Origin of the sequence: Mesorhizobium sp. M1217 (assembly GCF_040318275.1) — a bacterium.
Classification (GTDB): domain Bacteria; phylum Pseudomonadota; class Alphaproteobacteria; order Rhizobiales; family Rhizobiaceae; genus Mesorhizobium.
In genome coordinates, this window is record NZ_JAMYMA010000010.1 from 171,562 (window position 1) to 228,931 (window position 57,370).

Genomic DNA, 57,370 nt, shown 5'->3' on the forward strand with positions numbered 1-57,370 from the left:
CCTTTCGATCTTTCCGTGCTTCGTCGGTGACAGTGATCCGCGGCTGGTTCGCGTCGCTCAGCCTATCCCCGAACTCGAAACCGACCAATGGATCGCCACCCATCACGAGGAACGTCACTCGCCGCCGGTACGAAAAGTCGCCGACCGGATTGTCGCCTTGATGCGGGCGCACCAGCCGCTGTTTCGTGGCGAGACGCCGTTCCGGTAAGCCTCAGGTGTCGATCGGCCGCAGTGGATCAAAAATACTTTGGTGGGCCGGACGAGATGCCGCTGCCGTTGAGGACGCCGGAGTGCGGCGCGCTGCTCGTCGGGATCCTTGCCTTGGGCGGAGAGAGCGGTATAACCGATCAGCCCCACGCTGCCTATCCGGTCACTTGTCCTTCTGCCGGCTCATAACCGTATGCTTCGCCCTTGCGCACCACGCGACCGATGCCCGGCCAGCCAAGGTGCGCGCCGGCGATCCACGTCCCCGCCTCGGCCGCGTCACTGAAAACCTTTAGGCGGGTTGCGCGCGCGGTCAGCTGATCGTCGTCATAGCCCCAACTGAACGCGGGATTGCCGAACTGCAAGGCCGGCACATGAACGATGTCCCCGAAGAATAGGAAACGGTCCTCGTCCGTGTCGAACGCGTAGCCGGTATGGCCGGCAGCATGACCGGGCAGGGCGACCGCCCTCAATCGCTCACCCACCTGGTCGCCATTCTGGACGGGCTTCAGCAGGGGCCGGAACTGCGCAAGGTGCGCGTAAGCGAAAAAGCTCTCCACAGCCGCCTCGGGAATTACGATCGCCTTCAAGTTTGGAAAGAGCGCTCGGCCGTCGGGGGTCAAAAGTCCGTGCACATGATCCTGATGGGCGTGGGTGAGCGCCAAGACCGTGATCGAACCCGGGTCAATCTTGGCTTCCGCCATGGCCTGCTCAAGACGCCCCACTGTCAGGGCCCAGCCTCCTCCTCCGCTGTCGATAAGAACGCCGTCAACGCCTGGACCTGCGAGGGCGAAGCAATTGACAGACAGGCGAAGCGCCCCTGCCTGCGCAGCTTGCGGCACCGGATTATCCTGCGGATCCCGCAGAAGGTCCGCCGGCATTTCGATGTAACCGTCCGAGAGCGACCAGACGCGCCACCGTCCCGACGTGCTGCCGAGCACGTTGCTGCTTTGCGATGTCACGATCATAAGGCCACCTGCCGCAAACGAAAATGGAGGATAGGTTCGATTGTCACTATTGGCTCTCTGCATCCTCTAAACAAAGTCGTGGGGAAACCGGTGAAGATCAATGCGGAAAGCATCCGATCTCGATAGGCCACGGATTGGAAAATGATCGTTGACCGGTCTGCTGGCTTCGTGGCGATGCCAGCTCTTATTGCATGCCCATGTAGATTCCTCCCTTCGTAAGCTCGTCAATCATCTGGTTTATGCGCTTTCGGCGTGTTTCCGGGTGACGGGCGCGCTCGATCCAGTGCAAGTAATCATTGCGCTGATAGGGAGGCCGTTGCTTGAAAGCAGGCATCAGATTTGCGGCCTCGAGCTCTGCACGCAAACTGTCGGGCATTTTAGCCAACGGACGTTTCAGCAAATCACGTCTCCGCCATTCGAATCCTGATGCTGGAATAGATCACAAGTCAGCCCTCGCGCCTGCGAGACCGCAGCCGGCCTGGCGACAGCCCTTTCAATCGGGTCACGACGCGATTCATATGGGCCTGGTGAGTGAAACCCGCGTGCTGAGCAATCTCGGCCAGCGGCAGATCGCTATTTTCCAAAAGCTCGACCGCGCGATCAACGCGGCGGCGTAAAATGAATTGATGTACCGGCAATTGCGTCGCCTCGCGAAAGGCGGCGGTGAAGGCGCGTCGTGGCATTCCCGAGATTCCGGCAAGATGGTCGATCGAGACCCCCTTTTCCAGATCGCCGTCAATCGCAGCGAGGACCCGGTCGAACCGCTGCGAGGTCAGGAGCGGAGATTTCTGCCGCCGCTGGCGTGCATGCCCGAGACGGAGCAGGTTCACGAAAATCAGGCCCAGCGTCCATTCACGGACGATGGCATTGGCTGGCGGGTCGCCTTCGAGGCGTCGGCACAACTCGGCCACCAGCGAATCGCGTATCGGTCGATCGGTCAGGATCACCAGGTCCTCAACGGTCCCGGCTGCGGATACCAGGAGCCTTGACGCCAGCGCGGAGTCAACGGTGATCATCGTCAGCTCTCGCGGCTCCTCGATCTTGAACCGCGTGGCCCGCTCGGGAAGACTGAGCAGCAGATCACCGGGGCGCGTGAAGACGCGCCGCAGCCCGCGGCCAAGATCGATCTCTGCATAGGATGAACCGCTGCGAATCACACGCAGCTGAACGACTCCGGCCGGTGCATGGCGATAGTCGCCGGCAGGAAAGAACAACCTCTTTGCACTTGCCGCGGTCACCATCGTTGTACCGGGCGTCCGGACGCAAGTTCCTCCAGGACTTCGATGATCGATCGCCGCATCCTCGATCCTTGACGCCTACACTTTTGCCCGTTTGACTGGTCCACCAGGGGCATCATTTGCCAGGGCAGTCAGGTCACCGATCCGGGGCACAAAGATGTTGTGCAGTGTCTGGGTCATAATGGTCATTTCACGCTGAATTTGCAGTTCCTGTGCGGCGGGAAACAATGTGTCCTGCAAGAAGAGTTCCAGGCCTGCCTTGTCGTCCCATATCTCGATGATGCGATAGCCATCGTCGGTGGCATGCGCGATGTGCTGGTAGATGCCGCCAGCGGGCCGTTTCTCCACGCCGATCCGATCGAGGATGCGGCTATAATCTTCGGCCGTCAGGCCGGCAATATCAAGTGTCGTCACTACGGCCATGGTTCATCCTCGCTGCTGATAGTGGTTGTTTGAAGTGGAGTTCTTGGACGGGCCCCGAATCTATTGGGCCGATGTCGTTTGGCATCGCTGTCCTGACCGCGAGTTTGACTCCCGAAGTTCACCCACAGGAGCGGCCTTTGGTCCTCAGCCACCGAGCGCCTCGATGACAAGACGGGCGGTCGCCGCTCCGGAGAAGTTCTGCTGGCCGGTGATCAAATTGCCGTCGCGCACGGCAAAATCGCGCCACAGCCCGGCCTGAATATAGTTCGCGCCGAGCGCACGCATCTCATCCTCGATCCGCCATGGCATCAGATGCGTACCGTGCGGCAGCGCGCCCATCTCCCAGACGGCATTATCGGCGAAGTCTTCCTCGACATTGGCGAAACCTGTGACAGTGCGCCCTTTGGCCAGCAGCTCGCCGGTTGAGAGGCGCGCGTAGCGCAGCAGCGCGACGCCATGACACAAGGCGGCCGCGACCTTGCCGGCCGCAAAAAAGGCGACGAACAGCCGCTGCAACTCAGTCGCGCCTTGGAAGGTGAACATCGGCGCCTGGCCGCCAGCGACGACGATCGCGTCGAACGCGTCGAACGACAGCTCTGCGATGGGCCGGGTCGTCTCCACCAGCGCCGCCAGTTTCGGCGTCGACAGGAAACCGAGCGAGATCAGATCCGTATCCGAATAGCCGGACGGATCACGCGGGTCGCTCAACGCATCCGCCTCGCATTTGCCGCCCTCAGGCGAGAAGATCGCGACTTCGTATCCGCGCTCCGTGAAGGCGAGCCAGGGATGAGTTAACTCGCTCCACCAAAACCCGACCGGCCAGCCTGTGGTGGTTGATACAGCCGGGTTTGAAAGGACCATCGCGACCCGCTTTGAATGCAGCGGGTCGAGTGGGTTGGGATCACGCACGCTCATCGCGCCATCTCGACTGGTTCGCCAAGATTCGCCCAAATCGTCTTGTATTGGGTGTAGCTTTCCCACGCCTCGCGGCCCTGCTCGCGGCCATAGCCGCTCATCTTGAAGCCTCCGAACGGCGCATTAGGATGGTACTTGTGCCAGCAGTTCAGCCAGACCGTGCCTGCCTTGATCCGGTCGGCGAGCCGCAAGGCGCGGCCGAGATCGCTGGTCTGGATGCCCGAGGCGAGCCCGTAGCTCGTGTCGTTTGCGATCCGGATCGCGTCCTCCTCGCTGTCGAATGGAATCACCGGCAGGACGGGGCCGAAAATCTCTTCGCGCGATATCCTTAGGTCGTTGGTCGCATCGGCGAAGATAGTCGGCTCGACGAAAAGGCCCTTGCCGTTGACCTGGCGGGTGCCGCCGCCCGCGGTCAGTCGCGCGGTGCGCTTGCCCTCTTCGATATAGCTCAAGACCTTGTCATACTCGCCGCGCGACGCGATCGGCCCGATCATCGTCGCAGGGTCCAGCGGATCGCCGAGCGTCGCCGACTTCGCCATGGCGCTCAGCTTCTCGACGACCTCGTCATAGCAGGCGCGTTCGACCAGCAGGCGCGATCCGGCCACGCAGACTTCGCCCTTGTTCCAGAAGATGCCCCAGAAGGCTGCCTGTATCGCGGCATCGATATCGGCATCGGCGAAAACGATATTGGGACTCTTGCCGCCGAGCTCCATGGTCAGGTGTTTCATCGTCCCGGCACCGTTGCGCATGATGCCCTGGCCAACGGCGGTCGACCCGGTGAAGGCGATCTTGTCGACGCGGGCATCGTTGACCAGCGCGTCGCCGATGGTGCCGCCTGGGCCGGTGACGAGATTGTAGACGCCTGGCGGCACGCCTGCGTCGAGGATGACTTGCGCCAAGGCGAGGGCCGTCAGAGGCGTGTCGGTCGCAGGCTTGTGAACGACCGTGTTACCCGCCGCGAGTGCCGGCGCGATCTTCGAACAGGACAGCGCGAGGGGAAAATTGAACGGGGTGATCGCAGCGACCACGCCGAGCGGCTCACGCCGCGTCAGGATCCTGATATTTGGTTCGTAGCTGGTACGATAGGCGCCGTCCATTGCGCTCATGGCGAGCCCGCCATGAAAGCGGAACAGTCCCGAGCAGTGCGGCATGATGATATCGCGGAAATCGCGATAGGGCATACCCATGTCCATCGCCTCGCGCACCGCGAAATCCTCGGCGCGCTCGTCCAACAGATCGGCGATGCGGAACAGGACCTTCGCGCGCTCCTCATGATGCATCCGCGCCCAGGGTTCTTGCTCGAAAGCCCGCCGCGCGGCCGCGACGGCATCGCTTGTGTCGGTGACGCCAGCCTTCGCAATATTGGTGATCGCCGCCTCCGTGGTCGGATCAAAAGTCGTCGACGTCTCGCCACTGACAGCATCGCGCCATTGGCCATCGATCAGCAGACGTCCTACTGGAATCGCCTTGCGCCGCGCGGGTAGATAATCAGTCATGAACCGGTCCCGTCCTGTCGAATGAGATTGAAGGAAATTCTCGGCCCCATCCCGCGCCGATAGGCGAGTTGGACCAATAGCAGCATCATCGGCTCGATCAGGCGCGAGGCCGTGAGATCGCCGACATCGACCGGCATTGTCGGTAGATCGGCGAGAAGCCGGCAAATCGCCGCCTTGGCATCTGCGTCATTGCCGGCGACATAGCTCGTTACCGGATCGCCGTTGAGACGCGGATCATCCCTGTCAAGCAATTCGGCAAAGGTCGGAATGCACTTGACGACAAGCGCGCCCGGCGCGAGCCTCTGAACCTCCTCGCCTACCGACGTCGTAGTGCCGACCAGCATCGTGGAAAGATCAGGCGCGACTGCATTGGTATTGTCCCAGACGATCTTGCCCGACAAATCGCCAAGCGCGTCCATTGCCAACTCGAGAGCCGGCCATGGCGTCGCCAGGGCAATTACGTCGGCCCATCTCGCCACTTCGTCAGGGGCACCGAAGTCAACACGGAGGGTTGCCGCGATTGCGCGCAACTTGCCTTCGTCACGACTGAAGCTGAGGCGAATTTCGTGCCCGGCGAGGCCAAGACATTTCGCCAAGGCCTTGCCGAGCGAGCCTGGTCCGATGATCGCAACTTTCACAACTGCCTCCCGACACGCGGTCGGGCTTGCCTAGCACCATTGCAGTCGCGCTTATTTCACGAATTGCCCTTGCACGATCGGGCGCACTCGTCACATGGATCGGCGGCGGAACCGGATGTTTGGACCAGTTCATCAACCTGGTCTCGCGCGAGAATCCTCTTCCGGCGCCTTGCAGCAGACGTTGGCGGTTTCTTCCAGTTCATCGGCTCCGTCGACGGCGCTCTCCAGGTCTTGGGTTGCAATACCGAGCCATGATTTGCCAGAAGACCGCGGCATAGTTGCCAGGAAGATCACGGATCATCTCGCCCATCTTCTGATCGCCTGGCCGCACGTATCCGCGACCGTCAGCTCCTGCAGTGCGAGTTCCCTGCGATGCACCTGTGCGACCGCATCGGCCATAGCGGTCACGAAACGGTCCAGATCGCGCTTGAGCCCGTAGATATGCGGCCAGACCCAGCGCTCTTTGCTGCCGCTACGCGGCAAAATTGCATCAGAAGTCGCCAACTTCAATTTTCGATCTGTCCGTGAAGCGCGACAGGCGGAATGGAGTCGGGTCGACGCTTGCCGCGTCACCTGCGACCAGATCCGCCGCCAGATGGCCAATTCCAGGGCCGACGCCGAAGCCGTGTCCGGAACAGCCTGCGGCGACGAACACTCCACCGATGCTGTCCACCGGTGAAATCACGGGTACGGCGTCCGGTGTGGAGTCGATATATCCACCCCAGGAGGACACGACGCCGGCATCGGCAACGGTGGGGAACAGGGCTTTTACCCGCGTCATGATGGTTGCCACCATTCGCTTGTCCGGCGCAGGATCGAGGACGCGGATTCGCTCAAAGGGGGTCGGCCTGTCGAGATGCCAGCGACGGAGTGTTTCCGGGCCCTGGAAGAACGAGCGGCCTATGCCGATCTCGACGGCCTTCAGCCGTTTCATGAACATCGGCAGAAACGGGCGGACATAGCGGATCCCCTGCGGCGTGATCTCGAGGGTCGCCCTGCCGCTGACCGCGATCGTGTAGCTGCCATCGAGCCGGCGCGTCATGGCAAAGTCGGAAGTATAGACAGCCTCGCCAAAATCCGGTGCAGGAGCGGTCCGTAAGGCGGTCTGACGGACGCTGGCCTGCGGCAGCGAAACCGCATGCATGCGCAGGAAAGCAGAAGCCCAGGCGCCGGCGGCACATAGCACCGCGCTGGTGCGGATAAGGCCTTTCTCGGTGACGACGCCGCTCACTTGCCCATTGGTGATATCCAGGCCGCGTGCCGCGCAGTTCTGATGAATAGTCGCGCCATGCTTGCGCGCGCCCTCGGCGATCCGAGGGGCGGCAAGCCAGGGTTCGGCCTTGCCATCGTCTGCTGCGTAGACGCCGCCCAGCCATTTGCCGCCCGCCGCTGGAACGGCGGCAGCAGCCTCGGCGGCGGTAAGCATCCGCGTATTGACGTCGAACCGCCGCGCAACCTCGCGCCACTTGTCCCATTCGGCGAGCCGCTTCGGATCGTTTGTCGCATAGGTGAGCCCGCAACGGCGGAAGCCAAGGTCGTGCCCAATCTCTTTGGTGAGCTCTTCCCACAGGCGCATCGACAGATTGGCAAGCGGCAACTCACGTGCATCGCGGTTCTGCCGACGGCACCAGCCCCAGTTCCGGCTCGACTGTTCGCAGCCGACATACCCCTTTTCGACAAGCGCCACCGACAGGCCGCGCCGCGCCAGGAAATAGGCTGCGCTGGCGCCGACAATCCCGCCGCCGACCACCACGACGTCTCCTGACTCGGGTAGCGCTTTATCGCTACTGATTTGGTGGATAACAGGGGACATGGCGGCCTCGGCGATCAATGGAGCTAGCAGTATCGGCGATTGGTGCCGCAGAAATGCTCCAACTGGCGCCGATTTTCGGTATTTTTCGCCGAATATCGTGACACGGAACGCGCGCTTCTTTCGTAGTGTCAGTTTTCCCACTCGAACTGTCCTGGTGCTCCGTGGACTGCCGAAAAATCGCTGCGCCTCGTGTCTTTCCCACGGTCCTTGGCAGGCTCAATGGGGAAATCGTGGACTCCAGCAAGATGCCGCCAGCTGCGGCGCTGCCGCGATTGTGTTGCCCCGGCCCGGCAGCGCGACGGTAGCGACCTTTTCGCAACGGTAGGCCCGCCTGACGTCGCCGGCTGCATTTTGTCCGGTCACACGGATGTGGTCCCGACGACAGAGCCAGACTGGTCGTCCGATCCGGTTCCTGAGCCGATACATCGCCGGGTTGAGCCCGGATTGCCCATGTTGCTCGGCATCCCGCCGTCTGCGCTGGGTGAAGATGTCGCCTAGAAATAGCCGAGGATGGATTTGACCTCGAGATACTCCAACATGCCCTCGATGCCATATTCGCGTCCGTTTCCGGACTGCTTGAAACCGCCAAACGGGGCGTGCGGATCCCAGGCCGGGTAGTTGAGATGCACCTGACCGGAGCGAATCCGTGAGGCCACGTCCCTGACGGCGTTCACATCTTCGCCCTGCACATGGCCCCCCAGGCCGTACACCGTGTCGTTGGCGATGGTGACGGCCTCCTCGATTGTGGCGTAGGGGATGATGCAGAGAACTGGCCCGAAGACCTCTTCCTGGGCAATGCGCATGCTCGTACGCACGTCGGAAAAAATGGTCGGCTTCACATAGAACCCGACGTTCAGATCATGCGCACGACCCGGTCCTCCGGTGAGGAGCCTGGCGCCCTCAGAAATGCCGACGCCGATCATGGTTTGGATGCGATCGAATTGGGCGCGGTTGGCGATTGCACCATGAGTTGTGGCTTCCGAAAGAGGATCGCCGACGACGATCTGGGCCGCGGCCCCCTTGGCGATTTCCTCGATCTCGGAGAGCAGCACGCGTGGCACAATCATGCGCGTCGGGGCGCTGCATGACTGGCCGAGATTGCGGAAGGCGGCGACTACGCCCAGAGAAACGGCGCGATCGAGATCGGCGTCCGGCAGGATCACGTTCGGCGACTTGCCGCCGAGTTCCTGCGCGACACGCTTGACCGTTGGCGCTGCCGCCTGGGCCACAGCAATGCCCGCGCGGGTGGACCCGGTAATGGAGATCATGTCGACATCTGGATGGGAGGCGAGACCCATACCCACGCCTGGACCATCACCTTGCACGAGGTTGAAAACCCCGGCAGGGAAGCCGGCTTCCTCGATTGCCTCGGCGAACAGCAGGGCGTCCAAGGGAGAAAGCTCACTCGGCTTCAGCACGATCGTGCAGCCTGCAGCGAGCGCCGGCGAAACCTTGGCGGTGATCTGGTAAAGTGGCCAGTTCCACGGAGTGATCAAGGCGCAGACACCGATGGGTTCGTGGGTGACGGCGGTTTGCCCCCGTTGCTTGACGAAGCGAAAGTCTGTCAGCACATCGCGAGCGACCTTAACATGCGTGATCGCCAGCGGCACCTGGGCGCTGCGCGCATAGCCGATCGCCGCGCCCATTTCGAGGCTCAGGCATTGAGCCAGCAGTTCGCCGCGCGCCTCGAGCAGCGCTTGCAGGCGATCGAGCAGACCCGCGCGGTCTTCTGGCGTGGTCCGACTCCAGGTGTCGAATGCCCGGCGGGCCGCTGCAACGGCCGCGTCAACGTCCTTGCCATTTCCAAGCGGAAACTGGCTCACAACCTCTTCTGTGGCGGGATTGACGACGACGCCCGTCGCGGTGCCGCTCGGCTCAACCCATTGACCGTCGATGAAGAACTTGTCCAGGTGGCCGTTGCGGACCAGGTGTTCGAGAGGCGTCATCACCCTACAAGGTCCTTCATGCGGTAATAGGCGCCGAGAATCGGCAGGAACCAGGGACGCCCGAAATAACCGGGGATCGCTGGCCAGTCGAAATTCTTCCAGGGATTGAGCTCGGGGTGCCCGTCCATGACGTCGGCCATGATGGTGCCCATCAACGTCGACATCTGGGTCCCGTGTCCGCTATAGCCCATTGAGTAATAGATGCCATCGCGCTCTCCGGCGCGCGGCAGGCGGTCGCGGGTCATATCGACCATGCCGCCCCAGCAGTAATCGATCCGGGTGCCGGCCAGTTCCGGAAAAACCTCGACCATCGCCGCCTTCAGTATCCGGCCGCTTTTTTCGTCGGATTGAGGATTGGACACGGCAAAGCGCGCCCTCCCGCCGAACAGAAGGCGATTGTCCGGCGTGAGCCGCCAGTAGACAACGAGATTGCGCGTGTCGACGACCATGCGCCCGGTCGGCATGAGGCGCTTAAGGTGGTCGGGCGATAGCGGCTCGGTCACGATCAGAAATGCGCCGACCGGGATCATGCGCCGGCGGATCCAGCCGAGCGGGCCAACCTGGGAAATGCCGCTTGCCAACAGGACCTGCCGCGCGACGATCTTGCCCGTTGGCGTCGTTACCTCATGCCCGCCTGAAACCTTGCGCATCGCCATGACGGGCGAGCGTTCATGGACCTCTGCGCCACGCCGGGCAGCGGCGGTCGCGAGGCCCCGGACGAACCGGCCGACATGCATGCCCGCGCTCTTGGGAAAGAGCAGCCCGCCATGGTAGCGGTTGGTGCCGACTTCGGTTCGCAGGTCGTCGCGCGCGATCATCCTCGTTTCGGGATCGACATTGGCCGCCAGCAGTTCCTGGCTGCGCGCCAGCATGTCGTAATGCTCGGGCTTGGCGGCAAGCTTGAGCTTGCCGACGCGGGAGAAGCTGCAGTCGATCTTTTCTTCCTGCACCAACCGCTCAACCATATCGACGCCAGCGTCGAAAGCCTTGTAGAGCGCATTTGCGGCGGGCTTGCCGTGCTTGCCAGCCATGATTGCATAATTCTGGGCAAAGCCGTTGTTGCACATCCCGCCATTGCGGCCGGACGCGGCGTTGCCGATCGTTTCGGCCTCCAACAGGGCAACCCTGGCGCCCTTTTTGGCAAGGGCCAGCGCGGCGGAGGAGCCGGTCAGGCCGCCGCCCACAATCGCCACGTCATAGTGGCCTTCGAGCGGTTTGGACGACCCTTCATTGAACCGCTGAGACGTATCCAGCCAATAAGAGGTAAACTTCATTTTCTTGACCACCAGTGTTGATTTGAGTAGGGCGACGTCCGAGCGAAGTTGCGCGCCTACCAGCCGCGCATCCGCTCCCAACGCGCTTCAATCTTGGGGCTGGCTCCGTTGACGACGCTGTAGAAATCATGCTGGGCGGCCATCGCACACGCATGATTGGGCAGAATCCGGACCCGAGACCCGAGCGGCAACTCGGGCATGGACTTTCCAGAACCGGCACGAATAGCGAGGATACCGTGTTCCTGGCTGGCCTGGGCCACGATCACATCTTCAAGCACCCGTCCCTTTTCGTCGCAGACCACCCCGTAACCCTGGTCGATCTGCTGGTTTGCGGTTCCCCGGTCGCGCGAAAGCGCCATCCACCCGGCGTCAACCAGCACCCATCCCTTTTCCGGCTTGGAGCCGATCACCGTGGCCAATACGGAAATGGCGATATCGTCGCGGTTGCAGACCCCAACGCCGTGCTGGACGAGGTCGAAGAACATGTAGACTCCAGCGCGCAGCTCGGTGACTCCATCAAGATTGTCGGCGAAATGCGCTGTCGGCGTCGAGCCGACGCTGACGATCGGGCAGGCATGGCCATGGGCGCGCAGGATTTCAGCGGCGCGAACGGTGGCTGAACGCTCGTTCTCGCCTGCCTTGACCAGCGCATCGGGCGTGTTCAAGCCATAGGACTCGCCTGCATGGGCGAGGACGCCGGCGAGGTTGGCACTGGCCGCGACGACCCTGCTGGCCACGTCGAGCAACTTCGGGTCGTCCGGCTTCAAGCCACCGCGATGGTCATCGCAGTCCAGTTCGATGAAAACAGATGGCGTCATGCCGGTGGCTTCGCGCACGCCGGCCAGGGCGTCGGCCTGCTCCACGGAATCGAGCAACAGCTTCACATCAGCGCCGGTTCGGCGACAAAGCTCCATGGCACGCATGGCCGAGGCCGGCGAGATGCCGACCGCGTAGGTCATGTCTCGAAAGCCATGGCCCGCAAAATACTCCGCCTCGGCGATGGTCGAAACCGTGATCGGACCGGGTTCGCGGTGGAACGCGTATCGGGCGACGTCGATGCTTTTGGCCGTCTTCATATGCGGGCGCAGCACCACGCCAAGCTTCTTGGCGCGCCCAGCCAGACCCTGGATGTTTTGCTCGAGCCGGCCACGGTCCAGAAGCAGCGCCGGGGTGACCAAGGCGTCGATCGTCCTAGCCGTCTCGCTCACTGCCAGGTTTGCCGCCACCTTGTTCATAATCTCATTTCCTAAGTGAACGACTGGTTTGCCAATGCATATATATGGGCTGGCCCCTCGACGGCGGGCCGTTGCCCTTTGACCATGGCGGTCGCACTGCCGGACCGCTGAAGGCCAAGGCTCTCAAGCCAGTCACCCAATCCATCCTCGGCATAGACGTCGATGCGAACGAATTGATCGTGAAGCTTCGAAAGCTGGGCCAGGATCAGAAGCCGCGCGTCTTGGTCGCTCTCGGCTGCACAAGGGCCGACCACATAGCCGCGGCCAAACCTCCTCGCGATAGCGTAGCCTGCAATCCGTCCCCTGCGCTCAATGACCAGTGCGTTGCCCACATCGGCGAGCGCAGCCACCATCGCCAGCCGGGGCATGCCCGTGGCCGATTCGTCGAAGGCCTGGATCGGCGTGAGGTCGGAGGCTGTCGCTTGACGGATGTCGTCGCCGGTACTCCGCGTCACGGGGACAGTCAGCGAGCCCTGGTGCTGAAGCACCGTGCCCCAGGCAGTGAAGCCGCGTCGCTTGTAGAGCGCCAGCCCCTCTTCGGTTGAGTTGAGCAGCACGTTGCGGCCGTGTGTCGCCTCAAGCAATCCATCAAAGAGCCGGGCGCCGTTGCCACCGCCTTGCGCGGAGCCAGTAACTATGATCATCCCGACCGTGGCATAGGAATGTCCGTAATTCCAGGACATGGCCGTGCCAATCACCTGTCCTGCCCTCTCGAGGACCAGGCCATTGCCGACCATCAGGGCAAATTCCCAATCCTCCTGGCGGTAGGGCCAGGCCATCTCCTGCGACAGCTTCAGCGCGCCCGGCAAATGGCGGGTTTCCAATTTCATCAGCTCGGTCGGGGCGCTGACGATATCTCTGTCATGCTCAACGGTCATAAGGTGCAACGCTGTCACTTGATCCAGAGTCGGATTGAAGTCGGACCTTAGAGTCGCGCCCGGCGGACAGATTTCGCTGCTGTTTTGCCCCTTCAAATCAGCGGGATTGTTCGTTTTAAGCAATTCCTCGGCATGCCAAATCGCGCAAATCAGGCGAGGAATACCTGGCACTTTGAATCGCCGCTTCGTGGTTGCCCGCGATCGGCGTCACGTCCGCACGATCCCCAATGGCAATGGCATAGCCGCAACACTCCCCGGCGATGAAACGCTTGATGCTCAGGAGGAATTTTGGATGATCTACATCAGCGAAGAGGAGTCAGCCGCCCTCGTCACGCATGAACTTGCTTTCGAGGCGGCGCGGCAGGCTCTCGTGGCATCAGCATCGCGGCAGAATTGGGTCTTTCCTGCTGTTCTCGGGCGCACGCATGAGGCGACCAATACTTTCTCAATCAAATCCGGTTCGTCGGACGACCTGACCGGAGTGAAAATCGGCTCCTTCTGGTCGAGCAACCCGGCACGTGGCCTTCCCCGCCACAACTCCACCATCGTGCTGCTCGATCAGCATACAGGTCGGCTCGGCGCCGTGGTCGAGGCCGGGAAGGTCAACGCCTACAGGACGGCCGCCGCCGACGCGGTCGCGGCCGATCTTCTTGCGCGCAAGCAAGCCAAGGTTCTGGCGACATTCGGCGCCGGCAACCAGGCGGGCTTCGAAGTGATGGCGCTGGCACGCGTCCGCCCAATCGAAACCGTGCTGGTCGTGGCCCGGCCTTCGTCGCGACGCGACGCTCTTGTCGATCAGATCGGCGAAAGGGGCCTGGATGCGCGCGCTGCCGTGCCCGAAGACGCCGTGCGCGCGGCCGACATCGTGGTGACTGCGACGCCCTCACGCGAACCGCTGTTTGATGCCGCTTGGGTGGGGCCCGGAACCCATATCGTCACCATGGGGTCGGATGCTCCGGGCAAGCGCGAATTGCCGAGCGAATTGTTTCCCAAGGCACGTCTGTTTTGTGATCTGCTTTCCCAGTCCGTCCAGATCGGCGAGTTCCAACACGTGCGCGACGAGATCAACGCCGGCCGGCTTGCGGTAACACCAATCGGCGACGTCATTGAAAAGCGTGCGCCCGGACGCCGTTTCGACAACGAGATCACGATTTTCGACAGTTCCGGTATCTCGCTACAGGACCTCTACATGGCCGACGCGCTGATCCGCGCAAAGGCGTCCCAACACTGATCAGCTTCGTACCGACAAGTCCCGGCCCCGACGGATTTTTCCGCCCTGCTTGAGTGCTCTCCGGCAACAACGTGTCCCGCGCGAGTCTGCCGTCGTGTCAGCGGCGGGCACGCCAAGGGTTGTCCGCATGAACCACGGATCGCCCCGGATGTCGCAAAACCGCTTGCGATCGGGGTGGTCGCGTGTGGACACGCAGTTGATTGACGCACGTCTTTCCAGCCACGGTAGGGCAGCTACAATCCAGGCCGAATCCAACCTGGAGAATGTCCTGATATTTCCGGTGATCAGCGGCTGGCGCGCCAGAAGGCGATACGATCCTGCAACCGATAGCCTTGGATAATCGCCGGCATGAACCACGGATTGCCACGATAGAGCGGTATGGCCGAAGGCGGTCGAAAGTCGAACGCCGTGCGCGACTGCTCGCCATGCCCCATCAGCTTGTGCGCCGCACGCATACCGATCCATGGCGCCCAGACCACGCCCGAACCGCAGAAGCCGGTTGCATAGACCATACCGTCCTTTTCGAAGATGCGGGGCAGCATGTCTCGGTTCATCGCCACATTGCCGAACCAGCAATGCGAAAGGCGCACGTTCTCCAACTCCGGGAAAAGGTTCACGAGGCCCTTGCGTAGGAGAAGTTTCGGCGCCGCCGGGTCGCCGACGCGAGAACTGTCACGTCCCCCCAGCAGAATGCGTTTTCCGTCGGGCGAGGGACGATAATAGAAACCGAGTTGCCGGTTCTCGGTGATCGTCATCAGCTTCGGCATCAGTCGCGCCATGACATCGGGCGCAAGTTCCTCGGTCACGATGATCCGGCTGCGGACCGGAACCAGGCGGCGCCGAAGGAAGGGAGCGGCGCCGTCGGTATAGCCGTTGGTACAGACCAGAACCTGCCGTGCATCCACCGTCCCTGCCGAAGTCGCGACGCGGAACCCCGAACCATTCCTCTCGATCGACTCGACCACTGTATGCGAATGGACCGTCAACCCGGATGCGAGCGCCACCCGCAGGAGTTCAGCATGGAATTTTGCGGGGTGCAGCGCGCCAAAGTCCATCCGAACGGTTCCGCCGCGGTAGAAATCGGTTCCGATATAATTTCGCTGCTCAGCATGCGGAACGGCGAAGGACTCGATCCCCAGTTTCTTCGCCAGCGTCTCGGCGCCGCGCGCCATCTTCTCATACTGTTGATATCCAAAAGCGCCCTTGAACTGGCCAACCAGTCGGAAGTCGCAGTCCAGCCCTTCGGTCCTGATGAAGTCGTAGAGGAATTCGCGCGCGATCTTGCCCTCGGCCTCGATCGCCATGGCCTTCTCTTCACCGAAGCGCCGGGTGATCGTGGCATAGTCCGGCCGGATGCTTCCGCTGGTAATTCCGCCGTTGCGTGTAGAAGCACCCTCGCCCGGATTCATCGTATCAAAGGCTGCGACCGAGCGTCCTTCGCGCACCAGCACAAGCCCGGCCGAAAGCCCGGCATAACCGGCGCCGACAATTGCCACGTCAAGCTTTTTTGCGAGGGGCTTCCGCGGCAGCGGCATGACGGGCGCCGCTTCCCACCAATAGGGCGTGTTCTTCTCGATTTTGGGCTCGTGCACGTGACTGACTTCTCTTGATGTTCCAGGGATTAAGAAAGCGATCGGTCGCGGTACCTCAAATATGGTCATCTCGTACGTCCAGCGCGTCGCGCAGTCCGTCACCAATGAAATTGAAACTGGTTACCGCGATGGTGATTGCAGCTCCGGGTATGATTGCCAGCCAAGGTGCGCTGCCCAGATATTGCTGGGCGCCATTGAGCATGTTGCCCCAGCTGGGCAGTGGCGGCTGGATCCCGTAGCCGAGGAAGCTGATGTAGGCTTCCATGAGAATGGCGCGCGCGACCGTCAAGGTGGAAGCGACGATAATCGGGCCCATTGCGTTGGGCAGTATCTCGCGGAACATGATGTGCGTGCCGCTCAGCCCCAGCATTCGGCCAGCCAGGACGAACTCGCGTTCGCGTAACGAGCGGACCTCCGCTTCGACGATGCGGGCAACCTCCATCCAACTGGTGAGGGCGATAATGATGGTGATCATCACAGGACTGGGCTTCAGTGCCGCAGCCAGCGCCAGCAGCAGAAAGATCGATGGGAACGACAGGAATCCATCGACGGTGCGCATCAGCGCCGCCCCAACCCAGCCGCCGCGATAGCCTGCAATCACGCCGACCAGCGTGCCGATGAGCGTCGACAACACCATGGCGAAGAAACCCACCAGCAGCGAGATTCGTCCCGCCATCAAGAGTCTTGCCGCAAGGTCACGGCCGAGCGGATCGGTACCTAGAAAGTGATAACCCGTCAGCGGCGGGGCAAAGCGGGCCCGCAGATCGATGTACAGGGAGTCATAAGGCAGGAGATGGGGACCGAGGACGCAAGCGAGGCTCAGGAAGATGATCATCGCCAACCCGAGCAGCGCCAAGCGATGCCGCATGAAACGAAGTGCCGCGCGGTTGTTTCTCCATCGGCTTGGAGCTGCATTTGCGGTGAGAGCGGTCATATCGGCTGTCTCCTGTCGGGGAAGTTGCGCGCTCAGGCCAGACGAATGCGCGGATCGACAATAGCGACGACAATGTCGGCGATCAGGTTTCCAAGCAGAACGAGGATGGCGGAGAACATCAGTAGCCCCATCACAACCGGATAGTCGCTGTAACCAAGGCTATCGAGGAACAACCGTCCCATTCCCGGCCAGGTAAAGACGGTTTCGGTCACCAGCGCGCCGGTCAGAATGCTGGGAAGCTGCATCCCGGCCAAGGTAATCATCGGCAAAAGCGCGTTGCCAACGACATGCTTCATCAGAATCCGGCGTTCACTCAACCCCTTGGCCCGAGCCGTTTTAACGAAGTCCTGGCTAATGGCGTCGAGTGTCGCCGTCCGCATGTAGCGGCTCCAGATCGCGACATGGACCAGCGACAATACGACACTTGGCAGGATCAGATGGTGGAGATAGCCCAGGATCGAGCTATCGCCGATCTCGGACATATTGCCCGCGGGCAGCCAGCCTAACTTCAAGGAAAAGATGTAGATGCCTACGAGGCCGAACCAGAAGGTAGGGACCGACAATGCGACCATGGCGCCAACGGTTGCGAGATAGTCGAATAGTGAGTAGCGGCGCGTGGCGCCCCGAATTCCAATCCAGGCGCCAATGGAGATCGCAATCGCGGTTGAGGACCCCATCAGCAGCAGCGTGGCGAACAGATGGCTGCCAATGATCTCCAGTACCGGCGCTCCGTCGCGGAAGGAGTGACCCCAGTCGCCCCGCACCAGCCGCCATGCCCAGTCCAGATATTGGATCCATATAGGGCGATCAAGGCCCAGCAGCCCCTTGAGGCGCTCGATATCCTGCTGGGTCATTCCGGGATCGAGTCCGAATTGTGCCAGGGGGCCGCCGGGGAGGAGGTTCAGAATGCCGAAGCCGATGATCGAGACGATCACAAGCAGCACCAGGCTCTGCGAGAGGCGATTGAGCAGGAAGCCGCGCATCCGAGTCCTCCATTGTGGGTTGATGATCTTAGTGTGTTGCCGCCGCCGCAGTGGATCGGGCGGCGGCAACTGCGTGGATTAGGCCTTCCACTGCCAGGCCGCGGCATCCCACGACGCGGTGCGGGTGTTGGCGTTGGGCTCGAAGCCGTCCAACCCTTTCTTGCGCCCAAGGACGATTGTGTACGCGAACAGCGGCAGGAAGGGCAGATCATGGCGCACCACTTCCTGCACGCGATTATAGATCCCGCGCCGTTCTTCCGGATCGAAGCTGCGAGCACCCTTTTCGAGCAGGGCATCGACTTCAGGGTTGGAATATTGCCCGGTGTTCGAACCGTGTCCGCCTTGAGCGGCGATTGCCTTCGTATGGAGCCGGTTTGTGGCGTCGGGGTCCGCGGCAATCAGATAGGTGACGCCCACCATGGCGGTGTCAAATTGCGACTTCAGCCAGAACTCGCCCCACATGACTGCAGCCGGCAAATTCGAGATCGTCATCTCGACGCCGATCTCGGCAAACGTCTGCTGCAGGAACTGCTGCGTCTGCTCGCGGAGGTTGTTGCCAGAAGTTGTTGAGTTGGAGAAGGACAGTCGCACCCCATCCTTGGCGCGGATTCCATCCGGCCCCGGCGCCCAGCCGGCCTCATCCAGGATTTGGCGCGCCCGGTCCAGATTGAACTCCTGAACCGGCAGGTTCGGGTCGTAGTAATAGGACTCCTTCGGCATGAAGGTCTCGGTGAGAGTGCCCACGCCGTAATAGATCGTGTCGACGATCGCCTTCCTGTCCAACGCGGCGTAGAGCGCCTGGCGCACTGCCAACTCCTTGAACTGCGGGCGGCCCAAATTGAGGTAGATCGACTCCAAGGATGCCCCTGTCTCCAGTGTCACCACGCGGTCTGGTAGTTCGCGGGCTTCAGTATAATGGTCGGCGGTGATGAACGACTGATCGACCAGGTCCACGTCGCCGCTCTTGAACTGCGTGTAGAGCACCGTCATATCGGGGATGTATTTGAAGATGAGCTGCTCGATATAGGGGCCCTCGCCCGCGTACTCAGGATTGGCGACGAGCTCGATATGATCGCCCGCGACGCGCTGGCTCCATTTGAATGCGCCGGTGCCGACTGGCGCCTGGTTGAACGCGGCTGTATTCGGATCGGCCTCTTTCTCCAGAATGTGCTTGGGCACGATGAAGGTTTCGGCCAAGAACGAAAGATAGGGCGCAAAAGCCTCCTTCATCCGCCAAGTGATCTCGGTGGGCGAAACCACTGTGATGTCCTGCACGAGCGAATGGCCGCTCGTGCGCCAAGCGCGAAACTTCGGGTTCGTGATGAGCTCAAGGGTGAATTTCACGTCCTCGGCCGTGAAGGGCTCACCATCGTGCCAGCGGGCATTGTCACGCAACCGGATGCGCCAGTTGAGACCGTCCTCCGAAATGCCGCCATTCTTCTGGCTTGGCACCTCGGCTGCGAGGTTTGGATGTAGGCCACCTTGGGGATCCATGCGGACCAGCGCGTCGAAAACCGAGAAATGGACCGCGTCATCGACTTCGATATGCGCCATCAACGGATTGAACACGGTCGGCTCTTGCGAGAGGCCGACGACGACGCGACCGGCCGGACCCGCAGGAGGGGTCTTGGCGAAGGCGGGCTTGCCCAGCAGGTTGGGCGCGATGAGGCCTGCAGCCCCACCTATCGCCATCAGTCGCAGCGCTTCGCGCCTCGAGTAGTTGGACGTAGTCGATGAATTTCTGGTCATGGTAGTTCCTCTCTTGTTATTTCTTATGCGTTTGCTGCAACTGGACGGGCATTGCCCGGCCGCTCTCCTGGAATTGCCGCTACGAGTTGGCGCGTGTAGGCTGCTTGCGGGTTCAGGAATATCTGCGAGGGCGGTCCGCGCTCGACGATCCGGCCCTTCTGCATCACAGCGATTTCGTCGCAGATCTGGCTGGCGACGCGCAGGTCGTGTGTGATGAAAACCATCGACACGCCGGTCTCGCGCTGGATCTGGTCCAGAAGCTGCAGGATCTGCGCCTGGATCGAAACGTCGAGTGCGGAGACCGCCTCGTCGGCAATGAGCAGCTTCGGCTTGAACATCAGCGCACGAGCGATGCCGATGCGCTGGCGTTGCCCACCCGAGAACTCGTGCGGATAGCGGCCAAAGGCGCCGGCATCGAGACCGACATGAGCCAGGAGCGCACGCGCTTCCTCGCGCGCTTGGGCATAAGGCATCCCGTGTGCCACCGGCCCTACCGTCATGATGTGGCCAACCGTTGAGCGTGGGTTCAGCGACGCGAAGGGATCCTGGAAGATCATCTGGATCCGCGGTCGAAGAGGGCGGAACTTCGCTTCGGAAAGCTTGGCTATGTCAGATCCGTCGAACAAAATCCCGCCGCCGTCGCTGTCCAGCAGTTTGATCAACAGCCGGCCCAGCGACGACTTTCCCGAACCGCTCTCGCCTACGACCCCCAGCGTGCGGCCGGGCGCGAGTTCGAACGAGACCTCGTTCACCGCTGTCACAGTCCGCTGCGCGCCGAACAGCGCGCTGCCACCACGATAGGTCTTCACCAGACCCTCAACCTTCAGGATCGGCTCCTTGCTGGCCGACTCCAGACGAGGGCGATCTTCGCCGGTCAAATGCGGTACGGCCGCGATCAGGCGCCGGGTATAAGGATGCTTGGGCGACTTCAACACCTGCTCGGCGCTACCCTGTTCGACGATGTGGCCCTTTTCCATCACCACGACGCTGTCGGCGATCTCTGCCACCACACCGAAATCATGGGTGATGAACATCACGCTCATGCCCTTGCGCCGCTGAATGTCGCTGATCAGTTGCAGGATCTGTGCCTGGGTGGTGACGTCGAGGGCGGTGGTTGGCTCATCGGCGATCAGCACCGTCGGCTCGAGCGCCAAGGCCATGGCAATCATGACGCGCTGCCGTTGCCCGCCCGAAAGCCGGAAAGGATACTGGTGATACATGAGTTGGGGATCTGGTAGGCCCACTTCAGTGAGCAGCTCAACGGCGCGGTTGCGGCAGGTTCGTGGCGTACCGAAGCCATGCGCGGCCATGACCTCGTCAATCTGCGCGCCCACCGTCATCAGGGGATTGAGCGCTGAGAGCGGATCCTGAAAGATCATCGATACGACCCGTCCACGCAGGTTGCGCAGCTTGTCTGGCGACATGCCGATGATGTTCATCCCCTCCAGCTGGATGACACCCGATGAGAGGCGGATCACCTTTGGCAGAAGCCCCATGATCGCGTTCGCCGTGACCGACTTACCCGATCCGGACTCGCCTATGATGCAGAGGATCTGGCCGCGTTTCAGATCAAACGAGATATTCTCGACCGCATGGACCCGCTCCATGCCGGCCGGCAGGCTTACGGTCAGGTCGCGCACCGAAAGCGCAACTTCATGAGGAGCTACAGCTTGGATGCTGGCGATCATCGAGACCTCTCCCTTCTCAGCCGCGCTCTTTAGCCCGCTGCGGATTGCGTTTTCGATCTCCGCCTCGTGGCGATCAATCGGTCAAACTGTTCCCGATCGTGAGCTCTCCGGCTCACTTTCAAGCCTCCCTGTCGTGGCCCTGCGGAGCCTGCCTGCCTCTTGGCGGATGTCCGGGGAGTAACGGACCTTAGTCGACAATGAGTGTGACCCCTTCTGGCCGGCAGAGTCGTTGAAACTTAGCACGCAGGCAGCAGGAACTTCTGCAAAGGAGGCCAAATTTGGCATTTCACTCTGCGCGTTTTCCGCCGCCCGGGTCACGCGACCGCATCCTTCAGACGATAGTATGTGCCTACCGTGGGAGGCATGGGAGGAAACCATGGCTTGCCGGTGTGAATCACAGCCACCTCGAAATCCCCCGAGACCGGATCGGCCACAGATCCGCCAATGGAACCGAAGTATCGTGCCAGTAGGAAGCAAACTTCATTACCGTGTCACCCTCATACTCATCCGGGGTCGATCCGATGCAATGAGTGTATGATCGACTCCGCAGGTGAGGTGCGACCCAACCGGTCATTCGTCGCAACAATTGCCCGTCTTTCATCCCTCAAACGGCAGGATGTTCCGCCCTCGTACAAAGTTCACGGCTTACGGCTGAGGCCCATACGCTAGGCTGCGCTTGGGCAGCGAGACCAGTGTCGATCCGCGTCCTAGTTGACCGAAGCGCCTGAAGACCGTGGCGTGGGGCCAGGTCACTGAATTCTGAGAAGACCGTCTTGCCAAGGTACAATCGGTCGCGCACGAGATTGAGGTCACGAGGCGGCCAGCACCAAAAACAGGGAAGTAACGATGCGCGAATATGAGATTGCCGCCATTCCTGCCGACGGGATCGGCCCGGAGGTGATTGCCGCAGGTCTCCAGGCGCTTGAGGTGCTGCAGCAGCGCTGCGGCGACTTCAAGCTGCGCGTCCAGCACTTCGACTGGGGCTCAGACTATTACAAGGCCCATGGTCGGATGATGCCCGAAGATGGAGTGGCGCAACTGAAGCGCTTCGACGCCATCTTCTTTGGCGCGGTAGGCGCTCCCGATCTGCCCGACGACATCACGCTCTGGGGCCTCCGGCTGCCGATCTGCCAAGGCTTTGATCAGTACGCCAACGTGCGGCCGACCAGGATATTGCCCGGGATTGGTTCGCCGCTGGCGGGCGTTGGCCCTGGCGATCTGGATTGGGTGATCGTGCGTGAGAATTCCGAGGGCGAGTATTCGGGCCACGGCGGCCGCGCCCATCGCGGCCTCCCCGAGGAGGTCGGAACCGAGGTCGCGATCTTCACGCGCGTCGGCGTCACCCGCATCATGCGCTATGCATTCCGGCTGGCGCAGTCACGGCCGCGAAAGCTCCTGACTGTTGTTACGAAATCCAACGCGCAGCGTCACGGCATGGTAATGTGGGACGAAATCGCAGCCGAGGTGGCGCGGGAATTCCCCGACGTCGAGTGGGACAAGATGCTAGTCGATGCTATGACAGTGCGTATGACGTTGAAACCTCGGAGCCTAGATACGATCGTCGCCACCAATCTTCACGCCGACATATTGTCGGACCTTGCAGGCGCGCTCGCGGGCAGTCTCGGCGTTGCACCGACCGCCAACATTGATCCCGAGCGGCGCTATCCCTCGATGTTCGAGCCAATTCACGGCTCGGCATTCGACATCGCCGGCAAGGGTATCGCCAACCCGGTCGCCACCTTCTGGACCGCTGCCCAGATGCTCGAACATCTGGGCGAGAGCGCAGCGGCCGTCCGGTTGATGAGCGCTGTGGAAACGGCGACGAGTGAAGGGGTGCTGACGCCCGACGTGGGAGGGACAGCGACCACGCAGGAAGTGACGGACGCCGTCTGCCGGACGATCCGCGGTTCGAACGTGTGACAGATTTCCAATGAAGCTCGACAAGATCGACATCAAGATCTTATCCCAATTGCAAAAGAACGGGCGGGTCACGAATGTCGAGCTAGCCGACCTGGTCAACCTTTCGCCGAGCCCTTGCCTGATGCGGGTGAAGAAGCTTCAGGCGGAAGGCTTCATCACCGGCTATTCCGCCCAGATCGACGTGTCCAAGCTCGGACAGACTCTAACGATCTTCACCGAAGTCACGCTCAAGCACCATCAACAGAACGACTTCGCGAGATTTCTCACCGCAATTCAGAAAGTCGATTCTGTCATCGAATGCCATCTGGTTTCAGGCGGTTACGACTACCTAGTGAAGTTTGTCACAGCGGGCATCAGCGAGTACCAGACGATCATGGAGCGCATGATCGAATTGGATATCGGAATCGACAAATATTTCAGCTTCGTCGTGCTGAAGTCCCCAATCGTGAAATCCCATTTGCCTCTCGACATCATTTTCGACAAATGAGAAAGCTGCTCCGCAGTCTTGGACCTGGAGAGCCGCGCGCCAGCGCTCCCTGTTGCTGTTTTCGCTGCGCTTGTGCAACGGCAAGAGAATCCACATACCGGCAAATTGCTTTGCACTTGGCAGACGGCGGCATCACCTGAGGATTTGCTTTGGGGCCGCTAACGCGCGTCGCGTTCGACCGGCCTCGTGCGACGCGCTTTAGGTTCTTGTTTTCTTTAGGTTCTTGTTTTGATGCATGTCGTTATCGCAAAACCGCTGCACACTTTTGCGCGACATGCATTAGGCGTCTACCGCAGTGACCGAGGTCGCTTCGGCGATGGCAATGATCATCCCTTCATCGCTGACCGAACGTCCTTGTCTTCGAGGGTTTGATCCAGCGTCATTCGGGTACGTTCGAGGATTCCATCAATATCGTCCTCGGTGCAGCAGAGCGGCGGCGCAAAGCCGAGGATGCCGCTGTTGAAGGAGCGGATGACAAGGCCGTTCGCCCACGCGCGCTCGAAGATGCGGCGCCCCGGATCGGCCGCCGCCGGCAGCGGCGTTTTGCGCTCCTTGTCGGTGACCAACTCAATTGCTGCCAGCATGCCGCGACCGCGGATGTCGCCAACCAGCGGGTGGTTGGTGAGCGAGCGAAGGCCGTCCATCAGGCGCTTCCCGGCCTTGCGCCCATTCTCGAGCAAGCTGTCTTCATAGAGACGGAGGCATTCGAGCCCGACCGCCGCGCTCACGGGATGGGCCGAATAAGTATAGCCATGGCCGACAGCCGCTTTGCCGGCTCCGTCCGCGATGGTATTGTAGACGTGGTCCGACATGAAGACGGCGCCCATCGGCACGTAGCCCGAGGTCAGTCCCTTCGCCGTGGTTATGAAATCCGGCACGACCTCGTCTTCCTCACAGGCGAAGAGGGGGCCGGTACGGCCAAAGGCAGTGATAACTTCGTCGACAACGAACAGAATGTCGTGTTCCTTGCACACGGCGTGCAGAGCCTTCAGCCAACCCGTTGGTGGAACGAGGACACCGCCCGAACCCTGGATGGGTTCGGCGTAGAAGGCCGCAACGCGGCCCGCGCCGAGTTCCGCGATTTTGGCCCGCAGGGCCGCGACCGATGCATCGATGATCGCCTGCGGGTCGGAACCGACGGGATTGCGATAGGCGTAGTGCGAAGGAATTTTGTGCTGCCAGTCGTATGGCACGCCGAAACCCGCATGGAAAGCCGGGATCGCGGTCAGACCTGACCCTGCCGTCGAGGATCCATGGTAGCCATACTCGACCGAGATGAACTGGTCCTTTTGCGGCGTACCCGTGGCATGGTAGTAATAGCGAATGAAGCGGATCGTACTGTCTATCGCGTCGGAGCCGCCAAGCGTGAAATAGACATGGTTCAAATCGCCGGGCGCCAGTTCGGCAAGCCTGGCAGCAAGGCGAATGGCAGGCTCGGATCCTAGCCCGAAATATCCCGTCGCATAGGGAAGCTCTCTTAGCTGCTTTGCGGCTGCTTCAACGACGCTTTCCTGGCCGTATCCGATGTTTACACACCATAGACCGGCGAATCCGTCCAGCAGGGTTTTCCCGCTTGCATCGGTCACTGTTGCGCCCTTGGCGGATTTGAGCACCCGCACGCCCGTCTCCTCGTGGCTCCGATAGCATGAAAACGGGTGAACCAGATGTGCGCGATCGAGTTCGATCAGTGAGTTTGCCAGCATTTCTTCCTCCGATTCAGCGTAGTGCCTGACTGACGAGAGCATAAGTCCGGTGTGGTGTGGTTTCGTCCTTCAGCTCATCTGCGGTTCGTCGCATCATTATGCCACCGACGACGTGAGCCAGGCAGGACGGGTGAGCCATTCGCCGATATCTGTAGATTCGGTGTCGATACGGACAAACTCGCCCGCACTGTCGGCCAGCAGGAAGTCGATCAGGTTCGGTGCTTCGGAATTGCTTCTCGCCACCACCGGCCCACCAACCTGCCGCGACAGTTCGACAACACCGCTCAGATGCGCCATTGTCATCGTTTCCAGCGTGATCTGCTGCGCGGTCATGGTTCATTCCGGGCCTGAATTCTCCTAGGCCCAAGATAGGCTGCCGCGGACAGCAGTTCCTCCCGACCAGAACCTGAGCGATAGGCGTTTTGACTTTCCTTTGCCGCTGGCGCCGTATCTTATGCCGACGCACGGCTGAAAGGTCGCGCTCCCGCCGAAGCTCGAAACGAACTCAGGCGCAACTCTCTGCCAAAGCTCTCACGCAATACAAAACAATCTGCTTCAGGGCACATCGAATGCGGCGACTAGTCTTCTCGGTTCTCACTATGATCCTTGCTGTTAAAGGCACGCTGTGCCGACAGGATTGGAAGGATCGACGCTCATGACCCAGTTCAGACCGAAATACATCACCTTCGACTGCTACGGTACACTGACCAACTTCGACATGGCGGGCGCGGCGAGACGCGTATACGGCGCGCAGCTCTCTCCAGCTGGGATGGCGCAGTTCATCAGGGATTTCTCGGCCTATCGCCTCGATGAGGTTCTTGGCGCCTGGAAGCCGTACAGCGAGGTCGTGCACAATTCTGTGGAACGGACCTGCAAACGCAACGGCGTCGCATTCCGGCCCGAGGATGCCCAGCGCATCTATGCGGAAGTGCCGACATGGGGTCCGCACCCGGATGTCCCGGCGGGCCTGGCCAAGGTCGCCAAGGAAATCCCGCTGGTGATCCTGTCGAACTCCATGAAGAGCCTGATCATGTCGAACGTGGAAAAACTCGGCGCGCCGTTCCACATGGTCATCACGGCCGAGGAGACCGGCGCCTACAAGCCTTTGATGAAGGGCTTCGAATATATGTTCGAGAAGCTCGGCTGCGGCCCGGAGGACATTACGCACGTGTCGTCCTCATTTCGCTATGATCTCATGACCGCCTATGATCTCGGTATCAAGAGCAAGGTCTGGGTGAACCGCGGCCACGAGCCTGCAAACCCCTTCTACGAATATACCGAAATCAAGGATATCGGCGGTCTGGCCGGCGCCATCGGACTGGAGCCCGTTCGGGAATTCGCCTGAACGTCTGTTTGCTGGCGCAGTCGCGCCAGACTGAGGTGCTCCCAAAACGTTAATAATCACTGGTCGCAATAGAGAAAGGGGCGGTTTTCACCGCCCCTTTCTTTGTTGTTCCAACGCTTTAGGGGCTGCAAGTGTTTCCACCTGCTTGCAAGATAACTAGTTAAGCCCGCCAACATGAAGCGTCTTGACCTCGAGATATTCCTCGATGCCGAGCTGCGATCCTTCGCGCCCCACTCCTGACTGCTTGACACCGCCGAAAGGCGCAACCTCGGTCGAGATCATGCCTGTGTTGAGCCCGACCATACCGAACTCCAGCGCCTCGGCAACACGCCATGACCGTTGGAGGTTGTCGGTGTAGAAGTAGGCGGCAAGGCCGAACGGCGTACCGTTCGCGATGGCGATGGCCTCTTCCTCCGTCTCGAAGCGAAAAAGCGGCGCCACCGGACCGAACGTCTCTTCCGATGCCAGGAGCATCTCGGTAGTAGCCTCTCCCAGCACGACGGGCCGTGCATATTGCTTGCCCTCCGGCACCGTCTCGCTCTGGGCGATGATCTGCGCACCTTTCGCCTGTGCATCCGCGATGTGACGCTCGATCTTGTCGATCGCGGCCGCGTTGATCATCGGGCCGATCTCAGTGCCCTCGTCGGTCCCTGCGCCAACCCTCATCCGCGTGACGCGCTGGCTCAGCTTTTCGGCGAAAGCGGCGTAAACGCCTTCCTGCACGAGAATCCGGTTCGCGCAAACGCAGGTTTGACCGCCATTGCGGAACTTGGATGCGATCACCCCTTCAATTGCCTTATCCAGATCGGCGTCGTCAAAGACGATGAAGGGCGCGTTGCCGCCAAGCTCCAGGCTCAGCCGCTTGATGCTATCGGCCGCGCCACGCATGAGCAGCGCACCGACGCGGGTCGAACCGGTGAACGAGATCTTGCGCACCGTCTCGTTGGCCATCAGCTCTTTGCCGATCTCCGCCGGCATGCCGGTTACGATGTTGATAACGCCTGCCGGGATGCCGGCTCGGTCCGCCAGGACGCCGAGCGCGAGCGCCGAGAATGGCGTAAATTCCGACGGCTTGATGACAACCGTGCAACCTGCGGCCAGCGCCGGTGCTACTTTGCGCGTGATCATCGCGTTGGGGAAATTCCACGGCGTGATGATGGCGCAGACGCCGACGGGTTCTTTCAGCACCAGAATGCGGCGATCGGCCGTGGGTGACGGAATGGTCGAGCCACCGATCCGGCGCGCCTCCTCCGCAAACCATTTCACAAAAGATGCGCCGTAGCGGATTTCCGCCAACGCCTCGGCAAGCGGCTTGCCTTGTTCCAGCGTCAGCAGGAGCGCGAGATCCTGTTCGTGCTGGCGGATGAGGTCGTGCCAGCGCTCCAGAAATCCTGCACGCTCGGCATGGGTCCTTTTCTTCCAGCCTTTGAAGGCCTCAGCCGCAGCGTCGATTGCGGCTCTCGTCTCGTTCTCCGCCATTTCGGGAACGGTGCCGAGAACACTTTGGCTGGCAGGGTCAATGACATCGACCACGCCCTTCGTTTCCGCATCCCACCAGACACCGCCAATCAGCGCCTGCTGGCGGAAAAGGTCGGAATCGTTGAACATACCAATCTTCGTCATCGCATTCATGGTCTTTCCTCTGCTCTTTCAGGTTAATCCTGCCAGCACGGCCTGCGTGATTGTTTCAGTCCTGTCCTTGCCTGCGATCGTGCCAATCCCCCGCGCGGTTGCGGACTCGATCGCCGACATCACTTCTGCCGCAGCCTGCCCCTCACCCAGATGCCCGAGCATCATCGCACCGGACCAGATCGCGGCGATCGGATTGGCGACGCCGAGATGCGCGATGTCGGGCGCCGAACCATGGACCGGCTCGAACATGGAAGGCGCGCTGCGATCGGGATTGATATTGGCAGAGGCGGCATAACCCAGCCCGCCCTGGATGGCCGCTCCAATATCAGTGAGGATGTCGCCAAACAGGTTCGAGGCGACGATTACGTCGAGGCTTTCCGGCGCCAGCACCATGCGGGCAGCCATGGCGTCGATGTGGTAGTGCGAGACCTCTACATCGGAATAGTCTTTCGCTATCTCGCGCGTGACCTCATCCCAGAAAACCATGGAATGTTTCTGCGCGTTGGATTTGGTGACAGATGCCAGCTTCTTGCGGCGCGCCCGCGCCTGTTCGAAACCGAAACGCATGATCCGTTCGACACCCGCACGCGTGAAGATTGCTGTCTCAATCGCGACCTCATTGGCTGTGCCGGAATGGACGCGCCCGCCGGCGCCGGAATATTCGCCTTCCGTATTCTCGCGGATGCACAGGATGTCGAAACCATCGGAGCGGAGGGGCCCCTGAACGCCCGGCAACAGCCGGTGCGGTCGTATGTTGGCGTACTGCGTGTACCCTTTGCGGATCGGCAGGAGCAATCCGTGAAGCGATACTGAGTCGGGCACTTCTGCGGACCAGCCCACAGCGCCGAGATAGATCGCATCGAATTTTCGAAGTGTCTCGATGCCGTCTGACGGCATCATTGCACCGGTCTCCAGGTAGTAGGCGCACGACCATGGGAATCTTGTGTCAGCAAGGGCGAAACCGCCCCGCTTAGCCGCCGCCTGCAGCACCTGCCATGCCGCCTGCGTCACGTTCTTGCCGATGCCGTCGCCGGGGATGAGCGCTATCTTGTAGGTCTTCATTGATGGAGGTCCTCGTTCGCACTAGCGTCATCGGAACAATAGTGGATCGCCCGCCGCATTTTCGGTCGAGGATGAGCCGCCCGACGGCGTCGAATCGCGTCAGGCGGAACTTGGAAAGCCGATTGTTCTGGAACCGCCGCGCGCTCTATTCGGCCGGACCTTGAGCACTGAACTCAGTCATAAACGCTGACGTAGATCTTGCGTACGGTCTCGATCGTGCGCCAGACGCCGACGAAACCCGGCTTCATCACGAAACTGTCGCCGGCGCGGTAGGTCTTGGTCTCACCGCCCTTCTCCTCGATTTCGACGAGACCCGAAACGATGTGGCAGAACTCGTAGATAGTTCCCTTGATCGAATGCGTCTCGCCGGGCGTCGCTTCCCAGACGCCGGTCAGAACTTTCTCACCTTTTGAGGCATCCTGCGCCCAGGTCTTGAAGGATGGAGTGCCGGAAATGAGCCGCTCCGGAGCCGGTAATGCCTCCTTCGGCGCGAAGTCTGGAACTGTGTCGATCGTGATCAGAAGTGACATGTGATGTTTCCTGGTTAGTAGCCGAGTGTCCGATCGACGAGGCCGATCAGTTCTTCTCCGGCGCGGTGGCGCCGGATATTGTCCACGACGGATTGTGCCGCCGTATGCGGTTGCGTCACCGAGGCGATATGCGGCGTTATCATCACCTTCGGATGCGACCAGAGCGGATGGTCTTCCGGGAGCGGTTCTGGATCAGTGACATCAAGCATCGCCGCAGATACATGACCGATGTCGAGCGCGTTGATCAGCGCGGCCTGGTCTAGTTGCGGACCTCTGCCGACATGCAGCAGCTGCGCCCCGACGGGCAGTAAGTCGAAGAACTCTGCATCGAGCATGCCGTGCGTTTGTTCCGTGAGCGGGAGCAGGCAGACGAGAATATCCGTTTGCTTCAGAAAGCCCGCGAGTTGGTCCCTGCCGTGAAAACAGGCGACGTCCTCTATCCGCTTTTCGCTGCGGCTCCACCCGGCAAGCGGAAACTGGAACGGCTTCAAGCGCTCGATAGCCGCGCGGGCCAGCATGCCAAGGCCGAGGAAGCCAACCCGGCGTTCGGCCGCCTGTCGACCGGCAATCGGTTGCCAGAGGCACCTTTTCTGCTGCTCGAGATAGGCGGGCATCTGCCGGTGGAGCGCCAACACGCCGAGCGCGACGTATTCCTGCATCATGCGTATGATGCCATCCTCGACCATGCGCACCAGCTTCACATGGCTTGGCACCACGTCCTGCTTGAACTGGTCGACGCCCGCGCCGGTGGAAAACAGCACTTCCAGATTGCGGCAGCGCGAAATCTCGTCCGGCACCGTCCAGGTAATGAGATAGCGCACCTTCTCTGGCTCCATTTCATCGCCGGAATGGAGGAATTCCAGATCCGGGATCTGGCGCGCAAATATCTCGCGGAAGACCGCGGCACGCGCGGCATCGGAATTGAAAAGAAACGCCATGGTGACCGCCCCTTCCTTCAGGCCGCAAGAAGCGCGCCGAGCCCCTCGATCATCTTCCGGCAAGCGGCGAGTTCACCGATCTCGATATATTCGTCGGCACGATGGGCACGGCCGATATCGCCGGGGCCGCAAATGACCGCATCGATTCCGGCCTGCTGATAAAGCCCGGCCTCCGTACCGAAGCTGACGGCTGCCAGCGGCTCCTGCCCCGTCAGCTCCGTCATAACGGCCGCTAGATCCCTCCCATTCGCGGGCGCAAGGGCGGGATAGGAACTCAACTCGTGCCACGCCACATCGAAGCCACTGTCGCGCAGATCGAAAAGCCGGGCCTTGACCGGCTCAAGCAGGGAGGATGGAGAAACGCCGGGCACGGCACGCACCTCGACGTCAGCGGTGCAACGGTCGGGGATGATGTTGACGGCTTGTCCACCGGCGATGACGCCCACCTGCAAGGAAGAATATGGGGGCTCGAAATTATCATCGAACGGCCCGTCGGCGAGGGATTGGCCATAGGCCACGACGTGCGTGATGACACCGGCCATGGCGTGCACCGCATTGAGTCCGAGATCGGGGCGTGACGAATGGCCGGATCGCCCGATCACCTCGAGCCGTGCGGCCGCCTTCCCCTTGTGCGCGCGCACAGGCTGCATCCGGCTCGGCTCGCCGATAATCGCGCCAAGCGGCTTCTCGCATAAGCTCGGCAACGCCGCTAAGAGGTGCGGCACGCCACGGCAACCCGCCTCTTCGTCATAGGAGAACGCGAGATGAACTGGCTGTCGCAGATTCATCGCCAAAAGTTCGGGAAGCACGGCCAATGCGCAGGCGAGAAAGCCCTTCATGTCGGTGGTGCCGCGGCCGTAAAGCCTGCCGCCCTCGCGGCGCAGGACAAACGGATCCGAGCTCCATTCCGGCTCGCCGGCCGGCACGACATCCATATGTCCAGAGATGATATAGCCCCGAGCCTGGCGCGGGCCGATCGTGACGAAGAGGTTGGACCGGTCACCCTCGGGTCCGGGGAGAACTGTCACCTCGGCTCCTGCCGCCTGACAGTAGTCGCGGATCCAATCGACGATCGCGCTGTTTGGCGTGCCCACAACAGAGGGAAATGCAACCAGAGTCGCGAGGATTTCTTCCACGTTCATGGCGGTCGCTCTGCTTGCACACTATCACCGGTCGCGACCAGCCTACCCGTATGGAGAAGTGTTCCCTGCCGAATCGCGCCGTGCTTTGGCCGAAGATTGCGAAAAAGCACCTCAAACCAGCGAAACCTGCTGGCTTTCCCCTGTAAAGATGCTGCAAAAGAGGCCTGTCGCAAACATGGCAATCGGAGCCTTAGCACCGCGTGCCTTGCGCATTCGTTGAAGGACCGGATCGACTGAGATGCAGAGATCAGTACGCCTGAAATCCTTCGAACTGGTCGCGCGGGACATTGATGATGTCGACGTCAAGCTACTGCACGCGCTGTCGATCTCAGTCCGCTGGCCTCATCGGCCGAAGGATTGGGACTTTCTGCGCCGCGCCGGCCGCGGCATTGTTGCCGTTGATGGTATTGGACGCGTTTTCGGGAGCGCGATGTGGTTTCCCCACGGGGACGATTTCGCCACCATCGGCGTAGTGATCACAACGCCGCGCACGCAAGCGCAAGGAGGCGGCCGATGGCTCATGGACTTGGTGCTCGAGCAATGCGGCGATCGCAACTTGGCACTCAATGCTACCCATGCTGCCTATCCTCTTTATGTCTCACTCGGTTTCACGACCGAGGCGATCGTATACATGCGCCAGGGGGAGGTCCCACAGACACCCCCAACAATGCCGGCCCTGGACGGTCAATTGCAGGCGCTATCGAGCGACAGGCTGAAGGAGATCACGGCGTTGGATACGCGCGCGTTTGGGACAAACCGCGAGAGGCTGCTCGCGTTGCTCGCGGCCGATGCCTCAATCTGCACTTTGAGCCGTGGCGGCGAGATCGTCGGCTATTCCATGTGTCGCGAGTTCGGGCGTGGCCACGTGATCGGCCCCATGGTCGCGCGCAACGATCTAGACGCGGTCCATCTCACAGCCGTGCATCTGAAGGAACTGGCAGGACGGTTCGCCCGCGTCGATACGCGCGAGAAGGATGGCGTGTTTGCCGCGTTTCTCCAGCAGTGCGGCCTCGGCATCGCCGAGACCGTTACGACCATGTCCAAAGGGCACCGCTTTCTGAACCGGGAAGACAATGGGCCTTGGGTCTATGGATTGGCCGGCCACGCCTTGAGTTGAATGCAAGCACGCTGTCGCCTTCAACCAGCGGCCAGAGGATCAGGTCGATCAGTGCGCGCGTCGATCAACCGGCATAATTCGGTTGCCGTCACGCGGCCGGAACGGCTGCCGCTTCGAATCTGCTCCTAATCCCGGATTCGGTTTCCGCTGCCGGCATTATGACCGTCCGACGCCCATCCGCCACGCCATCCACGATGACATGGCCGATGCCGCGCGAGCACGGCTCGATGCGCGCGTTGAGGTGATAAATGTCCCGCAGCAGATCGGATGTGATGACGTCCGGCGATGACCCGCATGCGACCAGCCGGCCGTCCGCGATGACCATTGTCTGATCGCTGAAGCGCAGGGCGTGATTGAGGTCGTGCAGGGCGATCAGCACGACCATGCCTCGCGCCTGAGCAAGTTCCCGCATGAGACCGAGCACTTCCACCTGCCGCGACAGATCGAGTGCTGATGTCGGTTCGTCCATCAGCAGGACCTCGGGCTCACGCACAAGCGTTTGTGCCAGGCTGGCGAGTTGCCGCTGGCCGCCGGAAAGCTCGCCGATGTTGCGGAAAGCGATATCGGCGATGCCGAGCGCCGCCAGGGTCTCGTCGATGCGAGCCAGATCATCGTCGCTCACAGACCAGCCCATACCCTGCTTGCGGGCGAGCAACACTGACTCATAGACGGTGAGCACCGCGTTGGCGGACGTTTCCTGTGGCATGTAGCAGATGCCGCTCTTCCCGCGAATGGCCCCCTCGACATGCATTGCTCCCGGTCCGTGCAGGAGGCCGGCGATGCGCCTGAAGAGCGTCGACTTCCCGGCGGCATTCGGACCGATCACCGCCACGATGTCTCCGCCCTCGAACGCTGGCGTCGTCACATCCCGAAGCCGGAGGCTCGTGCCGTAGCGCGCGCCGAGCGCCTCGAGCCGGATCGTCACCATGAGCGCCTCGTGCTAGACAGGATGAGCGAGATGAAGAACGGGATGCCAATGAGTGAGGTGACGATGCCGATCGGGAAGACCGTCCCCGGGATAAGCGACTTGCTGACGACCGAACTGGCCGACAGGATGAGCGCACCCGACAGGGCCGAGGCGGGCAGGAAGAAGCGTTGGTCCTCGCCGATGACCATGCGCGCGATGTGCGGGCCCACAAGTCCGATAAAGCCTATGGTGCCGACGAAGGCAACGGGGATGGCGGCGAGAAGGCTCACCAGAATCAGCGTCTCAAGCCGCAGGCGGCCGACCTTGACGCCGAAGCTGGCCGCCTTGTCCTCACCAAGCCTCAACGCCGTCAGCGCCCAGGTGCGCCGGGCGAAAATGGGTAAGACTGCGAGGAGAATGAATGTGGTGACTGCAAGCTTGGGCCAGGTGGCCTTGGTGAGGCTGCCCATTGTCCAGAAGACGACCGCCGCCAGCGCTTCCGCCGACGCGAAAAACTGGACGAGCGCGAGCAGCGCATTGAAGGTGAAAACCAGCGCGATGCCGAGCAGCACGATGGTCTCCGCGCTGACGCCGCGCTTTACGCTCAGCACGTGAATGAGGAAGGCCGCCAGCATCGCCATCACAAAGGCGTTGATCGGCACTACATATTCGACTGCGGCGGGGATAAGCCTCACCCCGAAGGCAAGTGCAAGCGCGGCGCCGAAGCTCGCGGCGGCGGATATGCCGAGCGTGAAGGGGCTCGCCAGCGGGTTGTTGAGGATGGTCTGCATCTGTGCGCCGGCCACGGCGAGCGCCGCCCCGACGACGATGGCCATCAGGGCTACCGGCATGCGGATGTCCCAGAGCACCACGCGCACCTGCTGCGGCACCGTGTCGGGAAACACAAGCGCCCGCACGACCTCGGCAAGTCCGTAGCGGGCGGGACCGACCGCAAGGTCGACGCACAGGCTGAAGAGCAGGGCAGCGCCGAGGCCGGCAAGGATCAACTGCCGCCGCCAGACGAGAGCGCGGTAACGCCCTCGTCCATCGGTGCTGTCGAGCGCGGTGCTGATGGCCGTCGATTCAATCGACATCGGTCAGCGAGACCCAGTGGCCGGGCCTGTATGCCACGGGCAGGAATTTCTCGTGCAACTCCCTGAAGGTCGCCTCGGGATCGAGATCGGCGAAAAGATCCGGATGCAGCCACTTCGCCATCTGCTGGATGGCGACGAACTGATAGGGGCTGTTGTAGAACTGATGCCAGATGGCATGCACGGCGCCGTCCTCGACGGCCTTCACGCCGGTCAGCGCCGGCCGCTCGGTCAGCGCCTTCAGCTTGCGCAGCGCCTCTGCCTCATCACGGCCGGGGCCGACGCCGACCCAGGCACCGCCCGGCACATAGGCTTCCCACGAGCCGCCGGTGACGATGATCTGATCCGGGTCGGAGGCGATGATTTGTTCGGGATTGAGTGTGCCGAACGTGCCGGGGATGATGTCATTGGCGATGTTGTCGCCGCCCGCCATCTCGACGAACTTGCCGAAATTGTCGTCGCCGAAGCTCATGCAGCAATCGTCCGAATAGCCGCCGGCGCGTTCGATGAAGACCTTGGGCCTTTCCGGCTTGGCCTTCTCGATGACGTCGGTAACGCGCGCGATCTCGGCGGCGCGCCAGGTGATGAATTCCTCGGCGCGCTCCTCCTTGCCGAACAGCTTGCCGAACAGGCGCGTGCTGGGTTCGGTGTTGGTAAAGGGACGCTCGCGGAAATCGACATAGACCAACGGAATGCCGGCGGCGGCGAGCTTCTCGATATATTTGGCGTCTTCCGTGGCCTGCTTCGACTCGATGTTCATCAGGATGACGTCGGGCTTGAGCGACACCGCCTGCTCGACCTCGAAAGTGCCGTCCTTGAAACCGCCGAAGGTGGGGATCTCCGCCATCCTGGGGAATTTTTCGAGATAGGCGGCGTAGTTGTCCGGATCCGCTTGGCTAAAATCCTCGCGCCAGCCAGCGATGCGCTTGAACGGGTCCTCGGTGTCGAGCGCCGCGACGAGATAGACCTGCCGGCCCTCACCTAGGATTACCCTCTCGACCGGGACGTTCACCTCGACCTGGCGGCCCGTGATGTCAGTCACTGCAACCATTTCGGCCCTGGCGGCCAGCGTCATCGACAGGGCGACGATAGCGGCCGCCATCGTCCCTGCTGGGACCTTTCCGAAATTCATCGCGCCCTCTCTTGAAGTGGATTAGCCAGAGGTGCCTTATAAAAGATGACTTCAATTCTCAAGAAATATCTTTTAGAGCAATTCCAGACTGGTACGACGACAAGGGGTCTGGAATGGCGGGCGAGCCCAATTATTCGCTGCGGGACGAGATACGCGACTATTGGTCGACGCGCGCCGAAACATTCGACCTTTCGGTGGGGCATGAAATCTTCTCACAGCGGGAACGCATGGCCTGGCACAGGCTGATGCTCAAGCACTTGGGCCCCGGGGATGGGCGTCGCGCGCTCGACCTCGCTTGCGGCACCGGGGTTGTATCCCATCTCATGCACGACCTGGGTTATGCCGTGACCGGGCTCGATTGGTCAGAGGCCATGCTTGCCCGCGCGCGTGCAAAGGCGACGCAGAGGGAAAGCGGCATCCGGTTTCTGATCGGCGACGCCGAGCGCACCCTTGAAAAAGGAGAAAGCTACGACGTCCTCGTCACCCGTCATCTCGTCTGGACGTTGGTGGATCCGCGAGCGGCGTTCGCCGAATGGTTCTCGCTGCTCAAGCCTGGCGGACGGCTGCTGATCATTGATGGTGATTTCGTCAGTAGGACCTGGGTAACCCCTCTGCGACAAGTCCTGGAAAGGGCTGTTGGCCGGACAGTCGGGCCAGTCCACGGAGTGGATCAGGCGATGGTGGGCCGCCATCGCAGCATCCTGTCACGGCTCCACTTTTCGCACGGCGCCAAAGCGGACGAGGTCTGCGCGCTTCTCGTCGAGGCTGGCTTCGAAATACCTGTGGTCGACACCCGGCTCGGCGCGATTCATCGCGCGCAGGCGCGGCACATGAACTTCCTCAAGGTCCTGGAACGGTCGATGCAACATCGCTACGCGATCTGCGTGACGAAGCCGGCCTTGCGCATGGGTTCGCCGACATGCTGACCAGCATCGGGCATCGTGCTCCGGAGGCCGGTGGCGCCAGCCCCCAGCTACTCGGTGCCGCCTGATCTACGGCATGGGCTATTCGGGGCATGGCGCGCAATTATCGACGCTGATCGGAAGTGTTTTAGCAGACATTGCAATGGGCCGCACGGATACCAATCCAATCGATGGCATGCACTGGAATGCAGTCCCGCTGCATACCGGCAGGCCGTGGTTCCTGCCGATGGTAGGCACCTATTATCGGCTAAAGGACATGCTAACTTGATTCCATCGAGAGGCCCCAATATGGCCGACCGACACCGCCAACAGAAGGATTCATCGTATCGGCACCTCTCGCTCTTGACCGGCCTCAAGGGACTCCAAAGGGATTCCCAAGATTTCAGTCGGTACCCGCAAGGAATGGAACAAGATCGCGAAGCACGGCTTCCGGCGCCTCTTCCGGAACGATGTGGCCACTACCTTTCACGACGACGCCGCGCAGTTGTTCTGTCACGTCGACGAGGATCGCGCGCGATCCGTCGCCGGCGGAAAACTCCCCGCCCATCGCCAGAACCGGCATCTTCAGTCGAGTTTTCCGGCGCTCCGTGTTCTGGGCGATCGTTTCCGGGATAGCTCGATAGTATGAAAAGCCCGCCCTGAGGGCGCCCGGGCTTGAATAGGCGGCGATGTAGGTGTCAACCGCGACCGCCTCGCGCTGAACCGACCACTGTTCGAACATCCAGGTGAGATATTGCGCCTCGCGACCCTGGATCAGCATCTCTGGGAGGTCAGAGAGCTGGTTGAACATGAAATGCCAGCGGAACTTGAGTTTCTCGACAGGGCCGAAGATTTCGGCATTTGGGGCGATCCCCGGAATGCTCGCATCCATGAGAGCGACGCGCTCCACCGCATCCGGGAAATCGGCTGCGAGCGCGTAGCCGATCCACTTGCCGATGTCGTGGCCAACGACCTGAAACCGCGCATATCCGAGCAAACGCATCAAGCCGTGCAGATCCGCCGCTGCGGTCGCGGTATCATATCCTCGAGCCGGCCGGCTCGACTGCCCGATGCCGCGGGGATCGACCGCGATAGCCTTGAAACCCGCCTCGGCGAGGCCTTTCATGACATGCCGCCAGACATACCAGGTCTGGGGCCAGCCGGGGATGAGCAGGACCGGCAGTCCATCGCCGACCGAAACATGGTGCAGGCGAACGTCGCCGACCTCGCTGTAGCCGTGAACGAAGCCGGCCTCAGAGTCATTCTCTACAGTTGTGCGTTGCATGACTTCCTCCTACACGCCCAGCCCGAGCATCCGGCGATTGGCATCCCGATCGGCACCCGTTCCGGCGAAGTCGTCGAAGACCTCGTCGGTGACCCTGATGATGTGGTCACGGATGAACGCAGCACCTTCGGCAGCTCCATCTTCCTGATTCTTCAGGCAGCATTCCCATTCCAGAACCGCCCAGCCTTCGAACCCGTATTGCGCGAGTTTTGAGAAGATCGGTCGGAACGCGACCTGGCCATCTCCCAGCGAGCGGAAGCGGCCCGCCCGGTCAGTCCAGCCCCGATATCCGCCGTAGACGCCTTGTCGACCGGTCGGATTGAACTCCGCGTCCTTGACGTGAAACATCCGGATGCGCTCGTGGTAAATGTCGATGTAGTCCAGGTATTTCAGTTGTTGCAGCAGCAGGTGGCTCGGATCGTAAAGGATGTTGCAGCGCCGATGGCCTCCGACCTTTTCGAGGAACATTTCGAAGGTTTCGCCGTCATGCAGGTCTTCGCTCGGGTGAATTTCGTAGCAGAGGTCGATGCCTGATTCCTCGCAAGCGTCCAGGATTGGCAACCATCGCTTCGCCATTTCTTCGAATGCAATGTCTACGATCCCTTCCGGACGCTGAGGAAAAGGGAAAAAATAGGGCCACAGTAGCGCTCCCGAGAATGTTCCCATCGCGCTAAGCCCGAGCCTCCTGGAAGCCCTTGCCGCTAGGTTCACCTGCTGCACGGCCCACGCGCTTCGCTCGTTGGGCTTCCCGCGCAGAGCTTCTGGGGCAAAGCCGTCGCACATCGCGTCATAGGCCGGGTGCACGGCGACGAGTTGCCCAAAAAGATGGGTCGCGAGTTCCGTGATGACGATGCCACGCCCAGCGAGCATACCCTTGATGTCGTCGCAATAGGCCTGGCTTTCCGCCGCCTTTTCCACGTCGAACAGCCTCCGATCCCAAGCCGGTATTTGGACACCCTTGAAGCCGAGATTGGCGCACCAGTCGGCAATGCCCTCGAGGCTGTTGAATGGTGCGGCATCGGCACTGAATTGGGCGAGCATCAGGCCAGGCCCCTTCATCGTGTTCATATCATGGTCTCCTCGTGCACTTTGTTTGTCGATCGATAAACAATCGCTTGCGCTGCCGAGTCAATCCTATTATTGGTCGCTCGCTCAAGAATAGACGAATAGATTGATTGCGAAGCAATCGGTCACGCTTTGGGAGGAAGCCGTGTCCTTGATCTATGAGCTTCACTACGGCTCGTTCGGCCATGTGAGCGTATTGGAGCTTTCGGATCCGCTAGCCGAGCACGCGCACTCGATGGCCAATCTCAGCGTCTGGCTCGAAGGGGACCCGGTCGAGCTAAGTGTAGCGTCGAAACGCGGCGGGTTCGATCAAGATCGGGCTACGCTCATCGCGCCGTTTGTATCTCATAGCGTCTCGCTACCTCAGGGAGGCCGCGCTAAGACGCTGTCATTCTACCTTGACCGGCGCTGGCTGGGGACCATTCTCGCTGGGGCCGATCCGACGAGCCGTTTTACGACGGTCGAACTGAAGCTCGACCGGACAAGCCAGGCCCTTGCCGCCGGGATTGGGCGCGACCTCGCCGGCGGCAACGGTCTCCAGATCGACGCACGTATGGAAGCACTGCTGCTCGGCTTGCTTGGCGCCGCGAAGGGCGGACGAGACAGTGCCGACGGAAGGCCCCCGCTCGATTTTCGCCTGTCAAACGCCATCCGCTTGATGCAGGCCGATATCGCCCGCGAGCATTCGCTTAACGAGATCGCTCGCCACGCCGGGATGTCGCGGGCCCGTTTCTTTTCGATGTTCCGCGACCACATGGATCTCACACCAGGTACGTACTGGAACACCTTGCGCATCGAGCACGCTATTTCGATCATGAGACAGCAAGGAATGAACCTCACCCGGCTAGCCGGCGATCTGGGCTTCGATGCCCAAGGGAATTTTTCACGATTCTTCCGCCAGCAAACCGGCGTAGCGCCGAAGCAGTACCGCCGCGCAATGCGGCAAGCGATTTCCAGTAAGAAACGAGTGACAATCGAGACACATGCATGAAACTGCTTCGCTACGGGCCTGCCGGCGCCGAACGTCCCGGACTGCTGGATCGGGAAGGGCGAATTCGCGATCTGGGAGGAATTGTCCAGGACATCGCGGGGACGGCTCTGGCGCTGCCCTCGCTGGAGCGCATTGCCGCATTGGATCCCGAGACCCTGCCTCTCGCAGAGGGGAATCCACGTATAGGGCCATGTGAGATGTGCGGCTACTGCACGACTTGCTCGTATCGGCAGGCGACCAATTCGCTCTCCGCTATGCCGGCCTTCATGCCGTCGCCGCATGCCGCTTGGAGCGCGGTTATCGTCTTATGGGCATCGATATCGGCGCCGAGGACACCCCGATCGAGGCCGGCCTGGGCTTGGCTGTCGGTTGGAGCAAGCCAGACGATTTCATAGGGCGCCATATCGTGGAGGCCCCAGCGAGGCAAGGCGCCGCGCTCGCGCCTGCTTCAGTTCTCTCTTGGCGGCGCCGATAGCGCGCCAATTCTGATCGGCAATGAGGTGATCTGGCGCGACGACGAGCGTGTCGGCACCATTATGGACTTTGGTGGGCCCGGAGGGTGCTTGGAAAGTCAGAAATATCAAAGGCTTATTCGACAGTGGGACTGTGTTGCGTTACTATGCTTTCCAATGTTTTCCGGTTATTTTGTCCCACCTTCTGATGCCGATTGCGTTCATTCGCCCACGAACGAGTGACATCCGCCTAGCTCAAGAGTTTCGGGGCCTGAGCAGGAATGATGCACCATTTCGAGACGTTCGAATTGGCGATTGGCATTGCAGTTTCATCCTAGACCAAGACTAGTTCTGCCAAGTTAGCGTCACCGCCTCCCGTTGCACCCGCTGCCAATCTGCCTCGGTCAATTTCCGATTCCACAAGCGTCGTTCCTGAATGAGCGTTCAGCCTTCCTAGTGGCAATTAGCCAGCGACACGTTGACCGTTCTCGTCATGCGCAGGTGAAATCTACGTCCGACCATAAACGTCGTCGAAGCGCACGATATCATCCTCGCCGAGATAGTCGCCGCTCTGCACTTCAATGATCACAAGGTCGATTCTGCCAGGGTTTTCCAGCCGATGCGTATGGCCGCAAGGGATGTAGGTCGACTCGTTGGTCGCCAGGAACAGCTCCCGGTCGCCGTTGACTATTTTCGCAGACCCGCTGACCACCACCCAGTGCTCGGAGCGATGGTAGTGCATTTGCAGGCTCAAACGTCTACCGGGCTTCACCTCGATGCGTTTGATTTTGAAGCGCTCGCCTTCCTCTAGAACCGTATAAGTACCCCATGGCCGGTGTACGGTGCTAGGGACCAGATGAGCTTCATGTCCGGAAGCCTTGAGGCCCTCGAACAGCTTCTTAACGTCCTGAACGCGGTCGCGGGATGCGACGAGCAAAGCATCCGGGGAATCCACGATCACCAGATCGCTGACGCCGACCGTTCCGATGACGCGCTTGTCGGAGCTCACGTAGCTGCCGGTCGTGTCGACCATGTGAACATCGCCGCGGATCCTGTTCCCGCTTTCGTCGGGGACGATCAAATCGGCCATTGCGTTCCAGGATCCAATGTCGTTCCAACCCATGTCGCAGGGAACCACGGCAAGTTTATTCGTCTTCTCCATGACAGCGTGGTCGAGCGAGATTCGCGGCGCGGAGCCGAAATGCTCAGGCGCGAGTTCGATTTTGGCAAAGCCATCGCCTTGACTGAACCGGCCGTTCTCGTAGCTGTCGGAGACGGCCTGGATCACCGCGGGGCAATGCGATGCCATCTCGTCGAGCATGGTTTGTGCGCTAAAGCAGAAAATGCCGGCATTCCAGAAGAAGCGCTTGGACGCGACATAGGCTTTGGCTGTGTCCAGATCCGGTTTTTCAACGAAACGGACGACTTTCTCACCATCCGCTTCGATATAGCCGAATGCGGTGTCCGGTCTGGTTGGGGTGATGCCCAATGTGGCGATCCGCCCGAGCTTCGCATGTTCGATGGCCCGGCCCATGACGTCTAAAAATGCAGGCAGGTTTCCAACCATGTGATCGGCCGGGAAGACGCATAGAATTGCGTCAGTGCCTTGCGTTGCCCGGGCATGAATGGCGGCTGCCGCCACGGCGGCGGCCGTATCGCGGCCTTCAGGCTCGAGCAGAAAGGTGCGCGGCAGGACCACGGAATCCAGTTCGTCAAAGTCGTCCTTCGTAACGAAGAGGTGTTCGCCGGATATCACACCGACGAGTTCCACTACGCCCTCTATCGAAGCGGCGCGCAGCACAGTGTGCTGAATGAGAGAATGTCCATCGGCTACTTTGAGGAAAGGTTTGGGGTGCGATTGCCTCGAAGCGGGCCATAGCCGCGATCCGGCTCCACCGCTGATAATGACAGGAACCACTTTCATTAAACAACCTCGATTTCGTCTCTGGACGTCATTGCCCGCGCCCTTAGCGTCAGCGTCACGACCGCCGTCGCTCTGGGATGGTCTTGCGGCGCTCCGAGTAACAGCGAAGTTCTGGCGCGTTGCCGGACGGCCGCAGATGAATGATCTCGTCATTCTGTATTCGTGCCCTAAGGCCGTCGGTTTTCATCGACGTCGGCAACAGTCCCGAATGGAGCCAAGAACTGCTGCAGTGTGTCCGGATCCTCGAGCCTGCGGACCAAGCTGAGCAGCTGCGGGACATTTAGCGTATGCCATGGCCCGCCTCTCGTGGACTGCGGTCGATGTCTCTATGCCTGTTCGTTGCATCTGCCGAATTGTCCAGATAGCGGGTCCTAATCAAGATGAGAGATTCTTTGGCTGCCTTCTATCAAAATCAAACGACTTGGGTCCTTCAGATTGAACTCAATTACCCGCGGTACGAAAAGGCGTGCATATCGTGTAAAGGCGCTCGTCGGAGGAAACCGAATTACGGTATCGCAGCGCCCGAGAAGATACATCTCAACGAGGGCGGAAATTCCGCCGTCAATCCCGAGTGCTGCAGTGTGCAAGGGGCCATCTTGATCGGATCGGAAACGCTTGGGGACGGTGAGAAGATCGGGAAACCTGGCCGACAGGTGATCCAGGATCTGCGCGCTGTCCGTGCACAAGAACAGCCGCACAGGCTTGGGGTGCGGTAACGCTTTAGCCTTATCAACCGCAGTGCACACTTGTCGAACGGCGAACTCCGGATCGGCCCAGTAGGGCGCATGGTCCATGATGTCTTCACCGTTACCATGTCGAACATGAACCCCGATGATGCTGTGCCCCTCAAAACATTCTTGGTAAATGGCATCTATGCGTGTTTGAATTTCAGACCGAGGCTTGACACTCTGGAAGACCTGCCGCTCGGCATCCTCATCGCAGCGCCACATCAAACAAGCGTCACACACTACTGTGTTCGCTTCGACATCGTGTTCGGCCTGAAAGAGCTCGCCCAACGCGTCGCGCTCTTGGAAAATCTGCTCATCTGGGCGGTAAAGGCAGTCGATCGCTGGCCTATTCCACCACTCCGGGAAGAAGGGACCCGGGAAGGAAAAGTCGTTGATCCGGTCGTCGCAAATAGCCGGTACGCCAGCGATGTCATTGATCGGTTGGAAGAACACCGGAAAGGCATTTGTGAAGGGTTGGTCGAGATAGCAGGACCCGCGCCAGTCGACGGCGAGCGTTCGTCCCGACCGCTGAGCGTAGCGCCAAGCGGCCGCCAGCGACCACAGACAATCACCGAACCCCGTACGCCTCTGAGAGACGACGAACCGGCGCTTTACCAATCCACTGACCTGCATTTTCGGAAATCTCGTTTCAGAGACGAGGTTGCATCTGACTTGGGATCTCTTAATCGATACTAGTCGACCGTTACGCCGGGCGATTTGGTAGAGGCTGCGCCGTGGGGCAGAGAGCTCCGTCAGCACTGCCTATCCTTATCTCTGTGACGCTCGCAAATCTTGACGCCGGTACACTCGCTCCGGTTTAAATTCAGCGTTCTCTAATGCGCCCGGCGACATGTGTAAAATTGATTGCGTGGATGTGGCCCATCCATGTGTTGGATACTAAGGCGTTCCTTGACTATGAGCTCTGCTGACGTGGGGCCGCGCCTTGCTAAGCGAAACAGCCGGTCGAGGCAGTCCACAAAGTCCCTTTTTCAAGTCCAATTCTTAACTGCCTCAACCTAACATGGCATTTGCGGGGCGTTTCCTGAAGGACGGATGTGCAGGACCCGCCAGCCGTCGAATGTCAGGCGCAGGCCATCCACGTCATTTATGGCCATCATGGCGTCCGGTCCCATCGAAAGATGCGACACGGCGCCCTCTGACGCTTTCAAGTGCGCCAACATGGCGCAACTCCTGCCGGATAGCTTTCGATCCGGCTGGACTGAGCGACTGGCACGCGATGCTGTGCGACGACGGCCGAGAGAGGAATTTTGGCGTCTGCAACCATGTGGAGGATCGTTCCGACGGTTCTGCTGGTTCTGGGTGTCGGAGCCGACACCTGTGCGAACCCGCTTTCGTCCGTTTTCGAAAGGCCCTTGAGGTTCATGACCCTGTTGTTCGCCGAGATCACCCGCCAGTTCAGCGATCCAGGTGAAGATCGGCACGCTTGTTGATGCGGCGATCATCGCCTCGGCCAGCGAAGACGATGAAGAGGGCCAGGGTCAAGCACAAGGGCCGACCAGCGTTTCATTGCTTCAAAGCCCATTTCGGTGCCTACGCCGATACGGCCCTTGTCGAGGAGATCGCCGTCACGGCGCCCACACCGAGGACGGCAACGCCGTTCCTGATGCTCTGCCCGACAATCCCGGCGAAGGGTTTGCCGACAGCGCCTACCCAGGCAATCATCTCGGCGACGCGGTGCGCGCCAAGCGTGGAAGGCCGCGCATCATCGCAACCGCTATGTGGGGGCGCGACGAGGCCGAAAGCTCGACGCCTGGAACCACCGATCCACAGAATTTGTAGTCGGATCGAGAAGATCTTCGGTACCTGGAAACGAAGCTACGACCTTCGCCGGATGCGATGGCGAGGGCTGGCAAAGGCAGCCGTTCAAATCCGCCGCACTGCGAATCGCCTACGTATGAAACACAGTTTGATGGTCGCTTCGTCCCCCATCGTTGAAGCTCGTTGAAGCCCAGCCACCGTTTTCCGGCTCGCCGCCCGAAATTCATGGAGGTCAATACGTAATGCCTTACCCGCGCTTTTCGCCGCCGTCTCAGATGTGCGGTTCGCCCGAAGCCGCCCACTGACACGAACTTTGTCTTCGCGCGGAGGGAAACCTAGCACCCACGGTTGTGCCGCCGATGGTGCCGCGCTGCGCTGTCAAACAATCCACTTTATGGATGCACCTCATCCAAACAATCGATTTCACGGATCAAAACAATTTCCATTAGAAGACGCTGAAGCAGGCAAAGATTACCTGGTTAGCGCAAAGCAGCCCGCATGTGCGACTTAGGCAGGTTAGCGGCGAGACTCTGTTTTGCTATGCCTCGAAGCAGGAGCAGGAGCAGGTGTGCTCGCTGGCTGACACTGTCAATGACGAGCTCCGCACCGCATCTGTCGAAGTCCTACCATAGGCTATGGGGCGGGCCGCAGTTTGCTGGCGGTGTGGCGAGCCAGATTCGAAACTTCAACTATAATAGAGCAGGAAGAAAATGGGCGAGAACAGGAAAGTTGCTCTGGTTACGGGCATAACGGGACAGGATGGTGCCTATCTTACCCGTCTTCTGCTGGAAAAAGGCTACATCGTTCATGGGATTAAGCGACGTTCCTCTTCCTTCAACACGGGTCGCATCGAAGACATCTACCAAGACCCGCACGATCCCGATCCGCGCCTAATTTTGCATTACGGTGACCTCACTGATGCGACCAATCTCATCCGAGTAGTTCAGGAATCCCAGCCAGACGAGATTTACAACTTGGCCGCTCAGAGCCATGTCCAGGTGTCGTTCGAAACGCCGGAATACACAGCAAACGCCGACGGTATCGGAACATTGCGACTTCTTGAGGCGATCCGCCTCCTCGGTCTGAAGGACAAGACCCGCTTCTATCAGGCCTCGACTTCAGAGCTCTACGGCCTCGTGCAATCCGTACCGCAGAACGAAACAACGCCCTTTTATCCGCGCAGCCCTTACGCCGCCGCCAAGCTCTACGCCTACTGGATCGTGGTCAACTATCGCGAGGGCTATGGTATCCACGCTTCCAACGGCATTCTCTTTAATCATGAAAGCCCACTGCGCGGCGAAACTTTTGTGACGCGCAAGATCACCCGCGCCGCCGCTGCTATCTACCTCGGCAAGCAGGACAAGCTTTATCTCGGCAATCTCGATGCTCAACGCGATTGGGGCCATGCGCGTGAGTACGTGCGTGGTATGTGGATGATGATGCAGCAGGATCAACCGGATGATTACGTGCTGGCGACGGGCAAGACGACCCCTGTCCGCCAATTCGTCGAATGGGTTTTCGAAGATGTCGGCGTCGAGCTCGAATGGCGTGGTGAGGGAGTCGACGAAAAGGGCTATGATGTCGAGACCGGCAGATGCCTGGTCCAAGTAGACCCACGCTACTTCCGCCCCACGGAAGTCGATCTTCTCCTGGGCGACGCCACCAAGGCGAAGGAGAAGCTCGGCTGGATGCATGAGACATCCGTGCGCGAGCTCGCCGCGGAAATGGTGCGGGAAGACCTCAAGGTCATGCAGACATCGGTAATAATGAAGGAAGCATAATGTACGATCTGAAGGGAAAAAGCCGTAGTGGGTCGCGGGCAACAAGGGTATGGTGGGTAGCGCTGTTGTACGCCGCCTCGGCGTCTGAAGACTGCAAAGTTGTTGCCGCGGAAAGCGGTAGTTCCGTTACCGACCCATAACCAACCGGCAGTCTGTAGTTGATTGGTCCACAGCGGAACCTGCGGCGCGACAATGAAGCTGTGAGCGTTGCGTCAATTAAAATGAGAATGCTGGCGGGTTGGAACGCAGGCAGGGCGTAGCCCGACTGGAGTTGGACGGCCGGAGCACATCCACGAGCTGACGCCTGGGACCCGTTCTGGCTCTAGCCTCGTAACCGACCCGGGCGGCACGGCCAACCGCTCCCTGTCCGCCGGCGAGTCAGCTTAGGGGCGCTACTTGCTCGTTGGGACGAGACCAACGACCGCTTCCCACGTCGGCCGGACCATCCATTGCCTCATCACTCATCTGAAGTATGAACACGCCAACCGACCGCGTGCGTCGTCAGTATCAGTGGGGGGCAAATTCGCCGGGAACAACTTTTATTCTGGAAACAACCGGCATGCTCATCTGCCGAAAGACGTCTGGCGGACTGAGCCCATTGAAAGTTGATAAGGCACATGGGCGCCACATCGCGCGGGATCAAGCTTCGAAGAAGGCGCGTAGCGCGGACTTCCGAACCGTTCAAAGTCATGAAGCAATCGAGGGCGCCGCGATTGCCCCGGAAAGATATTCCTTCGCGGTAGCTCGCAAGCGATCGGCGTGGTCATAGATTTCGTCGAGCGAGTCGATCTTAACCTTCTCTTCCTTCTCACAATCGAAAAGCCCAAGATATTTAACCGACCTGTTAAACCACAGCCGAGCCAAGGGCTTACGGTTGTTGTTGTCGACCAGGATCCCGCAATAGCTTTTCTGATCGCGCATGATCACCCTGGCTGGCTTTAAAAGGTCCCGGACGATTGCCCGCACAACCATGAAGCCCTCTCGCTCGTCCTCAGTGGTCACAACCTCTTCTTCGGCGCCAAGTCCGTCGGCGCCAATTTCTGAAACCTCAGTCTCGGCCAACGCTGTGGAAAGACGTGACTGAACGGATTCTCGAACGATCTCGCGAAAAGCCGCTTTGACCATGGGTGTGAATTGCTCCTTCACCTGGGCGGTGAACCGTCCTTGGTAAAGGCCGCCAGTCACCATCCGCACAAAATCCTCTGGTGGATTCTCCATCACGCTTCCAATTTCTTTCTTGATCGCCGATGTATATTTCAAGCGGTGAGCGGATTGCAGAATCCCATCCACATTGAAATCCGCTTTCGCGAATTTCTTCAACTCGGAGATCAATTGCCCCTGTAGGTCCGAAAGATCGAACGTGAGGAACGGTCGGTCATCGAGCTTGTTTGGTGCAACTAAGTCCGTATGAAAATGGAACGCGCGACCGTTCGTCAAAATGGCGAATTTTGCGTTAGTGACGGAAAAATACCTGTATAACTGCGCGAGATGTACTCGATCAAGAACTGTGGTTATCGGTTTGCATTCAATAAGAATCCTGATTTCCCCGTCAATTTTTATGGCGTAGTCAACTTTCTCGCCCTTCTTCCCCACTGCGTCGGCACAAAATTCAGGGATGACCTCGTCAGGATTGAAAACGTCGTAATCTAACGCTGAGAGAAAGGGCAGTACTATCGCTGTCTTTAAGGCCTCCTCTGTAAGCATTGCGCTCGAATGCGTCTTGATGCGATCAGCAAGAACGCGAAGTTTTTCTTCAACACTCATGAGCCCCTCCCCCAAATTGAGATAGGTAAGATCGTGCAAAAATTCCGTTTGCGCAAGTCAATGTAATCTGGCCTCTTAGAAAGAGGCGAATGCCACATCGCGCATACAAGGTCGCTCAACGATTTGCGATGGCCGGTTTGACGTGCACGGTCCGATATCGACATGCTGAGGAGGCTACCCGGCTCGTCAAGACGGAATGCCGTGCGACCAACCGATGTGTTCAAAATGGCTGTGAGGTCGAGCACGCAGCGCGGAATCCGGCGACGTATGCCCGAGCCCTACACGACTGACCCATCCGACTGGGTACAAAGCCTCTCAGGGGCTCTTAGGTCTTAATATTCTTGTGAAATGAGACGCTGTACTGTGGACCTCAAGCTAAGCTTCATGTGAAAACCCGCGTGCGGGCCATTGTTTTCGTTTGATTGAACCCTTCGTTACCCTTAAACTTTGACGTATGAAGTTCGTAAAACACAACATACGTCGGCCACCTGACCCTGCCGGTATCTTACAGCTCTGGATCAGGCTGTTGCAAAGGGAGCACTCGGGAAACCTGTTTCTTTCGATCTATTTCTTGAAATCCTTTGGGAATGTGGTTCGATCCACGAACAAGCGTATGTCGACCATCTGAAGGCCTCCGTTTCTCCGGTCAGGGTCGGTCACAAGCTGACCATTGAGCACAATCAGCATAGTGACTCGCACGGAAGGCCATCGCTGTCGCGGTCCAGCTTCCCGCCCCAGGAGCAGTTGTTCAAATACCAATTTGCCTCGTCACATGAACTGATCTGAGGGCATGTTCGGCGGGGTTGGCAGGACCAACTTTGCGCAAGAGCATGCGGGCTGACCAGGCCTAGTGGTGGCTTGCTGGGCGAATGTTCGGCCTCCCGGTGGTTAGTGCGCCAGTCCCAAGGCGCTTGAAAAACTCCGATCCAGATGCCGCGCTTTGAAGCCTTTGCCGCAGCCTGTTGCGAGGCATAGGCTCCACTGCTGTATTTCGGCCAATCGAGCGCATGACCGTTCTCGACCAACCAGCCAGCAACGCTAACCGCGTCCACACGAGTACAGCTGCCAACGTAACGGCCATATCGATCCCAACTGACGAACTGGCAGCGGGTCGGCCTTGATTTCGAAAGAAACTCGCGGAGGGCCGCTGCTGCCTTTGCACCGCAGTGGTAGCGAAAGCCCTTTGCATCGTCGCATAGTTGGCTGCTTTCGGGAGCGTCAATGCCGTTGAGGCGAACGCGCCGCCCATGAATTTCAATCGTGTCGCCATCAATGACCAATGCGACTCCCTCGAGCGGGCCCGGGTCGTCCAGAGACCGAAGGATTTGGAGTTTTCCCAAATCGGAACGGCCCACATTGATATAGCCGACCGCCACGAGAGCCGCTAAACATGTCGCAATCCAAATGGACGCTCGGAGAGGTCCTAGCCGTCCAGATTCTGCGGATTGCCTGCCGAAGCGAGTGATCTTGCCCATCACATCAACCGCCGGTTGGGCTCACGCCCCACATATTCCCTGGCTGGCGGCCAGCCAAAGTCCCGATGATCACGACCCCCTTCATTGCCTAAGCCCTCCCATAGCGCAGATAACATCGCGCAATGTTAATGTGCGCGCAAGGGGAAGCAAACGAGGCCGTGAAATTGCCCGGATGGTAAAAAATCGTGCGAGCTGGCGGTCTCGATTTTTGGTCTTTTACTTCGACATGGACAGGAAGTTCGCTGCGAAAACTACTCAGTGGCCGCCGTTTTTGCGTACGTGGTATGGCGGCCGATCGATATTTAAGTCGTCGTGGAAATCTGTAATATTAGCGATGTGACAGATTGCCTGACAGGCTCCCTACGCCCGGGTAGCACCGTGAACTAATTCCATCCTCCGGAGAATGGCGGCGCCTCGTGAAATTGGCGCGCCTTGACGTTGCCACTCTTTTACTTTTACTCGGTATTTCAACGAAAAGCGGGTAACTATGGGCGGGACGCATTTTGGTAAGCAGGGCATTATCGGGTCTGTTGGAAAGCGCGCGACGGCCGCCTCACGATAAAGTCGCCTCGATTGAGACTTTTCCTGATCTAGATGCAAACCGTATCGCAAGAGAGATGCGGCTCGAAGATCTCGGTCAAGAACGAGGCGAAAGGAACGAGCCGCCTTCCATTTCCACGTCCCTTGACGACATTGAAGCCGCGATAATCGAACGCGTCGAAATGGAAAAAAAACAGTCTCACGGTGCGCTTGAAGACGAGCTTCGCACCTATTCCGAACGCCTCTCCTCACTGGATTTTGAGGGTAAGTTCGCCGCCATTCGCCATGCCGCTCCTGCATGCGTTGGCGAGTTCAAGGCCGAAGTTGCGAAAGGGCTGGATGACCTACACAGCCTACGAGACAATTTCCGAGAGGCTCACAACGAGCGTGACGAATTCCGCCGCACGCATAACCTGTCTCGTAGCGCACGGGTTCAGGGCCGCGCGAGCACGCTTTTGAAGATCGCTATCCTCGTCTGCATCTTTGTATTCGAGACCATTCTGAATGGACAGTTTTTGGCCGTCGGCAATGAAAGTGGCTTGTTAGGGGGTATTGCCCTAGCTTTCTCCTTCGCATTTGTGAATATCACTTGCGCCTTGATTCTTGCGCTATTTGGCGTGGTTCAACTCAATCACCGCTCTTTGCTTCGCAAACTCATAGGTTTCGTGAGCCTGGCATTCTACATCGCGGTCGCGCTAGGATTGAATCTTGCCCTGGCACACTACCGTGATGTATCAGCAATATTGGCCGAGAACCCGGGTCGGCTCGTCATGGAGCGCATGCGGCACATACCCTTGCAATTGGACGATGTAAACTCGTGGGTGTTTTTGGCAATCGGCACATTATTCTCGCTCATCGCGTTTATCGATGGGCTGTTTTTGTCAGACCCTTATCCCGGCTTCGCTGCTACGCAGAAGCGGCTTGAGGAGCGCCGGGCAGCCTATTCCAGGGGGCGGCGGGCGCTTATCGACAGACTCAGCGACATTAGAGATGATTACCGCGATGAGATGGAGGAATTGAACCGTGACCTCTCCGTCCGGCGCGGAGAGCATGATGCGATCCTTACCAATCGCGCACGCTTCATCCAGCTATTTGCAGAACACCAAAATCAGTTGGAACGGACTGCAACCCTGCTCCTGTCTACCTACAGGGAGGCAAACAAGGCAGCACGTAGTACCAAGCCGCCCAAGCGCTTCTCTGCCCCATACAAGCTTCAACGAATACCGGTCGTTGCAAGCATGGCAGGCGAATGGAGAGGCGAAGAACTGCGTGATCGAATTCTTGCGACACAGGACGTGCTGACCGAGCAGGTCGGTGCCATTCACCGAGAATTCGAGAACGCCGTCGATCGCTACCGCCAGCTCGATGAACTCGTTCCGGAACAAAGGGCTTCAGATGTCGCGCCGTCAGCGTAGTAGGCGGCGCCCCGGTGACGCTTCCGAAATCGGAAAGATTATTACCGCCGCGGCGATTCTCCTGGTTTGTGTCGCGATTGCCGTTTTCCTGGGCTACTCGTATCTAAGTCGGCCAGCACGAGTAGCCCTTTCACAGGAATCGCTTTGTCCGGAAGATGGGCCACATTCCAAGATGATCGTGCTTCTCGATCGATCCGACAATCTTCCCGACATCACCAAAAGCGAAATAAAGACCTACCTTCTGGACATTGCTGACACGACCCCGAAATACGGCCTATTGGAGCTCCGTCTGCTTGACCCAAACATTGCGGGTGGCGCCGTTGTGTTTAGCAGGTGCAATCCTGGCGATGGCTCTGATCTGAGTGCTTTCGATTCCAATCCCAAACTAGCCAAAAACCATTGGAAGCAAGCTTTTCAGGACCCCCTCGAGGCCGCCCTTAAAAACCTGGCGGGGTCCCCGTCTGATACCTCACCCATCATGGAAACGATCCAGCGTATTGCCGTGGATCAATTTTCCGGCCGCAAAGCGGAGGAGATGCCGAAAAACCTCACGGTCATCTCCGATATGATCGAGCATGTGTCAGACTATTCACAGTACAGAGGCAACTTAGCGTTCGAGGAATTTGCGCGCACGCCTGCCTATCGGCGCTTGCGAACGGATCTTCATGGCGCAGCGGTGACGGTCAAATACCTGGTTCGTCTGAACACTAAGATCGACAGCGCGAAGCACATTCAGTTCTGGCGCGATTGGATTGCAGAAAGCCATGGCTCGCGGCTTGATGCCGACAAGCTTCAGGGAGCTGGATAATGGCGCGCGAAGCTGAAGAACGGGCCGGCGATGCCTGGTACACCGCAGGCATATTCTCCCTTTTTGTCCTTTTTGGTTGCGGCTTTATCATCGCTGCCAAACTGGACCGCTATTCGGCTCTCGTAGTCACCGCGACCCCGGTTGTCGTTATGCTGGTTTACGCAGTCGTGGTAAAAGCCATCCGGTTCTTGCGAATTCGCGACGATCAAGCCGGCGACAATCTTTACTACATGGGTTTTCTTTTCACGCTGACGAGCCTCGGCGTATCCCTCTATCAATTCTCGGCGGATGGTGCCGCAGAAGAGATCGTCCGCAATTTTGGCGTGGCAATCGGCTCAACCATCGCAGGCGTCGCGCTTCGAGTGATCTTCAATCAGATGCGTCGCGATCCTGTTGAAGTCGAACACGCGGCGCGTCTGGAGTTGTCCGAAGCTGCGCGCAAAGTCCGCCGCGAGTTGGACAAGACGGTGGTGGAACTCAGCCATTTTCGTCGCTCATCGCACCAGGCGATTTCGGAAGGGTTTGAAGAAGTCCGACGCGGCATGCAGGAAGTTTCCGGCCGAATTCTCGGCAACTTCGAAGATATGACGTCTCAGGCCCGTAAGCCCTTTGAAGCCGCTTCGGAAAGCTCGAGCATTGCATTGACATCACTTGCCCGAACCATAACTGAAAGTCTGGAGACTGCGGCAAATCATCTTGCCGATGAGAACAAGAAGCTTGCCAGTGCTGCGACACGCATCGTCAGTCAATTCGAGGCGACGACCGATAAGCTGGCGGCGATGCAAACTCCGGACAACATCATCGAAATCAAAATCGAGCCGCTCGTTAGTTCATTGTCCAAGGCGGTCGAAGAATTTGGCGTTCTCGTTCGAAGCCACGCTGACGCCGGTTCCCAAGTTGTTGCCGAGAGCCGCTCCACAGCAATGGAAATTCGATCGAACAGCCATGCCATTCGTGAGCTTGCTACGGCCATCTCATCGTCGTTGACAACGATCCAAAGCAGCGTCCGTTCGATCGAAGTCCACGAAGAGCGCTTCCAGCCAATCACGGAGGCTATCAACTCAGCGAGCAAAAATCAGACCGAGGACCGGGCTCTTATTCACGTCATTGGCAGTCGACTGGAGGCCCTTTTCCGACTGCTAAGTCAACGCCAGCCGCCATTGACAACCGAGCCGAAAGAGTAGCACGAATGCAAGGTCGCGCGGCGATCGCAGATAACATGGCCGCGTACCGTCGGGGCGTTGTCCTCGGACTGACCATGGCAGAGATCATGCTCCTTTTGGTCTTCTGCCTGCTCATAGCGACCTCGGTTGTGTTTACACGCTACAAGGCCCAGAACCTCGACCTTCAAAGCAAGCTCACGGCACTCAACACGCAGGTGTCCGAGCTTGAGAATGAGCAAAAAACGCTTAGAGAGTTACTCGACCAGCTTCGTGCAAACAGTGGCCTCCCCGAGAAAATTGCCGACAACTGGGAGAATCTTTCAACGGATCTTAGGTTCGCCAAACAAATCGACCAAGCAGGCCTGCCTCGCGACGGGTTGCTAAAGCAAGCTGCCGAACTCAAGGAATTACTGCCCTCCCTTTCCTCTGGCTTAACAGCTGAGAAGATCTTTGCTTCCCTCCAAGAAGTCGAAACGCTGGAAAAAGCAAAAGCCTCCCAAAAGCTCAGCGCTGTTCCCATTGAGGAACTCATCCGCCTCGCCAAGGCCGCTCAGGATCGTGAACAATCAAGCACTGGCGAGCACGATTGGCCGCCTATTATCCCCTTGAGCGAAGCGGACGGTTACAGCTTTGCTGTGGGCAAAGCGGATCTGACGCCGGACTTTGAGCGACGCAAATTGGCACTTGTCGATCAAGTTGCAGACCTGATCTCACGATATAAAGTTGATGTGATCGAAGTCGTGGGGCACACGGACGAGCAGCCGATGGGTGCGAATCGTTCCAATCTTGATGACGACCTAATCGCTGCATTAACCGGAAAGGTTCCGATCGGCCTACTCACCCCGGCCGACAATGCTGGTCTCGGCATGGCCCGTGCCGTATCAGTCGCAAGCGTTCTCCTAGCCGATCCCCGCTTGAAGGGCATCAAGATTGTCCCATTCTCGGCCGGTCAGTTGGTGCTTCCCGGCGACAACCTTTCTAACGGCAGCGCAAAAGGTGACGTAAAAGAGCGGCGGCGCATCGAAATCCGCATGCGGCGTTCTGCACCGATTGGCCCATAGGTGAACGAGATTCGCAACGCCGCCTGCGCAATCGGTGCTGCGCGCTCGTCGAGCGGGCAAGTTTTCTTAATGCGACGCCGTTTCTCGCTTGAGCCTTATAGAAATGGCAGGCTTCCCTTTCCAACGTCCGGACGATTGTCGGAATGACCGTGCGGGATGACGCGAGGTCTACCGAAGTCTTTCGGGATGGTAGCGTAGCTTCGACCTGCTTGCAACTGCGCCCAAATAAGCCGTGAGCAACCAGCTGGTCGCGTGGGAATGCGAGCTGAATGGCAGCTGCCCAGATTCGGTAATGCTGGTAATTACACTGGCACGGAGGGACGGTTCGATCTGTACTTCAATTGATGCGGTGAGAGCGTGGAGTATAACATGACGGCGTTAGCTGCAGTGGGATTGGCGGGCCGCGAGAGTTCATTCCTACTACTCGCGAGGAATGGGTTTCTTGGGTTGCGGATCGTGTCGCCGAAACCGACACGGTTTGTCGTAGGCAAGTTGCTTCAATGCAATCGCCTGTCTGACGGTGAGGTTTTGCGTAAAAGCGTCCCACTCGAACTCACTGGTCACTGTTGCTTACTCTGATACTGATTGATGTCGCGATTTCTCGGACTTGCCAGCATCCGGGAAACCTTCCTTTCTGGCCTTGGCAAACGCTCGATCGCTTTCCAGGAACTCCGCCAGCATGAACGGGATCAGTTCTGCTACCGATTCGGACTCGCCATAGGTCTGACGATAAAGCGCCGCATAGTCCTTCAGTGCTTGGTTCAGGTCTGCACTTACGCTTATGGTGATCTTCGAAGGTGTCCGATCCGGAAGTTTGCCGAGTTTCAGATTGGTCATGATGACTCCAGTCAATTCCGGTACGGCCGCAGCACAAGATCCTTGTGCACGATGACGCGCAGTGGCCAACCGGGCCGGACAGTGATGGTGGGTTGGATATTGAGGTTCTTCTCGGTGATGCGCTGGCCAGCTTGACTGACGTTCTGCTGAGCGGATTCGCGGATTGCTTTGACCAGGTCGCTTTCCTCTTCCCCGAGGCTCAGCTCCGTGCCGACCCCTAGCAAGGTGGCCAGCGCAACGCCTTTGATCAGCTGCCAGGTATGGAAGTCCACCTTGTCCTCAAGCCCCGCATAGCCGGCAGTGTCTGTTGCCGGCAGATTGTCGATTTCGATCGAAGAGCCGTCGGGCAGCAGTATCCGTTGCCAGACCAGCAGCGCGCGCCTTTGTCCAAAGGCCACGACGCTGTCATAGGTGCCAATCAGGCGAGAGCCTTGCGGAATGAGCAAGGTACTGCCGGTGACTGTGTCGTGCACATTCTCGGTGACCTGTGCGACGACGAGGCCGGGCAAGTCGGAATTGATGCCAGTGATCAGGCTCGCTGCGATGACGCTGCCGGCCATCAGCTGATACGGCGAAGCCGGCGTCTGCAGTGCATGCAGATTGTAGATTCCACTTGTGTTCCGCTGGCTGACAAAATCGAGCTTGCGCTGTTGATTGTTTTGGTCGCCCTCGGCCGGTGCAACGGAAGCTGAATCGCGTGCGGCATCGGATTGTGGAGCCGTTCCATCAAAGGGTGGACGCCCGCCCTGCCCGTTGCCGGCGGCATCCGCTTGCCGGGGTCGATTTTCGATCCGGAAGAAGATTTGCGATTCGCGCGCCTCGATCGCCTGCTGTGCAAGGCGCTGCTCCTCCGCCGAAACCTCCTGGCCCGGCGCGATGCCCAGCTGGCGTTGGTGCTCAAGGATGGGGCGGCCGAGGTCGCCGGGCAGCGGTGGTCCAAGCACCGGAGGCTTGGGCTTGATCCCGGAATAGTCCTTTGGCAGCCTTTCAATTGCCTCCGCGGTTGGCTTCCGCTCAGTGTTGTAAAGCTCTTCAGCCTGCTCTTTGATGCGCAGTGCCGGTCCCTGCAGCGCCATCATGGTGACGCCTAGAACGGTGCCGGAAACAACAGCTGCAATGGCGACAATAATGCCGCGCTTGAAGCGCACAGCGCGGCGGGGCGAGGCCCGCAGCTGGAGCTGTTCTGGAT

51 protein-coding genes and 1 pseudogene (2 of these 52 running past the window's edge) are annotated in these 57,370 nt (G+C 59.8%); 16 read left to right on the forward strand and 36 right to left on the reverse strand.

The window, feature by feature from the left end:
• A protein-coding gene (locus NKH37_RS18760; protein ID WP_353003671.1) for a LysR family transcriptional regulator crosses the window boundary here: on the forward strand, positions 1-208 show its 3' end. Its footprint begins 662 nt before the window's first position; only the last 208 of its 870 coding nucleotides appear in the window; its start codon lies beyond the left edge, outside the window; it ends in the stop codon at positions 206-208.
• Positions 209-362: 154 nt separating this feature from the next.
• On the opposite strand, the gene NKH37_RS18765 is transcribed toward NKH37_RS18760, so the two are convergent.
• The 13 genes from NKH37_RS18765 to NKH37_RS18825 form a co-directional block, all read right to left on the reverse strand.
• A complete protein-coding gene (locus tag NKH37_RS18765) occupies positions 363-1,172 on the reverse strand; it encodes an MBL fold metallo-hydrolase (RefSeq protein WP_353003673.1) in 810 nt (269 codons plus the stop codon).
• A gap of 184 nt (positions 1,173-1,356) precedes the next feature.
• On the reverse strand, positions 1,357-1,572 hold the full coding sequence (locus NKH37_RS18770) for a YdeI/OmpD-associated family protein (RefSeq protein ID WP_353003675.1): 216 nt from the start codon (positions 1,570-1,572) through the stop codon (positions 1,357-1,359).
• A 46-nt stretch (positions 1,573-1,618) separates the two neighbouring features.
• Positions 1,619-2,413, reverse strand: coding sequence for a helix-turn-helix domain-containing protein (locus tag NKH37_RS18775; RefSeq protein WP_353003678.1), 795 nt, complete (start codon positions 2,411-2,413; stop codon positions 1,619-1,621).
• Between the two features lie 75 nt (positions 2,414-2,488).
• Positions 2,489-2,833, reverse strand: coding sequence for a hypothetical protein (locus NKH37_RS18780; protein ID WP_023718579.1), 345 nt, complete (start codon positions 2,831-2,833; stop codon positions 2,489-2,491).
• A 144-nt stretch (positions 2,834-2,977) separates the two neighbouring features.
• On the reverse strand, positions 2,978-3,748 hold the full coding sequence (locus tag NKH37_RS18785) for a type 1 glutamine amidotransferase domain-containing protein (protein WP_353003680.1): 771 nt from the start codon (positions 3,746-3,748) through the stop codon (positions 2,978-2,980).
• Positions 3,745-5,244: an aldehyde dehydrogenase family protein gene (locus tag NKH37_RS18790; RefSeq protein ID WP_353041271.1), complete on the reverse strand. Its 1,500-nt coding sequence runs from the start codon at positions 5,242-5,244 to the stop codon at positions 3,745-3,747. Before NKH37_RS18790 ends, NKH37_RS18785 begins: the two co-directional genes overlap by 4 nt.
• The gene (locus tag NKH37_RS18795; RefSeq protein ID WP_352589410.1) at positions 5,241-5,882 is read right to left on the reverse strand and encodes an NADPH-dependent F420 reductase; all 642 of its coding nucleotides are present in this window, start codon (positions 5,880-5,882) and stop codon (positions 5,241-5,243) included. Before NKH37_RS18795 ends, NKH37_RS18790 begins: the two co-directional genes overlap by 4 nt.
• A gap of 297 nt (positions 5,883-6,179) precedes the next feature.
• The gene (locus NKH37_RS18800) at positions 6,180-6,386 is read right to left on the reverse strand and encodes a hypothetical protein (protein WP_352589407.1); all 207 of its coding nucleotides are present in this window, start codon (positions 6,384-6,386) and stop codon (positions 6,180-6,182) included.
• Positions 6,373-7,695, reverse strand: coding sequence for an NAD(P)/FAD-dependent oxidoreductase (locus NKH37_RS18805; RefSeq protein WP_352589633.1), 1,323 nt, complete (start codon positions 7,693-7,695; stop codon positions 6,373-6,375). The genes NKH37_RS18800 and NKH37_RS18805 overlap by 14 nt, the downstream gene beginning before the upstream one ends.
• A 494-nt stretch (positions 7,696-8,189) precedes the next feature.
• Positions 8,190-9,644: an aldehyde dehydrogenase family protein gene (locus tag NKH37_RS18810; protein ID WP_353003687.1), complete on the reverse strand. Its 1,455-nt coding sequence runs from the start codon at positions 9,642-9,644 to the stop codon at positions 8,190-8,192.
• Positions 9,641-10,915: an NAD(P)/FAD-dependent oxidoreductase gene (locus NKH37_RS18815; protein WP_353041273.1), complete on the reverse strand. Its 1,275-nt coding sequence runs from the start codon at positions 10,913-10,915 to the stop codon at positions 9,641-9,643. The genes NKH37_RS18810 and NKH37_RS18815 overlap by 4 nt, the downstream gene beginning before the upstream one ends.
• A gap of 56 nt (positions 10,916-10,971) precedes the next feature.
• Positions 10,972-12,150, reverse strand: a complete 1,179-nt coding sequence (locus tag NKH37_RS18820; protein ID WP_353003689.1) for an alanine racemase — start codon at positions 12,148-12,150, stop codon at positions 10,972-10,974.
• A gap of 11 nt (positions 12,151-12,161) precedes the next feature.
• On the reverse strand, positions 12,162-13,199 hold the full coding sequence (locus tag NKH37_RS18825) for a GNAT family N-acetyltransferase (protein WP_245278565.1): 1,038 nt from the start codon (positions 13,197-13,199) through the stop codon (positions 12,162-12,164).
• 121 nt (positions 13,200-13,320) lie between these two features.
• Between NKH37_RS18825 and NKH37_RS18830 the strand changes: the two genes are divergently transcribed.
• Entirely contained in the window at positions 13,321-14,259 is a 939-nt protein-coding gene (locus NKH37_RS18830; RefSeq protein WP_353003690.1) for an ornithine cyclodeaminase family protein, read from the forward strand.
• A 284-nt stretch (positions 14,260-14,543) separates the two neighbouring features.
• On the opposite strand, the gene NKH37_RS18835 is transcribed toward NKH37_RS18830, so the two are convergent.
• The 5 genes from NKH37_RS18835 to NKH37_RS18855 all read right to left on the reverse strand — a co-directional run bounded on the left by NKH37_RS18835 (position 14,544) and on the right by NKH37_RS18855 (position 21,205).
• Positions 14,544-15,794 (reverse strand): NAD(P)/FAD-dependent oxidoreductase, encoded by a 1,251-nt coding sequence (locus NKH37_RS18835; protein WP_502895822.1) that lies wholly within the window; start codon positions 15,792-15,794, stop codon positions 14,544-14,546.
• A 112-nt stretch (positions 15,795-15,906) separates the two neighbouring features.
• The gene (locus tag NKH37_RS18840) at positions 15,907-16,785 is read right to left on the reverse strand and encodes an ABC transporter permease (RefSeq protein ID WP_031193877.1); all 879 of its coding nucleotides are present in this window, start codon (positions 16,783-16,785) and stop codon (positions 15,907-15,909) included.
• 32 nt (positions 16,786-16,817) lie between these two features.
• Entirely contained in the window at positions 16,818-17,768 is a 951-nt protein-coding gene (locus NKH37_RS18845) for an ABC transporter permease (protein ID WP_023718593.1), read from the reverse strand.
• 78 nt (positions 17,769-17,846) lie between these two features.
• Positions 17,847-19,517 (reverse strand): peptide ABC transporter substrate-binding protein, encoded by a 1,671-nt coding sequence (locus NKH37_RS18850; protein WP_031193878.1) that lies wholly within the window; start codon positions 19,515-19,517, stop codon positions 17,847-17,849.
• Positions 19,518-19,540: 23 nt separating this feature from the next.
• Entirely contained in the window at positions 19,541-21,205 is a 1,665-nt protein-coding gene (locus NKH37_RS18855; RefSeq protein WP_353003693.1) for an ABC transporter ATP-binding protein, read from the reverse strand.
• 846 nt (positions 21,206-22,051) lie between these two features.
• On the opposite strand from NKH37_RS18855, the gene NKH37_RS18860 reads away from it, so the two are divergent.
• Positions 22,052-23,125 (forward strand): tartrate dehydrogenase, encoded by a 1,074-nt coding sequence (locus NKH37_RS18860; protein ID WP_353003695.1) that lies wholly within the window; start codon positions 22,052-22,054, stop codon positions 23,123-23,125.
• 10 nt (positions 23,126-23,135) lie between these two features.
• On the forward strand, positions 23,136-23,612 hold the full coding sequence (locus NKH37_RS18865; protein WP_023718597.1) for an Lrp/AsnC family transcriptional regulator: 477 nt from the start codon (positions 23,136-23,138) through the stop codon (positions 23,610-23,612).
• A 326-nt stretch (positions 23,613-23,938) separates the two neighbouring features.
• Here the strand turns inward: NKH37_RS18865 and NKH37_RS18870 are convergent, their stop codons facing one another.
• Entirely contained in the window at positions 23,939-25,315 is a 1,377-nt protein-coding gene (locus NKH37_RS18870) for an aspartate aminotransferase family protein (RefSeq protein ID WP_031193879.1), read from the reverse strand.
• Between the two features lie 96 nt (positions 25,316-25,411).
• Positions 25,412-25,648 carry a hypothetical protein gene (locus tag NKH37_RS18875; protein ID WP_023718599.1) on the reverse strand — a complete coding sequence of 79 codons (237 nt, stop codon included), beginning with the start codon at positions 25,646-25,648 and terminating at the stop codon, positions 25,412-25,414.
• Positions 25,649-25,970: 322 nt separating this feature from the next.
• Here NKH37_RS18875 and NKH37_RS18880 point away from each other — a divergent pair, with 322 nt between their 5' ends.
• The gene (locus NKH37_RS18880) at positions 25,971-26,660 is read left to right on the forward strand and encodes a haloacid dehalogenase type II (RefSeq protein WP_352483204.1); all 690 of its coding nucleotides are present in this window, start codon (positions 25,971-25,973) and stop codon (positions 26,658-26,660) included.
• A 156-nt stretch (positions 26,661-26,816) separates the two neighbouring features.
• On the opposite strand, the gene NKH37_RS18885 is transcribed toward NKH37_RS18880, so the two are convergent.
• The 5 genes from NKH37_RS18885 to argE all read right to left on the reverse strand — a co-directional run bounded on the left by NKH37_RS18885 (position 26,817) and on the right by argE (position 31,964).
• On the reverse strand, positions 26,817-28,292 hold the full coding sequence (locus tag NKH37_RS18885) for an NAD-dependent succinate-semialdehyde dehydrogenase (RefSeq protein WP_352483203.1): 1,476 nt from the start codon (positions 28,290-28,292) through the stop codon (positions 26,817-26,819).
• An 18-nt stretch (positions 28,293-28,310) separates the two neighbouring features.
• Complete coding sequence (locus NKH37_RS18890) at positions 28,311-29,354, reverse strand: tartrate dehydrogenase (protein WP_353003697.1); 1,044 nt, start codon at positions 29,352-29,354, stop codon at positions 28,311-28,313.
• 173 nt (positions 29,355-29,527) lie between these two features.
• A complete protein-coding gene (locus tag NKH37_RS18895) occupies positions 29,528-29,884 on the reverse strand; it encodes a cupin domain-containing protein (protein ID WP_023718603.1) in 357 nt (118 codons plus the stop codon).
• A 14-nt stretch (positions 29,885-29,898) separates the two neighbouring features.
• Positions 29,899-30,822: a 2-hydroxyacid dehydrogenase gene (locus tag NKH37_RS18900; protein WP_023718604.1), complete on the reverse strand. Its 924-nt coding sequence runs from the start codon at positions 30,820-30,822 to the stop codon at positions 29,899-29,901.
• Positions 30,823-30,839: 17 nt separating this feature from the next.
• Positions 30,840-31,964, reverse strand: coding sequence for an acetylornithine deacetylase (gene argE / locus NKH37_RS18905; protein ID WP_353003699.1), 1,125 nt, complete (start codon positions 31,962-31,964; stop codon positions 30,840-30,842).
• 238 nt (positions 31,965-32,202) lie between these two features.
• Between argE and NKH37_RS18910 the strand changes: the two genes are divergently transcribed.
• Entirely contained in the window at positions 32,203-33,081 is an 879-nt protein-coding gene (locus tag NKH37_RS18910; RefSeq protein WP_023718606.1) for a GNAT family N-acetyltransferase, read from the forward strand.
• Between the two features lie 88 nt (positions 33,082-33,169).
• Here NKH37_RS18910 and NKH37_RS18915 read toward each other — a convergent pair whose 3' ends face one another.
• The 3 genes from NKH37_RS18915 to NKH37_RS18925 are packed head-to-tail and all read right to left on the reverse strand — an operon-like array spanning position 33,170 to position 36,181.
• Complete coding sequence (locus NKH37_RS18915; RefSeq protein ID WP_023718607.1) at positions 33,170-34,009, reverse strand: ABC transporter ATP-binding protein; 840 nt, start codon at positions 34,007-34,009, stop codon at positions 33,170-33,172.
• Complete coding sequence (locus tag NKH37_RS18920; RefSeq protein ID WP_352589389.1) at positions 34,003-35,082, reverse strand: FecCD family ABC transporter permease; 1,080 nt, start codon at positions 35,080-35,082, stop codon at positions 34,003-34,005. Before NKH37_RS18920 ends, NKH37_RS18915 begins: the two co-directional genes overlap by 7 nt.
• Positions 35,072-36,181 carry an ABC transporter substrate-binding protein gene (locus NKH37_RS18925; protein ID WP_353003756.1) on the reverse strand — a complete coding sequence of 370 codons (1,110 nt, stop codon included), beginning with the start codon at positions 36,179-36,181 and terminating at the stop codon, positions 35,072-35,074. Before NKH37_RS18925 ends, NKH37_RS18920 begins: the two co-directional genes overlap by 11 nt.
• Before the next feature lie 143 nt (positions 36,182-36,324).
• On the opposite strand from NKH37_RS18925, the gene NKH37_RS18930 reads away from it, so the two are divergent.
• Positions 36,325-37,137, forward strand: a complete 813-nt coding sequence (locus tag NKH37_RS18930) for a class I SAM-dependent methyltransferase (protein ID WP_352815128.1) — start codon at positions 36,325-36,327, stop codon at positions 37,135-37,137.
• Between the two features lie 61 nt (positions 37,138-37,198).
• Positions 37,199-37,402 (forward strand): annotated as a pseudogene (locus tag NKH37_RS18935) (FAD-dependent oxidoreductase); the annotation flags it as partial.
• Positions 37,403-37,516: 114 nt separating this feature from the next.
• On the opposite strand, the gene NKH37_RS18940 reads toward NKH37_RS18935, so the two are convergent.
• Both NKH37_RS18940 and NKH37_RS18945 read right to left on the reverse strand, forming a co-directional pair.
• Positions 37,517-38,398, reverse strand: a complete 882-nt coding sequence (locus tag NKH37_RS18940; protein ID WP_352639331.1) for an alpha/beta fold hydrolase — start codon at positions 38,396-38,398, stop codon at positions 37,517-37,519.
• A 9-nt stretch (positions 38,399-38,407) separates the two neighbouring features.
• The gene (locus NKH37_RS18945) at positions 38,408-39,466 is read right to left on the reverse strand and encodes a sugar phosphate isomerase/epimerase family protein (protein ID WP_353003702.1); all 1,059 of its coding nucleotides are present in this window, start codon (positions 39,464-39,466) and stop codon (positions 38,408-38,410) included.
• 148 nt (positions 39,467-39,614) lie between these two features.
• Here NKH37_RS18945 and NKH37_RS18950 point away from each other — a divergent pair, with 148 nt between their 5' ends.
• The gene (locus NKH37_RS18950) at positions 39,615-40,454 is read left to right on the forward strand and encodes a helix-turn-helix transcriptional regulator (protein WP_353003704.1); all 840 of its coding nucleotides are present in this window, start codon (positions 39,615-39,617) and stop codon (positions 40,452-40,454) included.
• A gap of 199 nt (positions 40,455-40,653) precedes the next feature.
• Entirely contained in the window at positions 40,654-40,929 is a 276-nt protein-coding gene (locus tag NKH37_RS18955; protein ID WP_352639326.1) for a hypothetical protein, read from the forward strand.
• A gap of 485 nt (positions 40,930-41,414) precedes the next feature.
• On the opposite strand, the gene NKH37_RS18960 is transcribed toward NKH37_RS18955, so the two are convergent.
• Positions 41,415-42,830 (reverse strand): mannose-1-phosphate guanylyltransferase/mannose-6-phosphate isomerase, encoded by a 1,416-nt coding sequence (locus tag NKH37_RS18960; RefSeq protein WP_352895856.1) that lies wholly within the window; start codon positions 42,828-42,830, stop codon positions 41,415-41,417.
• 371 nt (positions 42,831-43,201) lie between these two features.
• Complete coding sequence (locus NKH37_RS18965) at positions 43,202-44,191, reverse strand: nodulation protein NodZ (RefSeq protein WP_352895859.1); 990 nt, start codon at positions 44,189-44,191, stop codon at positions 43,202-43,204.
• A 795-nt stretch (positions 44,192-44,986) separates the two neighbouring features.
• Between NKH37_RS18965 and NKH37_RS18970 the strand changes: the two genes are divergently transcribed.
• A complete protein-coding gene (locus tag NKH37_RS18970; RefSeq protein ID WP_352895862.1) occupies positions 44,987-45,358 on the forward strand; it encodes a hypothetical protein in 372 nt (123 codons plus the stop codon).
• A gap of 689 nt (positions 45,359-46,047) precedes the next feature.
• Positions 46,048-47,118 carry a GDP-mannose 4,6-dehydratase gene (gmd, locus tag NKH37_RS18975; protein ID WP_352895865.1) on the forward strand — a complete coding sequence of 357 codons (1,071 nt, stop codon included), beginning with the start codon at positions 46,048-46,050 and terminating at the stop codon, positions 47,116-47,118.
• Positions 47,119-47,805: 687 nt separating this feature from the next.
• On the opposite strand, the gene NKH37_RS18980 is transcribed toward gmd, so the two are convergent.
• Both NKH37_RS18980 and NKH37_RS18985 read right to left on the reverse strand, forming a co-directional pair.
• Positions 47,806-48,882, reverse strand: a complete 1,077-nt coding sequence (locus NKH37_RS18980; RefSeq protein ID WP_353041275.1) for a type I restriction enzyme HsdR N-terminal domain-containing protein — start codon at positions 48,880-48,882, stop codon at positions 47,806-47,808.
• A gap of 680 nt (positions 48,883-49,562) precedes the next feature.
• Positions 49,563-50,162, reverse strand: a complete 600-nt coding sequence (locus NKH37_RS18985; RefSeq protein ID WP_352895869.1) for a thermonuclease family protein — start codon at positions 50,160-50,162, stop codon at positions 49,563-49,565.
• Positions 50,163-50,974: 812 nt separating this feature from the next.
• On the opposite strand from NKH37_RS18985, the gene NKH37_RS18990 reads away from it, so the two are divergent.
• The 4 genes from NKH37_RS18990 (at position 50,975) to NKH37_RS19005 (ending at position 55,344) form a co-directional block, all read left to right on the forward strand.
• Positions 50,975-52,312, forward strand: a complete 1,338-nt coding sequence (locus NKH37_RS18990) for a hypothetical protein (protein ID WP_353041277.1) — start codon at positions 50,975-50,977, stop codon at positions 52,310-52,312.
• A gap of 172 nt (positions 52,313-52,484) precedes the next feature.
• Positions 52,485-53,120: a hypothetical protein gene (locus NKH37_RS18995; protein ID WP_352704225.1), complete on the forward strand. Its 636-nt coding sequence runs from the start codon at positions 52,485-52,487 to the stop codon at positions 53,118-53,120.
• The gene (locus NKH37_RS19000) at positions 53,120-54,304 is read left to right on the forward strand and encodes a hypothetical protein (RefSeq protein WP_352895877.1); all 1,185 of its coding nucleotides are present in this window, start codon (positions 53,120-53,122) and stop codon (positions 54,302-54,304) included. The genes NKH37_RS18995 and NKH37_RS19000 overlap by 1 nt, the downstream gene beginning before the upstream one ends.
• 74 nt (positions 54,305-54,378) lie before the next feature.
• Positions 54,379-55,344 carry a hypothetical protein gene (locus NKH37_RS19005; protein ID WP_352958857.1) on the forward strand — a complete coding sequence of 322 codons (966 nt, stop codon included), beginning with the start codon at positions 54,379-54,381 and terminating at the stop codon, positions 55,342-55,344.
• Between the two features lie 570 nt (positions 55,345-55,914).
• On the opposite strand, the gene NKH37_RS19010 is transcribed toward NKH37_RS19005, so the two are convergent.
• Positions 55,915-56,181 (reverse strand): DUF2274 domain-containing protein, encoded by a 267-nt coding sequence (locus NKH37_RS19010; protein WP_352895883.1) that lies wholly within the window; start codon positions 56,179-56,181, stop codon positions 55,915-55,917.
• 11 nt (positions 56,182-56,192) lie between these two features.
• Positions 56,193-57,370, reverse strand: partial view of a TraB/TrbI/VirB10 family type IV secretion system protein gene (locus tag NKH37_RS19015; protein WP_352895886.1) — the 3' portion only. It continues 40 nt past the right edge of the window; the window shows 1,178 of its 1,218 coding nt (coding positions 41-1,218); its start codon lies beyond the right edge, outside the window — the gene reads right to left on this strand; it ends in the stop codon at positions 56,193-56,195.

Bases quoted from the DNA above. Each gene is read 5' to 3' on its own strand.
- NKH37_RS18840 (WP_031193877.1), bottom strand. From the start codon at position 16,785: ATGACCGCTCTCACCGCAAATGCAGCTCCAAGCCGATGGAGAAACAAC.
- NKH37_RS18990 (WP_353041277.1), top strand. From the start codon at position 50,975: ATGCGGCTCGAAGATCTCGGTCAAGAACGAGGCGAAAGGAACGAGCCG.
- NKH37_RS18850 (WP_031193878.1), bottom strand. From the start codon at position 19,517: ATGACCAGAAATTCATCGACTACGTCCAACTACTCGAGGCGCGAAGCG.
- NKH37_RS18775 (WP_353003678.1), bottom strand. From the start codon at position 2,413: ATGGTGACCGCGGCAAGTGCAAAGAGGTTGTTCTTTCCTGCCGGCGAC.
- NKH37_RS18785 (WP_353003680.1), bottom strand. From the start codon at position 3,748: ATGAGCGTGCGTGATCCCAACCCACTCGACCCGCTGCATTCAAAGCGG.
- NKH37_RS18830 (WP_353003690.1), top strand. From the start codon at position 13,321: ATGATCTACATCAGCGAAGAGGAGTCAGCCGCCCTCGTCACGCATGAA.
- NKH37_RS18945 (WP_353003702.1), bottom strand. From the start codon at position 39,466: ATGAACACGATGAAGGGGCCTGGCCTGATGCTCGCCCAATTCAGTGCC.
- NKH37_RS18995 (WP_352704225.1), top strand. From the start codon at position 52,485: ATGATCGTGCTTCTCGATCGATCCGACAATCTTCCCGACATCACCAAA.
- NKH37_RS18790 (WP_353041271.1), bottom strand. From the start codon at position 5,244: ATGACTGATTATCTACCCGCGCGGCGCAAGGCGATTCCAGTAGGACGT.
- NKH37_RS18805 (WP_352589633.1), bottom strand. From the start codon at position 7,695: ATGTCCCCTGTTATCCACCAAATCAGTAGCGATAAAGCGCTACCCGAG.
- NKH37_RS18815 (WP_353041273.1), bottom strand. From the start codon at position 10,915: ATGAAGTTTACCTCTTATTGGCTGGATACGTCTCAGCGGTTCAATGAA.
- NKH37_RS18870 (WP_031193879.1), bottom strand. From the start codon at position 25,315: ATGCTGGCAAACTCACTGATCGAACTCGATCGCGCACATCTGGTTCAC.
- NKH37_RS18835 (WP_502895822.1), bottom strand. From the start codon at position 15,794: ATGCCGCTGCCGCGGAAGCCCCTCGCAAAAAAGCTTGACGTGGCAATT.
- NKH37_RS18865 (WP_023718597.1), top strand. From the start codon at position 23,136: ATGAAGCTCGACAAGATCGACATCAAGATCTTATCCCAATTGCAAAAG.
- NKH37_RS18960 (WP_352895856.1), bottom strand. From the start codon at position 42,830: ATGAAAGTGGTTCCTGTCATTATCAGCGGTGGAGCCGGATCGCGGCTA.
- NKH37_RS18820 (WP_353003689.1), bottom strand. From the start codon at position 12,150: ATGAACAAGGTGGCGGCAAACCTGGCAGTGAGCGAGACGGCTAGGACG.
- argE (WP_353003699.1), bottom strand. From the start codon at position 31,964: ATGAACGTGGAAGAAATCCTCGCGACTCTGGTTGCATTTCCCTCTGTT.
- NKH37_RS18895 (WP_023718603.1), bottom strand. From the start codon at position 29,884: ATGTCACTTCTGATCACGATCGACACAGTTCCAGACTTCGCGCCGAAG.
- NKH37_RS18910 (WP_023718606.1), top strand. From the start codon at position 32,203: ATGCAGAGATCAGTACGCCTGAAATCCTTCGAACTGGTCGCGCGGGAC.
- NKH37_RS19010 (WP_352895883.1), bottom strand. From the start codon at position 56,181: ATGACCAATCTGAAACTCGGCAAACTTCCGGATCGGACACCTTCGAAG.
- NKH37_RS18845 (WP_023718593.1), bottom strand. From the start codon at position 17,768: ATGCGCGGCTTCCTGCTCAATCGCCTCTCGCAGAGCCTGGTGCTGCTT.
- NKH37_RS18940 (WP_352639331.1), bottom strand. From the start codon at position 38,398: ATGCAACGCACAACTGTAGAGAATGACTCTGAGGCCGGCTTCGTTCAC.
- NKH37_RS19000 (WP_352895877.1), top strand. From the start codon at position 53,120: ATGGCGCGCGAAGCTGAAGAACGGGCCGGCGATGCCTGGTACACCGCA.
- NKH37_RS18880 (WP_352483204.1), top strand. From the start codon at position 25,971: ATGACCCAGTTCAGACCGAAATACATCACCTTCGACTGCTACGGTACA.
- NKH37_RS19005 (WP_352958857.1), top strand. From the start codon at position 54,379: ATGGCAGAGATCATGCTCCTTTTGGTCTTCTGCCTGCTCATAGCGACC.
- NKH37_RS18915 (WP_023718607.1), bottom strand. From the start codon at position 34,009: ATGGTGACGATCCGGCTCGAGGCGCTCGGCGCGCGCTACGGCACGAGC.
- NKH37_RS18980 (WP_353041275.1), bottom strand. From the start codon at position 48,882: ATGAGTGTTGAAGAAAAACTTCGCGTTCTTGCTGATCGCATCAAGACG.
- gmd (WP_352895865.1), top strand. From the start codon at position 46,048: ATGGGCGAGAACAGGAAAGTTGCTCTGGTTACGGGCATAACGGGACAG.
- NKH37_RS18875 (WP_023718599.1), bottom strand. From the start codon at position 25,648: ATGACCGCGCAGCAGATCACGCTGGAAACGATGACAATGGCGCATCTG.
- NKH37_RS18920 (WP_352589389.1), bottom strand. From the start codon at position 35,082: ATGTCGATTGAATCGACGGCCATCAGCACCGCGCTCGACAGCACCGAT.
- NKH37_RS18765 (WP_353003673.1), bottom strand. From the start codon at position 1,172: ATGATCGTGACATCGCAAAGCAGCAACGTGCTCGGCAGCACGTCGGGA.
- NKH37_RS18925 (WP_353003756.1), bottom strand. From the start codon at position 36,181: ATGGCGGCCGCTATCGTCGCCCTGTCGATGACGCTGGCCGCCAGGGCC.
- NKH37_RS18855 (WP_353003693.1), bottom strand. From the start codon at position 21,205: ATGATCGCCAGCATCCAAGCTGTAGCTCCTCATGAAGTTGCGCTTTCG.
- NKH37_RS18780 (WP_023718579.1), bottom strand. From the start codon at position 2,833: ATGGCCGTAGTGACGACACTTGATATTGCCGGCCTGACGGCCGAAGAT.
- NKH37_RS18885 (WP_352483203.1), bottom strand. From the start codon at position 28,292: ATGAATGCGATGACGAAGATTGGTATGTTCAACGATTCCGACCTTTTC.
- NKH37_RS18890 (WP_353003697.1), bottom strand. From the start codon at position 29,354: ATGAAGACCTACAAGATAGCGCTCATCCCCGGCGACGGCATCGGCAAG.
- NKH37_RS18965 (WP_352895859.1), bottom strand. From the start codon at position 44,191: ATGCAGGTCAGTGGATTGGTAAAGCGCCGGTTCGTCGTCTCTCAGAGG.
- NKH37_RS18860 (WP_353003695.1), top strand. From the start codon at position 22,052: ATGCGCGAATATGAGATTGCCGCCATTCCTGCCGACGGGATCGGCCCG.
- NKH37_RS18900 (WP_023718604.1), bottom strand. From the start codon at position 30,822: ATGGCGTTTCTTTTCAATTCCGATGCCGCGCGTGCCGCGGTCTTCCGC.
- NKH37_RS18930 (WP_352815128.1), top strand. From the start codon at position 36,325: ATGGCGGGCGAGCCCAATTATTCGCTGCGGGACGAGATACGCGACTAT.